Raw genomic sequence first — 57,671 nt, forward strand, 5'->3', positions numbered from 1 at the left:
TCTGATCGCTGCTGCTACCACTGGCCAAATCATCACATAGCTCGTAGGGCAATGGCTGAATTGCGGTTGGTAAGGGATCGACAAACAATTCTAATGGTACAATGTCAAAACAGCCCTCGCCTCCATTATAGGGAGCGGTGTTCAAAGCATTACCGACTGCCAAAACATAAATGGTCTGCTGGAAAGGGGTCGTGTTTTGATACGCGGTCGGCGCAGGAATGGCTCCTGAAAAATCAGGGGCCTCTAACGCATTCTGACCCGCTGTAATAGCATCTACCTCAACTTCATAATAATAAAAATCATACTGGGTCGGATCCATAGCTCCCAACATCTCCAACTCACGAACGGTTAAATCGAATATCTGTAACCCATCGGTGTTGTCATCACATAATCGCAAGGGTGAAGGCTCAGTTAATATCGGACTGTTGCGGACTTCTAAAACTAAAGCAACTGTAGCATAACATGTAGTATTAGACCCCTCAATTCTAGCAAATACAACATCGGTAAACGGGTCGTCGTTAATATAGGGATCAACAAGCTCGTTTAAATTATTTTGAGCGTCAAGAAGTGTCGGGTGATAGGTGACCACTAAATCTGGATCATTATTAGTGATGTCTTCATCCGCATCGTGTAGGTTGAAAGGTGCATAACCATCATTATCGGTGTCGCAAACAATTAAAGGATTTGGCGTTTCATTAATGGTAGGACGAGAATCTACGATAACTTCAACAGAGGTTGTATCAAAACACTCAGAATCGATTACGGGTTCAATTCTTATAAAAATTGTTTGTCCAGGAGTAGGAACCGAATAAATATTTGGTAACGGATTTGCTCTTGTATCAGCATCAGCCTGAGAAATATGGTAGGTAATAATGTATTCTGAAGCAATCTGATCAGTTAATACGTGCGCAGTAAACTCAAGTGGCAAGTTAACATCTTCAGCTCCTGAGCCATCCTGATCGCATAATGTAATAGACGGCACATCCCCTGCATTCACTGGTGTATAATAAATCTGAAATTGAGCAATTGCATAACAAAGCTCTTGTGCACTATCGTGAATTCTAACATAAATAGTTTGTGGAGTTCCTCCTGTAATAAGATACGCCTCTGGAGTAGCAATTGCACCTACGTTGTTTTCGCTTCCAGCTTCAGTCGTAAAATACTTTACATTAAACAAAGCAGGATCTTGTGCGCCTAATACAATTGCATCATTTTGGGTAAGATCAAAAATTCCCGATTGCACTCCGTTGTCGCATCTATAAATATCTACTGGCTGAGCAGCCACTACAGGTTGCGGGTTAAAAGTGATATTAAAGTCGATTGATTCTTCTACAAAACAAGCAGCTTTATTTCCGCTAACGGTGTAAATTCCTGACTCGGTAACTTCTATTGTTGGAGTGTTTCCTCCAATTAGATTTCCGTTAAAAAACCAATTATATACATCTAAATCGTTAAAATTGGCAGTTAACGTTTCTGTAAAACCTTCACAGCTTTGATTATTCCCAAGTATTATCAAGCCTTGCGAAGAAAGATCAACATCTTGTTCAAATTCATTGTTGTCTTCATTGGTTTCAATAACTATTCCAGTTCCTGTACCATCATCATCTACAACGGCCCGCAGCACGAAGTTTTGAGGTGTTCCTACAGGAATATTCAAATTTATTGTACCACTTTCAGTACCATCAATTGGAATTTCATTTACTGTTTGGGTTTGCCCTAATAATACAGCGTCGGCATAAAAAGCAATAGGCGTATTTGGCGGTAATACAGCCGTACTATTTGAATTCCTAACAGTATAATTTGCTTCTATATTTCTGTCTTCACAAAGAACCCCAAGATTGTCGATAACAATCGTAGCGTCAGGTAGTTCAGAATTAACACTTATAATAATGTTATTGACCATTATAAAATCCTGCCCAGAACTTAGTTGAATATTAATCTGATCGTCCCCAGGTTCAATTATGTTTAAACCTTCTAGGTTATAGAAATCCAAATCCATATTGTATAAAACAGTGGAATTGGTATAACTATTTGTACTATTAAACGCGTTATTACCAGGGTTCAACGGCGGATTATCGATTAAGATATTATTAAGCCTAAGACTCTCATTCACAGCAATTGCCGCATCGCCCTCCCAGGCCAAGAAGCCAATTTTTGAAGCGACATCTGAAGCTGCATTAATAGGACCCAATGTAATATTAATGTTATTACTATTTCGATCTACATAATCTAAACCGTCAAAAAGTGTTATTTGGTTTAAAAGTAAGTTAGGGTCTTCATAAATAACAATAATCCCCCAACCTCCAAAATTTGTCCCTCCTGAACAGTATGGGCCGATTGCTCCTGTTAAATCTAAATCTGAAAAAGTATAAAGCCCTTCTCCATTCGCAGCCAAAATGCTTGTTACATCTGCATATGCCGAGAAATAATTTAATCCAGTTCCTGCTGTTAGCGCAAAAGTACGGTCGGCCGTTACATCAGTACCGTTAAGCTTAACGTTAAAATCTCCGCTACCTGAACCAGCCCAATAAAGATGTGCAGAAAACAAGGTTTGTCCAGGATCTAATTGAAAATCTGCCGTGCTTTCTGTCAAGATAGTACAAGCACCAAAGGTCCCGTTTTCTTCTGTATTCAGGGTATTTCCAAAGGCAGTAAAATCATACCGCCCATTAAATTGCAGATATTGCTGAATTGGCACCGTCTGTTGTGAAAAGACCAAAAACGGTATAAACAAAAGAAGCGAGAGTATTAATCTTTTCATAAATTGAATATTAGGATTTCAAATATATTGAATACATTGTCTTTCTTTTTATAAATAGACAAAAAAAACACGACATGTGATGATTTGATATTTAAAAAACAGAACAAGTAAAGATAGCAATTTGATAAACTATTTAACATCATATATATTTTCCAATAAAAATAGCCTTGATTGTTATTTATAAATAATTCATTTTTCCTCTAAAACTTAGGTCAATCGACCTGCGATTTCTACATTTGTATTCCTTTAAATTAATTATATATGAAACCAGATTTATTTGAAGCTCCAGATTATTACAATCTTGACGAATTACTTTCCGATGAACATAAATTAGTGCGTCAAGCAGCCCGTGATTGGGTAAAGCGTGACGTTTCTCCAATTATAGAAGAATACGCTCAAAAAGCAGAATTTCCAGAACAAATTATTGGCGGACTTGCTGAAATAGGTGCTTTTGGCCCATATATTCCTGAAGAATATGGCGGTGCTGGCCTTGATCAAATCTCTTACGGATTGATTATGCAAGAAATTGAGCGTGGCGATAGCGGCGTTAGAAGTACTGCTTCTGTTCAATCTTCGTTGGTGATGTATCCTATTTATAAATATGGAACGGAAGAACAACGAAAAAAATACCTTCCAAAATTGGCTTCCGGCGAATGGATGGGGTGTTTTGGATTAACAGAACCTGACCACGGAAGTAATCCTGGCGGAATGACTACTAATTATAAAGATATGGGCGACCATTATCTTTTAAACGGTGCCAAAATGTGGATTAGCAATGCTCCTTTTGCACAAGTTGCTGTTGTTTGGGCCAAGAATGAAGAAGGTAGAATTCACGGTTTAATCGTTGAACGAGGTATGGAAGGTTTTAGTACTCCAGAAACACACAACAAATGGTCGCTACGAGCTTCTGCAACTGGTGAGCTTATTTTTGACAACGTTAAAGTCCCGAAGGAAAATCTATTACCAAACAAATCTGGCTTAGGAGCGCCTCTTGGATGTTTAGATTCTGCTCGCTACGGAATTGCTTGGGGTGCAATAGGTGCTGCAATGGACTGTTATGACACAGCATTACGCTATTCAAAAGAAAGAATCCAATTTGGAAAACCGATTGGGCAATTCCAACTACAGCAGAAAAAGCTTGCTGAAATGATTACAGAAATCACCAAAGCTCAATTATTAGCGTGGCGTGTTGGTGTAATGCGAAATGCAGGAACAGCAACCAGCGCACAGATTTCTATGGCAAAACGTAATAATGTAGATATGGCTATTAACATTGCTCGAGAAGCTCGACAGATGTTAGGCGGAATGGGAATTACGGGCGAATATAGCCTTATGCGCCATTCAATGAATCTAGAAAGTGTTATTACTTACGAAGGCACGCACGATATCCATTTGTTAATCACAGGATTAGACATTACAGGTTTAAACGCTTTTTCATAAGAAGCTTAAGTGTTTTATAGCCTTAAAAGTAAAACCACGATTTCACGGGAATGCCAAATTGCATACGTGATTCGTGGTTTTATATTTAATACATTTTAAGTTTGATTTTTACTAAATCAGTTAACTTTAAGTATAAATCAGAAAGATCAAAAGAGCGGAGTAAGGTTACTATATGCAGTGAAACTTTAGACTTCGACAACATTGATTAATCCCCGTTCTTTTACTACTTAAATCACGTTGAGTTCTGTGAGGCCTAGACCTCGAGGCCACGGGCTATTATCATTACAGACTCGCACAGTTTCTTTACAAAAACAACATAGTTATATCGGTTGTAAATCCGCTATCGGCAAAACGTTTCATACAAATGAGGCTAGCCAAAGTAAAGACGAACAAGAGCGATGCAAAGGCAATCTGCGAGTATGCCCTGGCCAACGAAGTTCCGCTTTGCAATGCCTTGACTGATGACCAGGCAGAGTGTCTGCAACTCTTCCGATTAATAGACAGCTATTTTAAAAAACGCACAGCCACCTAAAGCAAATTGCACGGCGAAAAAACCATAGACATTCCCTCCAAGTTTGTGTACCGTTCCCTAAAACGGGACAGGAAACACTTGGACAAAGAGATTGCCGGTATCGAGGAACGTCTACTCTCCCTGGTCACGATGGAGCTTCAACAACAGCTCACTCTTTTGACTACCGTTCCAAGAATAGGCACAAAGACAGCATTGTTTTTAATTGTAATATCCGATGGTTTTTCCAAGTTTGAGACTGCTGCGCAGCTCTGCAGTTATGTTGGTATTACACCTACAATTCGAGAGTCAAGGAGCAGTGTGCGTGGTCGTAGCAGGATCAGTAAGGTTGGCAACAAGAAATTGCGCAACCTTTTGTTCCTTTGCGCATTCAACGCCTGTAAGCACAACAAAGCGTGCCGAGAACTCTATAAACGGGTTGTCAATACTTGTTTCCGACGAGAGAGGCTCGAGCGAGAGGAAGACAGAAGTAAGAAACTGGCTTTTATTGCGGTATCTAATAAATTGCTCACAAAGTGTTTGGCAATTGCAAAATCAGGAAATCCGTACGATCCAAAGTACATATCGGTACTGAAATTGATATAGCAAAAATTAATTTTATGATAATGATGTGAGCTTGTTCCACTTCAAAATTGCCAGGAATCCTATGATTCAAATTTGATGAGGAAAAGACTTGTTTTTCACCTCAGTTCTCTTAATTGCCCATAAATATCCTTGGTGTCAAGTAAGTTTAAAACCTGTTTTACAATAGATTATGCGCTAAAATTTTTACTTTTGTTCATATCCAAAGTTCTGTGGTAAAAACCAAGATATAAATAAAGACGGAAATCTTTGTTGGAAACCCCGTTTTAAAAATGTTTAGCATACACTACTGATTTTAATTTGATGTACCTTCATCAATCAATTCCTTTACATCTTTTTTTTCCTCACCATTCATTTTTGGATTCTTAGGAGTAGAAGTCTTCTTTTTATGATGAATTTCATAATACATAGCAAAATGGTCACTTCCAAAATTTTTAGAGCGTTCCATTCTGCCAACATATAAATCGCGTGTATGAAACAAATGATCTAAAGGAAAGCGCAAAAAGAAATAATTGGCATTATATGTTGAATAAAACCCGCGACCTACTCTTGGATCGATCATTCCTGTCATTTTTTTGAATAATCGCGTGGTTCGACTCCAAACAACATCATTCATATCACCACACACAACCGTTGGTCTATCAATTTTTCGAATCAGCTCTCCAGTAAGCATCAATTCAGCATCACGTTCTTTTGACGTTTCATTTTCTGTAGGACTTGGCGGCGCCGGGTGCAAACAACAAAAATGTATAGGCTTTTGTCCTTCAAAAGAAAAATCAAAAAAAATTGAAGGCTTATCATCTTCAATCTGATATTTCACTTGTACATTTTGCAATACTACTTTGGAGTAAAGATGCATTCCGTAGAAATTTTCCAAAGGCACTTTTACAGTATGAGTATAATCTTTTTCAATTGCTGAAAGACCGTTATCCCAATCTTTATTAGATTCCATTGTAAGAACTAAATCAGGATTGAACTTTCTTATTTCTTGTAAAAATTTAGGGTATTCAGTATTCGTCTGAAGCACATTGCCAGCCAAAATCGAAACATGACCATCGCTTGCTTCTTCTGTCGATTTTCTCGGATAAAGCGAGCTATACGGCACAACTTTGAATAACTGATAAACCATTGAAAGCACAAGCGACGCAATTAAAACCCAAATAAATACTGTAAACTGTTCTTCAATATAAAGTAAAGTAACGAGAAGAATAATTTGCAGCATTATAGATTGAAAGCGCACAAAATCGGCTGTTCTAAAAAACCAGTGCGGATTTTCAGTAGCTGGAAAAAATGGACTTATCGTAAAGAAAATAATTAATATATATAAAACCATATTTCAAATTTAAGCTATTTGAATTTGTGAAAGGATTGGAATAGTTTTTTTGAGCCTTTTATTATGATTATTTTTACAACTTACCAAAACCTTAAATTATGAAACAAATTACTTTAAGTATTTTATTAGCATTCTTAACTTTTTCGAGTCTGTTTGCACAAGATTATACTACGCCAAATACAGGTGTGGTGTGGAGCCTTGCCGATATTGCGGCCGCTAGTCCAACAACCATAACAGGATCAGGGTCGAATTACACCTTATTGGGAAATCTGACCGTTGCCGAAAATGATACGGTTTTAATTGAAACAGACCTTACGCTTTCTATCGACGCTGGTTTACGCATCACTGTTTTTGGGACTTTTATAGTGGATTCAAATCAGGTCACTTTTACTGCTATTGATCAGGCAGCTCCTTATGATGGTTTCCGTTTTGAAGATAATTCAGTTATAAATATTAAAAACAGCACAATTACTTACGGTGGTGGTTTACGGGTTTTAACTGCGAATTTTATAATCACAGATTCAACTTTATCTTTCAATGTGTCTGGTACCACTAGTAGTGCTGTTATTCAATTATCTAAAGGAAAACCTCAAATTCTTTTCAATACAATTACATTTAATGAAAACCCTGCAATTGGCTCGGCTGCAAATGCCCAAGTATCTGCTGTGATTAATGGGAATTATATTGAGGGAAACAATATAGTAAATTCCAATCGTCCGCAAATAAACCTCGGCGTTACGATACCATCAGAAACACTTCAAATTATCAATAACACTATAATTGGAGATCCAGCCAACGATATGGCAGGTGGTATTGCTTTGGCCAATTTTGTTGGAGGAAATATGGATGCTAATATAACCCAAAACATTATAAGAAATAATCGGTACGGAATCGCAATTCTTGGTACCAATGCAAATGTGGAAATTACGTATAATATCATTGAAGACAATAATACTCAAGGAAATCCTGATTTGGGAGGAAGTGGTATAAACGTCATTTCAGCATCGAGTACAATGACTGTAAATATTATTGGAAACGAGATTAGACGAAATCTATGGGGAATAACCCTACAGGATCAGGCAATGATAAATTTAGGAGCAGACGTAACTAATGGAGGGAATAATACGTTTTCCGAAAATGGAAATGGAGGCGTAGTCTATGCACTTTACAACAATACTCCAAATACAATTTTGGCAAAGCAAAACTGCTGGATTGAAGGACAAGAAAGCACAGCCCAAGATGTTGAAGGAGTGATTTTCCACAACGTAGACGATCCTTCTTTAGGTGAAGTTGTTTTTGAACCATTTTTATGCGGAATAACCGTTGGAATTGAAGATAACAACCTTGCTAATTTTGGGTTCTACCCTAACCCAGTTAAAAATGAAATTAACTTCAACAACATTCATTCGTTTGAAACAGTTGAAATTTACGGAATTCAGGGTAATTTAATTTCTACAAAGGTAATTTTAGAAGGAGTGCAAACGCTTCCTGTTAATCTTCCTTCAGGATTGTATTTTGTGAATTTCTCTAGCAAAACTGGAAGTATAACAAAGAAAATGATTGTTGAATAATTTCTAAAAACTCACAATCGATTCAAACCTCACAAGTCGCACAGACCTGTGAGGTTTTTTTAATTAATTAGATAACTGTCGTAAAAAAATTGCAAGATATTTACACTAAGAACCCCACAAATCCCTACTTAAAAACGTAATTTTGCAGCGTAAAAAATTAAACAGAAAAGATTGTGAAAATTCAGAATAAAGCCACACTTGAATTGAGCCAGGAAGAAATGAAAAGCTACGGCTATGAAGTTGTGGATGCAATCGTAGCGCATTTTGTTACACAGAACGATAAGTTGCCCGTGGTTTCTGGTTCGCGCTCAGAAATGGAAAAGTTGTTTCTTGAAGAAGCACCCGAAAACCCAACCAATGCAAAAGAGGTTTTAAACTTTGTTTTAAATGAGGTTATGACCAAAAGCAATATCGTTTCGCATCCCAAATCGTATTCTTTCGTTCCGGGACCGAGTAATTATATTAGCGCTATGGCCGATAGCTTAACGGCAGGATTCAATATTTTTTCTGGTGGTTGGCAAGCTTCTCCTGCAGCAGCCGAAATGGAAATTGTAACCATGAACTGGCTTTTAAAAATGTTCGGTTTCCCTCAGAAAAAAGGAGGCGGAATTTTTACAAGTGGTGGCTCAATGGCCAATTTAACCGGAATTGTAACCGCACGTACGGTAAAGTGTGGCGATGATTTTAGCAAGGCAGTTATCTACCTTTCCGATCAGGCACACTCTTCAAATATAAAAGCTATTCGTGTTCTTGGCTTTAAAAAAGAGCAAATCCGGATTATCCCTACCGATAGCGAATTCAAATTTTCGCTCAACAAATTAAAAAATGCCATTGCAAAAGACAGACTCGAAGGTTGGCAACCCTTTCTTTTAATTGCAACTGCAGGCACAACAAATACAGGAACAGTCGATCCGCTTTCAGATATTTCAAAAATCTGTAAAAAGGAAGATATCTGGTTTCATATTGACGGTGCTTATGGAGGTTTTGCAATACTTTCAGATGACGGAAAACCTCTATTAAAAGGAATAGAAAAAGCCGATTCCCTTACTATCGACCCTCACAAATGGTTCTATCAGCCTTATGAGATTGGCTGTTTATTGGTGAAAAGGCATAAATGGTTAAAAGGAACTTTTACTGAAAGACCTGAATACTTGCGGGATATTGAGGGCAATACTTCTGAAATAAATTTCTACGACCACGGTATTGAACTTACCCGACGTTTTCGGGCGTTAAAATTTTATATGTCCGTAAAAACATTCGGATTGAGCGAATTTAGAAAAGCTATTTCCTATAACATAAAACTTGCCGAAGCTACAGAGTCGTATCTTCGAAAAAGTCCTAATTGGGAGGTAGTTTCGCCAGCAACTTTAGCCGTTGTAAACTTCAGATATAACCCTATTGGAAACAAGCTTTCTGAAAAAAAACTAGACGAATTAAATCAGTATATTTCACAAGAGGTTGTGAGTTCAAAGGAAGCGTTATTGGTTACGACCATCCTTAATAAGCAAGTAGTTTTACGAATGTGCTTAATCAATCCACGCACAACTATGGATGATATTATGGAAACCATGAATCTTTGTGAAAAATTTGCAAGTAAAAAACTTCCAATTTGATAAAGGCGGATGTCATAATCATTGGGGGCGGTGCTGCTGGATTTTTTACAGCTATAAATGCTGCTGAAAAAAATCCAAATCAGAAAATCATCATTTTAGAAAGGGGAAAAGAAGTACTTACCAAAGTGAGAATTTCGGGCGGAGGTAGATGTAATGTAACCCACGCCGAATTTATTCCGAGAGATCTATCTCAAAATTACCCGCGTGGAGAAAAAGAACTACTCGGTCCGTTCCATACTTTTATGACTGGAGACACCATTGAATGGTTTGAGAAGCACGGTGTAGAATTAAAAACAGAAGAGGACGGAAGAATGTTTCCCGTTTCCAATTCTTCGGAATCTATTATAAATTGTTTTCTTTTTGAAACGCGTAGGTTGAGTGTCGATGTATTGCTCAATCAATCGGTCAAGGAAATTCAAAAAGTTGATGACTCTTTTCTTATAACTACTACTTCAGATAACTTCTCCGCAGAAAAAATTGTGGTCGCCACTGGAAGCAATCCAAAAATCTGGAAATTACTTGAAGGATTGGGGCATACAATAATTCCAGCGGTGCCTTCGCTTTTCACTTTCAACATTACAGACGAGCGTATAAAAGACCTCGCTGGAATTGCTAAGAATGCTCGAATAAAAATTCTGAAAGAAAGAGATGTTTTAGAGAACAACGGTTCGCTTCTAATAACCCATTGGGGAATGAGCGGTCCAGCAATCTTAAAACTTTCAGCTTGGGGCGCACGGACTTTAGAATCCTTAAAATATCAATTTGAAATCGAAGTTAATTGGTTGGAAAACATTTCTGAAGAAGAAGTTTTAGACGAATTAAAATCACTAAAAGTTAACTTCGGAAAGCAAACAATTTTAAAACACTCCCAATTCGAACTTCCGAAGCGATTGTGGCAAAGCCTTATAAAAGCCACAGGCATAAGTGATACACTAACCTGGGCAGAAGCCACGCGCGAAAATCTTCAAAACATCGCCAATCAATTAACAGCTGGAATTTTTCAAGTTGATGGAAAAAGTACTTTTAAAGAAGAATTTGTCACAGCTGGTGGTGTAGATTTAAAAGAAGTGAACTTTAAAACTTTCGAAAGCAAGGTATGTGAAAACTTATATTTTGCTGGGGAAGTCCTTAATATTGACGCTATTACAGGAGGCTTCAATTTCCAGAATGCATGGACTGGTGGCTTTATCGTTTCACAAAATTTGTCCTCCCCCGACCCCTCCCAAGGAGGGGACCAATAGCATTTGTTATATAATTTATATACACAATCTATATACAATGGGAAAAAGAAGAAGAAAATAATCGAACTTAAAGATGAGGTTTGGGAGATTCTCGAAAGAGAGGCAAAAGCAGACAATAGATCTTTGAAAAATTATATCGAAAATTATTTTGAAAATTTAGCCCGTCAATTAGCGGAACCGTCAGACGAGTATATAACAATGATGGACGATCTATTGGATCGTCAGGAAAAGGGTACTTTAAAAACTATTCCAATTGATGAAATAAGAAAGAAATATGGCATTTCGCGTAAGACTGTCGATTGATGCACATCGGGAGTTGAAAAAGGCAAAGTGTTTTTACGAAGCCATGGACAAGAAAATGGAGTTTCTTATTGATTTTGATGAACACATTGAGTTTTTAGAGCAAAACCCACATCTGTTTCAAATTCACTATCGGAATGTACGAATTGTTCATTTCAAGATATTTCCTTATTCACTTCACTATAATATTATTGATGGGACAGTGACTGTATTGAACATAATAAGACAAAGCCAATCCTTTTAACATGCAACCCCACATCGCCCTTCTTCGCGGCATAAACCTTGGCAGCCATAAAAAATAAAAATGGCAGATCTAACACATTTTTTTCGCGTAGGAATCTTTAAATATAGTAACATATTTTCGGGGCATAATTTTAACCGTCCACGTTGATTGTCCTTCGCGTTTCAAATATCAAGATAACTACAAATTTTCGGTCAAACTTCTACCCAAAGACTGTTAATGCACTGTTAAACTAATTTCCTTATGAGTGCGCTGATGTTTTAATGCCTAACTTTAGTAAGCTAAAACATCATACCATGAACCAAGATTTATACAACCTCAAAAAAACACTCAAATCATCTAATGAAAGCTTAACGTATTACAGCCTTCCAGAACTCAAAAAGCAAGGCTATAATATTGAAAAACTTCCCTTCTCTATCCGTATTTTATTAGAAAATGCGCTTAGGAATTATGATGATTTCTCAGTAACTAAAGAACATCTAGATGCACTCTTAAAATGGAAGCCTTCGGGCAACGACAAAGATGTTGCGTTTAAACCTGCACGCGTTTTAATGCAAGATTTTACAGGTGTTCCAGCAGTTGTAGACATTGCTTCACTTCGAGCCGAAGTTGCACGAAAAGGAGGCGATGCTTCCAAAATAAATCCAATGATTCCAGTAGATCTTGTTATAGACCATAGCGTGCAAGTAGATTATTTCGCTGCACAATATGCCTATCAGCAAAACATCGAAAAGGAATATGACCGAAATAAAGAACGTTATACATTTTTAAAATGGGCGCAAAAATCATTTGATAATTTTAGTGTCGTACCTCCGGGAATGGGAATCTGTCACCAAGTAAACTTAGAATACTTCTCAAAAGGTGTTATTTCCCGTGATGGCATGGCATTTCCAGACACCTTAGTTGGTCTAGATAGCCACACACCAATGGTTAACGGCATAGGTGTTGTAGCGTGGGGCGTCGGAGGTATAGAAGCTGAAGCTGCGATTCTTGGACAACCAGTCTATTTTATATCCCCTGAAGTTATTGGTTTGAAACTTACTGGAGAACTCCCCCTTGGCTCTACTGCAACCGATCTAGTACTAACCATCGCCAATTTATTAAGAGAATATGGAGTGGTTGGAAAGTTTGTCGAAGTATTTGGTCCAGGTTTAGATAACCTTTCTGTTCCTGACAGAGCTACCATCGGAAATATGTCGCCAGAATTTGGATGTACCATCACTTATTTTCCAATAGACAACAAGACGTTGGAGTACATGCGCAATAGTAACCGCAGCGAAGCGCAAATTACTTTGGTTGAGGATTACTGTAAAGCAAATATGTTGTGGCGCCAAGATGAAGACCAAATTACATATACCGATGTGGTTGAATTAGACATTTCTACAGTTCAACCAACTGTGGCAGGCCCTAAGCGTCCACAAGACAAAATACTACTGAAAGATTTAAAAGAAAAATTCATCGAACTTGAACACGAATCTTTTGGCCGAAAATATATTGAACATTCAGAAAGAGAAGAAGCTATTACCAGATGGAAAGCAGAGGGCGGAAGCCAGCCAAGCGAACAATCGCACGAACCTTCAGCCGACGTTGAATTTCAAACTGAAGAAAAGAATGGTTTAAAAACAGTCTGGATTTCACAAGGAAACGAAAAATTTATGCTTTCTGATGGTGCTGTGGCAATTGCCGCTATCACGTCATGCACCAACACTTCTAACCCTTTTGTAATGATTGGGGCAGGATTAGTGGCCAAAAAAGCACGTGAACAAGGTATAGATGTAAAACCTTGGGTTAAAACATCTTTAGCGCCTGGTTCAAAAGTAGTAACCGATTATTTAGAAAAAGCCGATTTATTAAAAGATCTTGAAGCACTACAGTTTCATTTAGTGGGTTATGGTTGTACTTCTTGTATTGGAAATTCAGGTCCATTACCCCCAGAAATTTCTAAAGCAGTTGGCGAAAACGATCTTATAGTAACTTCTGTTCTTTCAGGAAATAGAAATTTTGAAGCCCGTATTCACGCCGAAGTAAAAATGAACTTCTTAATGTCGCCAATGTTGGTTGTGGCATTCGCATTGGCTGGAAGAGTGGACATCGACCTCACTAAGGAGCCTCTAAGCTTTGACCGAAATGGAAGACCTGTTTATTTAAAAGATATTTGGCCAACAGATGACGAAATTAATGAGGTAATGCGTAAGGTGTTGACCCCTAAAGATTTTAAGAAAAACTACGATGAAATTTTCGATGGCAACGAGATCTGGAGAAATTTAGAGGTGCCTAACGACAGATTATACCAATGGGACGACAGCTCTACGTATATTAAAGAAGCTCCCTTTTTCCACAATCTTTCAAAAGAGCCAAAACCACTTAAAAACATTGAAGGCGCAAGAGCATTAATGATGCTTGGCGACAGTATTACCACAGATCACATATCTCCAGCCGGCGCGTTTTCAGCAGATTCTGCCGCAGGAAAATATCTAATCTCTATGGGAGTGGATAAAAAAGACTTCAATAGTTATGGTTCCCGACGTGGAAACGACGAAGTAATGGTAAGAGGAACCTTCGCCAATGTCCGAATTAAGAACCAACTGGCTAATCGAGAAGGCGGCTACACAACCTATCTTCCAACTGGTGAAGAAATGAATGTGTATGAAGCTTCCCGAAAATACATTCAAGACGAAACACCACTAATCGTACTTACTGGAAAGGAATACGGTAGTGGATCATCTCGTGACTGGGCCGCTAAAGGAACCATCCTGCTAGGGGTAAAAGCTGTTCTAGCAGAAAGCTACGAACGAATTCACAGAAGTAATTTGATTATGATGGGCGTGTTGCCACTTGAATATGTAAATGGTGAAACAGCCAAAACCTATGGACTAACTGGAAAGGAAGTTTTCAATATTACAGGAATCGAAAACGACTTAACCCCTCTAAAAAAAGTTACCATAACAGCTAAAAAAGAAGATGGGTTTGAAGTGTCCTTTAAGGTTATAGCTAAACTAGCTTCTCCCATAGAAGTAGCGTATTATCAAAATGAAGGTATTCTTCAATATGTATTGCGTCAGTTTTTGAAAGAATAAAGCGGTTAATTATTTTTGATTTATTGTTCGTGGTTAATCAAATATTTAAACTGTGGTTGGTAAATCGACAATTTTAACCATCAATCGTAAATCAAAATGATTCTACTGGTTCGACCAAAATTTCTTAGGAAAAATTTTAACGGAATCGCACTTTGGCCTTTTGTAATCGTTAGAAATCCCGATTTATCTCGGGATTTCATATTTTTAAATCACGAGCAAATCCATCTTCGGCAACAAATAGAATTGTTGGTAATTTTCTTTTACGTGTGGTACGGAATGGAATTTTTATTGCGATGGATATCATATAAAAACAGAAATCTAGCGTATAGAAACATTAGTTTTGAAAGGGAAGCCTACGCTTGTGAAAAGAACTTAAACTATTTAAAAAAAAGGACTTTCTGGAGTTTTCTGAAATATTTATGAATGCCCCGTAAACACAATAAATCTTAGACTATTTAGTACCTTTGAACCCATGCAAACGCTTTGGCAAAACAAGTCTATTACTACTGAGAAAATAGATCTTTCAGCTTTTGGAATCAATGATTGTTCATTGTATTTAAGGCGAGAAGACTTGCTTCATCCATTCGTTTCTGGAAATAAATTTAGAAAGCTGAAGTACAATATCGAAGCTGCCCAATTACAAAAACACGACACTTTATTGACTTTTGGAGGTGCATTTTCAAACCATATCGCCGCAGTAGCGGCAGCAGGAAAAGAATTGGGATTGAAAACCATCGGAATAATTCGAGGCGAAGAGCTAAAAGGGAAAGTCGATGAAAACCCAACACTATCTTTTGCTCAAAACTGTGGGATGCAACTGCATTTTGCCTCTAGGGAATTGTATAGGGAAAAAGAAAGCCTCAAATTTAAAGATGATTTAAGAAAGTTATTTGGTGATTTCTATCTTTTGCCAGAAGGAGGTACAAATTCATTAGCCATCAAAGGATGTGAAGAAATTTTAAAGAAAGAAGACGCTGTTTACGATTACATCTGTGTTCCTGTTGGGACAGGCGGAACAATTTCGGGATTGATTAATGCTTCTAAACACAATCAAACTGTTCTCGGATTTTCAGCATTAAAAGGCACTTTTCAAACTTCTGAAATATCAAAACATACTTCAAAAATGAACTTCGAAATCATCGATTCGTACTGTTTTGGTGGGTATGGTAAAATAGATATCGATTTAGTGCGTTTCATCAATGAGTTTAGGTTAAAAACAAGAATTCCCCTAGATCCTGTCTATACTGGAAAAATGATTTACGGCATTTTGGATCTTTTAAAAAAGGGGTATTTCATGGAAAATAGCTGTATTTTAGCCGTCCATACGGGAGGCCTTCAAGGGGTGCCTGGAATGAATAAATTATTACTAAAAAAACAATTACCATTAATTGAATAACATGTTTCGAAGATTACTCGGTATCCTTCTTATTTGTGCAGTGTGCCTTACAAGTTGTAAGACGAAAAAAAGAGCAACCTTTCACACAAAAAAGCACAGAACGGAACGGGTTGTACGCACAAAAGAACCTAGGAAAGAACAAGATATAAAATCCGAAACTCCTGAAACGGTTGAAGCACCTCCAGCAAACGTTCCTTATAGTGATCGAGTCGCTAATTACATCAATGATTACAAAGGCATAGCTATGGAAGAAATGCTACAATACGGAATTCCAGCCAGCATTAAATTGGCTCAAGGAATTTTAGAAAGTGGCGCCGGTGCTGGAGAACTAACCCGAAAAGCAAATAATCATTTTGGCATTAAATGTCATTCAGGTTGGCAAGGAGACAAAGTGTATCACGATGATGATGAGCGAGGCGAATGCTTCAGAAAATACAACGACCCAAAATATTCATTTAGAGACCATTCCTTGTTTCTAACGCAGCGCAGTAGATATCAAGACCTTTTTAAATTAAGAAAAGATGATTACGAAGGTTGGGCAAAAGGTCTTAGAAAAGCAGGATATGCAACAGATCCCCGATACCCTCAAAAACTAATCGGCATCATTGAACGCTATAATCTTAATCAGTACGACGATCAAGTGTTAGGAAATCGAATTGAGAACCAAGATGAGCCAGATGAATCTAAAATTGCAACCTATGTCGTACAAATGGGCGATACTTTATATAGCATTTCCCGAAAATTCAATTTAACAGTAGAAACACTAAAAAAGTATAATGGCTTAACGAGCAATGATATCTCCATTGGTCAGTCATTATATCTCCATCCAGTTAAAAATTAATATAAAATTTTGTTCAATCGGGATTTTGATGGAAGTCTTATCAAAACAAATAATCTCTTTTAAATTAATATGAAATGCCCATTAATAGATTGTAAGCCAACTGAAGGTAAGTATTGGGGCATTCCCTGTTCGCCCTTTAGGCGGGCATCTTTCTAATTTTAAAATATTTTATACAGATGAAATACCAAAGAAGTAGTGCCCTTTTTGTTGAGGCACAAAAAGTTATTCCAGGGGGCGTAAATTCTCCAGTTCGAGCATTTAAGGCAGTTGGAGGCGACCCTATTTTTGTTGAAAAAGCACAAGGAGCCTATCTTTATGATGTCGATGGAAATAAATTAATAGATTATATCAACTCGTGGGGGCCAATGATTTTAGGCCATGCTTATGCCCCGGTGGTAAATGCCGTTGTTGAAAAGGCTAAAAAAGGAACTTCCTTTGGCATGCCAACGAAGATTGAAACGGATATTGCCGAATTAGCCGTTTCTATGGTTCCAAATATCGACAAAATTCGATTTGTTAACAGCGGAACCGAAGCTTGTATGAGTGCTGTACGATTAGCACGTGGATTTACAGGAAAAGATAAAATTATCAAATTTGCAGGCTGTTATCACGGTCACAGCGATTCGTTTTTAATTCAGGCAGGAAGTGGTGCCGTAACATTTGGCACGCCTAACAGCCCTGGTGTAACCGAGGGAACGGCAAAAGACACTTTATTGGCTACTTATAACGACTTAGATAATGTAGCCCAATTAATTTCAGCAAACCAAAACGAAATAGCTTGTATCATTATTGAGCCCGTAGCTGGAAATATGGGGTGTATTCCACCAACAACAGGATTCTTGGAAGGTTTAAGAGAACTGTGTGACAAAAACAATATACTTTTAATTTTTGACGAGGTAATGACTGGTTTTCGCCTGGCTCCAGGTGGCGCACAGGAACTTTTTGGAGTAAAAGCAGACATCGTAACCTTCGGGAAAGTGATTGGTGGCGGATTGCCAGTTGGAGCTTTTGCTGCTCGTTCAGAAATTATGGATTATTTAGCGCCAATTGGCCCTGTTTATCAGGCAGGCACCTTAAGTGGAAATCCGTTGGCGATGGCAGCTGGTTTAGCTATGTTGAATGAACTTAATAAGAATCGAAACATATTTGAATCGATTAATAAAAAGACTGAGTATTTACACAATGGGTTAGACAGGGTACTTTCTGCTGAAAATGTAAAGTTTACCATAAATAGAATTGGCTCAATGATATCGGTACATTTTTCAGAAAATAAGGTTGTCGACTTTAATTCAGCTGCAGAAGGTAACAATGATAACTTCAAAAAGTTCTTCCACGGAATGTTGGACGAAGGAATCTATATTGCTCCAAGTGCTTTTGAAACTTGGTTTTTATGCGATGCGCTTACGTATGAAGATTTAGACCAAACAATCGAAGCTTGTGCTAAGGTTGCAAAAAAACTTAAGTAACAAAAATCCCTTTCCACAAATAGCGGAAAGGGATTTTTACTTTTTTAGTTAAAAATAACTATTGATTGTCTTTTAACCATTTTGAATATTGATCAGCTGTCAATATCTTTTTCATTGATTCTTTTAACGCTGCATCAGTTTTTTGCTTTTCAGCTTTTACAGCGGCGCTCTTAAGGTCTTTGCCATTAACATTTTTCTGATAGCTTACTTCTTTTGAAACCAATGCGCGGAATACTGCTCTTGTTTGGTCACCGCTCAAACCAAGGTTTTCTGTCATAATTGCAGCTTCTTTTTTGGCGATTACTTCAGGGCGGTTTTCATCCTGTGCAAGTGATTGTGCAGACGTTGATTGTATTCCGAAGAACATGCTGGCGGCAAAAGCAAATACTGTTAATAGGTTTTTCATTGTTGTAATTTTTAGTTTTTGAAGTTACTAATGTAACTATTTTATACATAACAAGGCAATAACTGAGCCAAAATTTAGTTTATTGCCCTCCGCGCTTATAATGTTTCGCTTCTTTTTTAGCTCGAGATGGTCTTTTTGCCTTGTTATTTTCCCAAGTTTCAAATTGCTCAGGCGTAAGTATTTTCTTAAGTTCTCGCTTCAATGTGATTTGACGATCTAGCTTCGCCTTTTTTGCAGCGTATTTAGCTTCCGAAGTCATTTCCTTTCTGTTTTCGCGATCGGCAGGCTTGTCTTTTCCAAAATCTAAAAACACTTGTTTCACCTTTTTTTGCTGTGCGTCGGTCAAGTCCAATTCAAGAGTCATCTTCTTGCTAAACAAGTCTGCACGTTGTTCTGGAGTAAAATTCCCCCTCAATTCTTTTTTGTGTTCCTTTTTGCTTTTCGACTTGTTTTGAGCAGTTAAGCCCAAAGAGCCAAGCAGCATAATAATTATAAGTAGGTTTTTCATAATGGTGTGTTTTTAAATATTCAACAACACTATGACAGCGAAATTACGGATTGGTTTAATACGCTACTTTAAAATAAAAAATAAAGCCGCCAAAAAGCGACCTTATTTACAACTATTTTAAAGGTTGATGATGCGTTTTTAAAGCGTCTTTACAAATAAACCTTCATCTGTTTTCTCAACTTTTGCAGCCTTTGATGCGGTAAGGCCTTTAATAGTTTTATCCCACTTTTTATTACTCAGCCCACTTTGTGATTTTAAATCATCCAGTTCAATTGGTGAGTTTTCTTTTAGGATTGCATATACCGCTTTTTCGTCTTCGGTCATTTCCACTTTTTTACGCTCAGGTCTCATTTGTGGAAAGAAAAGCACTTCTTGAATCGATGTGTTATTGGTCAAAAACATAATTAAGCGATCCATTCCAATGCCCATTCCACTTGTTGGTGGCATTCCGTATTCTAAAGCACGAAGAAAATCGAAATCTATAAACTCTGTTGCTTCGTCATCGCCTCTATCGGCAAGTTTTAACTGAGCTTCAAATCGTTCTCGTTGGTCTATTGGGTCGTTTAATTCGCTATAGGCATTTGCTAATTCGGTTCCACACACCATCAACTCAAAACGTTCGGTAAGTTCAGGGTTTTCACGGTGTTTTTTACAAAGTGGACTCATTTCCTTTGGATAATCGGTGATAAACGTTGGCTGAATGAAGTTACCTTCACACTTTTCACCAAAAATTTCATCAATTAGTTTTCCTTTACCCATTGTATCATCTACTTCAATATTCAAATTGATTGCAGCTTGCCTAATTTCGTCTTCAGTTTTTCCTGTAATGTCGAAACCTGTATATTTCAAAATTGCTTCTGCCATTGTCACCCTTGGGTATGGCGCTTTAAAATCTATATCGTGTTTCCCGAAAGTAACTTTTGAAGTACCGTTAACTCGAATGGCACAAAATTCCAGCAATTGTTCACAGAAATCCATCATCCAGTTGTAGTCTTTATAGGAAACATAAATTTCCATAACGGTAAACTCTGGGTTGTGGGTGCGATCCATGCCTTCATTACGGAAGTTTTTTGAAAATTCATAAACTCCGTCAAAACCTCCTACTATGAGCCTTTTTAGATACAATTCATTTGCAATTCGCATATACAATGGAATATCGAGTGAATTGTGATGTGTTATAAAAGGTCGTGCCGCAGCTCCACCAGGAATTGGCTGTAAAACTGGAGTTTCCACTTCAAAATATCCGCGGTCGTTAAAGAAATCTCTCATTGCGCTGTATAACTTGCTGCGCTTTACAAAGATTTCTTTTACGTGTGGGTTTACAACTAAATCGGCATAACGTTGTCGGTAGCGTTGTTCAGGATCTGTAAAGGCATCGTGGACTTTACCTTCAGAATCTACACGTGGTTGTGGCAATGGTTTTAAGGCTTTACTCAACAATGTGAAGTTTTTCACCATAATGGTTTTTTCGCCTACTTGGGTCTTGAATAATTCCCCTTCAATTCCGATGAAATCTCCAATATCCAGCAGCTTCTTATAGACTTCGTTGTAAAGCGTTTTGTCTTCGCCAGTACAAATTTCATCTCTATTAAAATAAACCTGAATACGCCCCTCAGCATCTTGAAGTTCAGCAAAAGAAGCTTTTCCTTGAATTCTTCTCGACATTAATCTTCCAGCTACTACTACCTTTTTTCCTTCTTCAAAATTTTCTTTTATATTTTTTGAAGTATGATCTACTGGATAGAGTTCTGCGGGATATGGATTGATTCCCATATTTCGCAATTGGTTTAATTTTTCCCTACGGATAATTTCGAGTTCAGAAAGTTGCATAGTTTTATCTAAAAAATGAGGGTGCAAAGATAGGGAAATGTAATTCCAAATACTATATTACATTTTGAAGGAATTGGAAATAACAGCATTGCATTAGCCTATTTTGATCCAAATTTCGAAGACGTATCGCTTAGGCAATTTAAGATAGCATAAAAGAACCTTTATAACTTGGAATAGTGAATTCCATAAATCAAGAATATTAATCGTAAATTTGTTGCATATGAGTATTTGGAGAGTTATTCTTTCAATTATATTTCCACCTTTAGCCGTTATCGATAAAGGTTGCGGCTCGGTATTGATTGTTCTCATTCTTACAATTTGCGGATGGATTCCTGGCGTTATTGCTGCACTTATTATTTTAAACAACCCTAACAAATAACATTATGATTCGAAAAATACTCTTTCTTCTGGGGGTTTCCCTAATGCTGATTAGCTGTCAGTTTACAGAAACAATGGTGCTTAATGAAGATGGCAGCGGAACAATTTCTGTTGAAGTAGACCTAAGCGAAATGATGGCTTTTGGTGGGATGGATGCAATCGATTCATCGGTAATAAAAATGGATACGATTATTTCTGTAAAGCAGTTTTTAGAAGAAAATAGAGATAGTATTGCATCACTTTCCAAAAAGGAACAAATAAAGCTCAAGAAGCTAGAGAACTACAATATTCGATTAAAAATGAATTCGGAATCTTCTGAAATGATTTATAATATTTCGACTACTTTTAAATCTGTAAACGAAGCAAACGATATGATTCAGGGACTGGATAAGGCAGGCGACTTTATTCCAGGAACGAATGAAAACCCAGAAGACGCGAAAAAAGAAGAAGAATCTCCCGATATTATCGGTGTGAATTATTCGTTTATTAACGGTGTTTTTAAACGTGATGCCTACATTAAAGATAAAAAACTGCATCGACAAGAAGTTGATAGCCTTCAACAAACCGAAGCTTTTTTACAAGGCTCCAATTATACTTTAAGTTATACTTTTCCAAAACCGATTAAAAAGGTTTCAAATACTGCCGCAACCCTTTCAAACAATAAAAAAACATTAACCTTGCAAAAGGCTTTTATAGATTATTTCAAAAATCCAGATTTGCTAGATTTAGAAGTTGAACTAGAAAATTAACTTTATTTTTTGAGTGTAAAGTCAAGATACTCGTATCTTCAGGCTACCAAAACTGATTAATCATTAACAAATGTCACTATGAAAATATTATATTTTTTGCTTCCGCTATTTTTAGCAACAGCTTGCAAAACGCCATCAGAAAAAATAAATTCTTCTGAAAAAACCAAAATGGAACAATTAAAAAACGTGTCGAATGGATGTCCGACGGACGGAACTTGCGAAGTGGTTATTCACAAAAACAAAAAGCTTGAATTAGTTAATGAAGGCAATGACCGAATGTATTCTCAAATGGTTGAAGGTGAAAATTTGGTTATTGAATACACGTACTTAAAATCTGCCCCAAAAGGAATAGCTGATGGCAATTATTTTGAAACTATTCAGTTTGAAGTGCCCGTAACAGCTGAAAGCTTAGTAAAAGAGAACAAAAGTTTAGCCGATGTGAACTTAATTTTTAGCAAATTTGGTAACAGAACAGCTTCCTATCATCCCGTAACTGAAGGAAAGCTATCATTTAAAAGAACTTCTAAAACTATAAGCTTCAACTTACAATTCAAGGTTAATGACGCAGACCAAGTAGTTTCGCGTATAACTGAAACGGTCGAATTTGAGTATTAAAAACCAGAAGCAAAGCATCCTATAAATGTATAAAGCTCTTCAAATTTTGGGGAGCTTTTTTGTTGTGCAAGCTCTTCGGCAAGGCTCAGGATAAACCAAGGTCGAACCCCGAATAGTTTTAACCTTTTAGTTTTTGGAGGTCTAATACACTTCGACTGCGCTCAGTGTGAAAGCAGGCTATAACTTAAACTTACGAAGAAAAGTTAACTACAATGTTTACCTAAATACAACAATTGTTCTTGATACATATTTCGGTTTTGTTACTGAACAAAATGAAAATGAAGGTCATATTTAAGAAACTCTCCAAAAGTCTATAATGACTTCGTCTATAAGAGATCATAGAATTGTAATCGGACAACAATGAAATGCAAATAAATTAAACTTCAGGAGCTAATTCTATTTCAAGTCCGTTAAGTTCTTCTTTTACAAAAATCTGACAGCTCAAACGGCTATTTTCCTTCACATTAAAAGCTTCAGAAAGCATTAAATCTTCGTCGTAACTCATTTCGGGAAGTTCATGATTGCTCACAACATAACATTGACAAGAAGCACACATAGCCATTCCGCCACAGATACCAATAGTTCCTTCTGGAGCAAGTTCGTAAGAGCGAACAACCTCCATAATATTCATATTCATGTCTGTTGGTGCATCTACTTCGTGTTTTTCACCTTGACGATCAATGATTGTTATTTTTATGTCTTCCATTTTAAATCTTAGAAGTTAATGAGCTGTTTTCAAGAATACCTACAAGGTGTTTAAAAGTTCGCAGGATTGAATCCGAAATTTTGAAACCTTGCAGGTTAGCTCTAATTTGAATGTTTAATCAATTGATTTTACAGTAGCTTTTGGAGCTTCTTTTTTACTGCCGTCAAACCCTTCAACACCACCTACAGTAGTATATTTTAAAACATATCGTTTATCTGGATAAATACGTTGATATGCGCTTTGACACATTAACGTTGCTTCGTGAAAACCACAGAGAATCAACTTCAATTTTCCAGGATAGGTATTTACATCGCCAATGGCATATATTCCTGGAATATTAGTTTGATAGTCTAACGAATTATCGACTTTAATTGCATTTTTTTCAATTTCTAGACCCCAGTCTGCTATTGGGCCTAATTTTGGAGATAAACCAAATAACGGCACAAAATGATCACATTCTCTGTTAAATAACTCGGCACCGCGTTTAATTACAACTTCTTCCAATTTGTCATTACCTACAAGGCCAACAACTTCGGCTGGAGTAATCAATTCAATTTTACCTAGATTCTTTAATTCTTGAACTTTATCAACACTATCCAAAGCACCTCGGAATTCATTTCTGCGATGTATTAAGGTAACACTTTTTGCAACATCTGTCAAAAATATACTCCAATCTAATGCGGAGTCACCTCCACCAGAAATAACCACATTTTTATCGCGATATACTTCAGGATCACGAATAATATATTCAACTCCTTTATTTTCGAAATTTGAAAGATTAGGAATAGGTGGTTTTCTAGGTTCAAAGCTTCCTAATCCACCGGCAATTGCAACAATTGGAGCGTGATGTTTTGTTCCCTTATCTGTAGTAACAATAAAGGAACCATCGTCTAATTTTTCAATGGTGTCAGCCCGTTCTCCCAATGTAAAACCAGGTTGAAACGGTTCTATTTGTTTCATTAAATTAGAAACCAAATCGCCTGCTAATATTTCTGGAAAAGCAGGAATATCGTAAATTGGTTTTTTAGGATACAATTCTGTCAGCTGTCCACCTGCTTGAGGAAGGGCATCTATAAGGTGACATTTTAGTTTTAGCAATCCAGCCTCGAAAACGGCAAAAAGACCCGTAGGGCCTGCGCCAATTATGAGAATATCTGTTTTTATCATGAAAAGCTTTCTCTTAAATTTGATTCAAAATTAGTTGTAAAATTACAATTGAAATATGACAGCGGTCATTAACCAGCAACATTTACAACCTTTTCAATTTGTGGGGCGTGTTTTTTGATGGTCATTTCCACTCCCATTTTCAAGGTCATTTGATTTATAGAGCAGCCCACGCAAGCTCCCATTAATTGGACGTTTACAACTTTGTCGTCTTCAATAGAAATCAATGAGATGTCTCCACCATCATTTTGCAAAAACGGACGTATTTCCTGTAATGCTTCTTGTACTTTCGATGTCAATTCCTCGGATGTCATATTATTTTTTTACGGCGCTACAACCCGCCATTGTTGTGATTTTTATTACCTCGGTTGCAGGAAGATTTTCATTTCTATTCACGGTTTCCTGCACTACATTTCTTGTTATATTTTCGAAAGCTACTTCGGTAGGTGTTGCTGTTTGTAACGCAGCTGGCCTACCTACGTCTCCTGCTTCACGAATACTTTGCACCAACGGAACCTCTCCCAAGAAAGGAACTTGTAAATCTTCCGAAAGGTTTTTGGCACCTTCTTTTCCGAAAATATAATACTTATTATCAGGCAGTTCGGCAGGTGTAAAGTAAGACATGTTTTCAACGAGTCCCAAAACTGGAACATCTATATTTTCTTGCCTAAACATTCCTACTCCCCTGCGCGCATCGGCCAAGGCAACGTTTTGCGGTGTACTCACTACAACTGCACCAGTAATAGGCAGTGATTGCATGATACTTAAATGAATATCACCCGTTCCTGGTGGCAAGTCGATTAACATAAAGTCGAGTTCGCCCCAATCGGCATCAAAAATTAATTGGTTTAATGCTTTAGCAGCCATAGGTCCCCGCCAAATTACGGCTTGACCTGGTTGTGTAAAGAAACCGATACTTAGTACTTTTACACCATAGCTTTCTATCGGCTTCATTTTGCTTTTTCCTCCAACGTCTACCGATAGTGGCTTTTCCATTTCCACGTCGAACATCATAGGAATGGATGGTCCGTAAATATCGGCATCAAGAATACCAACTTTAAAACCCATTTTTGCCAAAGAAACAGCAATATTTGAAGTTACTGTACTTTTTCCGACACCTCCTTTTCCTGAAGCCACGGCAATAATATTTTTAATTCCAGGAATTGGTTTTCCTTTAATTAAATTCGGGTTTTGTGGCTTTGGTGGAGCCTCTACTTTTATATTTACTTGAACCTTAGCATTGGCGTCAACTCTTTCTTTTATGACCTTGATTACATCAGCCTCAGCTCGTTTTTTTATGTGAAGTGCTGGAGTTGAAAGTTTTAAATCTACAACAACTTCATCGGCAAAAGTTACAACATTCTGTACTACGCCGCTTTCAACCATATTTTTTCCTTCGCCAGGAGCCGTAATTGTCTCTAAGGCCGATAGGATGTCTTTTTTTGAAATACTCATACTATTGCTTTGATATTTAGATTCATTCTAAAGTGCAAATATAGTAAATAAAGTTGGCAGTATTCCGTGGCGAAGGATAGGAAAAGGATAAAAGATAAAAATATCTCTTATTGAAGTATAGCAACTTAAAAAGAGAAAGATTGGTAATCCGCTATAGGGTTAATTCTGTAGTGGGATCCCAAAAATATTCTTCGAAATCACGGACTTTATTGTCTACAACTTTCACCCCTTCGCTTTCTAGAAGCTCCTTCATTAAATTAGTTCCTTGAAAATGATGTTTGCCAGTAAGTAATCCAATTCTGTTCACAACTCTATGCGCAGGAACATTTAATTTATCGCTTCCATTCAATGCCCAACCTACCATTCTAGCACTGCCTGGAGCTCCAAGATACTTGGCTATTGCCCCATACGTGGTAATTCTTCCGTACGGAATAAGTTTGGTTATTTCATAAACTTTAGAGAAAAATCCGTCGCCTGACATTTTAAAACTCTTTCAGGATTTTAAGAAATGTAATGATCGATATTACTGCTGTTATAGAACCGATGATGTAATTCATATTCATTTTAAATTTTTGAGGCTCATTTCGCGCTCTAAAAAACTGAACATAAAGTGCAAGAACGCTAAGTGTTCCTAATCCTGCAGCAACCACAGCCACCCATAATTCAGGTTGAGAAAATGAAAACCATCCAAAGACTGAAAATGTAATGCCTAAATAAATCCAATATGGTAGCGGCAGTAGGTTTAACATTGCAAGAAACATGCCTGAGAAAAATCGACTTGTTTTGGAGTATGTGTCCCTATCCCTGAACTCCCTTCTCGTATCTTTCGCAATAAAAATAAAGTAGATGGTTAAGCTTATAAAAATACCGAGAGCAACTTTTTGTAGTACATCCACAATTCCGGGGTGCATTTCGATATAACGAGCAAAGATAAGGGCTATATACGTTTGTATCATTACCGTTACACAAACCCCGATTGAAAAAAGCATACCCTTTTTTCGTCCTTCTTTCATGCTAACTTTGGCTGCGTACATATTAATCAAACCAGGAGGAATGACTCCAATCAAAGCCCCGAAAAATCCGATCAGGAAGTTGTATAAAATTGCCATTAGGGGCCATTGTTTTTGTGAATATAATAAATTTTAATTTAACGGAATTTAAATCTGGTGTAGGTAATCTTTTTCCCTTTCTCTAAATACTGTTGTTCATAGAATGTCTGAATGCTGGTTACAGCTTCTGGAGAGCCGTCGCTTCCATAGACGTCGTGGTTTGCAAATTCGACTATTTCGCCTAAGCCGTGAAGCAAGCCGAGTGTATAGCCGTGCATGAATTCGCTATCTGTTTTCAGGTGCACAACACCATCAGCTTTCAGGATTTTTTTATATTTCTGAAGAAATTCAAAATTGGTTAACCTATGTTTTGTACGCTTATATTTAATCTGCGGATCAGGGAAGGTAATCCAAATTTCATCGACCTCATTCTCTGCAAAAATTTCGTCAACAAGTTCAATTTGAGTGCGAAGAAAACCAACATTTACAAGATTTTCTTCTAAAGCTGTTTTAGCACCTCGCCAAAAACGAGCGCCTTTTATATCGACGCCCAAGAAGTTTTTATCTGGGAATGCTTTCGCAAGATTTACGGAGTATTCACCCTTTCCACAGCCCAGTTCAAGAACTAACGGGTTATCATTTTCAAAGAAATCTTTACGCCAATTTCCTTTTAGCTTCAACGAATCGTTAAAAACTTCTTCACGCGATGGCTGCACCACATTAGCAAAAGTTTCATTCTCCTTAAAGCGTCTAAGTTTATTTTTACTTCCCACTATTTATATTGTTGTATGATTATAGAACAAAAAGCCTGTTTTTTTATTCAAAAGTTTAATTATTTAAACCAATAAGCTAAAAGCAGATAACTCTTTTAATACTGCTACATTTTGGTTTCAATAATCTGCAAAACTAAGGAAATATAACGCGGCTACAATTGTTCAATTCTATTTTATAATAATCTCTAAACACAAAAATTAACAATATGTTATGAAATGACTTCTATATGTTCGCTACCTTTACTTAAAATCAAACGAAAAACATAGCTTTTTTAACTAGACTGACTTTAACATCAGTTAGTTGAAGTGATTGATTTTATAAGGTGTATCTACTTATTTTGTTTAACTAATAACTTAGAAGAGTATAGAGAAATGAAAACAATAATGGTGGCTCCTTTAAACTGGGGCTTAGGTCATGCCACTCGATGTATACCGATTATCCACGCCTTGAAAGAACAAAATTTTAAAGTGTTAATAGCTTCTGACGGGGCCGCCCTAACATTACTGCAAAAAGAATTTCCTGATATAGAATCTATTGAACTTCCTTCGTACCGTGTAAGATATCCCTCGCACGGATTCTTTTTTAAGTGGAAAATGCTATTCTCACTTCCACGTATTTACAAAACAATGATTGCCGAACACAAACTAACTGCAAAATTGGTTAGTGAAGGAAAAATAGATGGAATTATTAGTGATTCCCGTTTTGGTGCTAGAAATATTAAAGTACCGAGTGCTTACATAACACACCAGTTGAATGTGAAGACGGGAAGTACCACATTTTTAAGTAGCAAAATGCATCAAAAAATAATTAAAAAGTTTGATGTATGCTGGGTTCCCGATGTAAAAGCGCCAGTAACCAACCTAAGCGGTAGATTGGGGCATATTGAAAAGCCTAATTTCTCGGTAGAATACCTAGGCGTTTTGAGTAGGATGAAAAAAACACCGCAACCTCACAGTGTTGATATTTTGGCACTGATTTCTGGACCAGAACCTCAACGCACCTATTTTGAAGAAAGCTTGAAAGTGGAACTGGAAAACAGTAAGAAAAACGTAATAATGGTTCGAGGTGTTATAGAAGACGAACAAAAATGGACAAAACACGGAAACATTAGTATTGTTAATTTTATGCAAAGCAGCGAGCTTGAAGAAATGATAAATAAAAGTGAATTAATAGTTTCACGATCTGGATACACAACACTATTAGACCTAACTATTCTTGATAAAAAAGTGTTTTTTGTACCTACTCCGGGGCAATACGAACAGGAATATTTAGCTAAACGATTAAAAGGATTAGGAATTGCCCCCTATTGTCCTCAAAATAAATTTAAAGCAGAAAAACTAAATGAAGCAGTGGTGTACCAGGGCTTAAAGCCGTTTAAACAGCCTCTAGTCGATTTTTCAAGGCTTTTTTCCCTTTTCCAAGGTAAATGAAAACTCTGAACCTATACCTAACTGACTTTCAAGGTAAATTTTTTCGGAATGACCTTCGACTATATGTTTAACTATAGATAATCCTAAGCCACTTCCACCTTCTTTTCTAGAACCACTTTTATCTATACGATAAAAACGCTCAAAAATTCGAGTTAAGTTTTCGTTGGCGATTCCTTCTCCATTGTCGGTAACTCTAACAAGAATTTTGTTTTTCAATAAATTTTCTATCGCTACTTCGGTAGTTCCATCTCGTTTTCCATATTTTATGGAGTTAACAATCAGGTTGATCAAAACTTGTTCAATACGTTCTTTATCGCCATTAACAATTATAGGCTCACTATACGCTTTATCAAATGTGAGCATAATATTTTTTTTAGCCGCTTTCATTTCCAGTAAGTCGAGTACATTTTGGACAAGCGTTACAATATTAAAATCATCTCGTTTTAATACAAGTCCTCCCGACTCAAGCTGGGTTATCATATCCAAATCCCTAACAATATGAATAAGTCTTTCAACACCTTTACTGGCTCCCTGAAGATATTTTTTCCGAACTTTTTTATCATTTATAGCACCATCTAAAAGCGTTAAAACGTAACCTTGTACTGTAAAGAGCGGAGTTTTTAATTCGTGCGAAATATTTCCCATAAACTCTTTTCGGTAGTTTTCACGAACGTTTAAGGTCTCTATTTCTAACTTTTTATCGTGCGCAAATCGTTCAACTTCACGCGTTAACATCTCTAAATCTGTTGTTATTGGAGGGTTCGTGAAATTTTCATTATCTAAAAGGCTTACATCGCGGTATATTTTTTTTATACGTGCATCAATAAATTTTTCAATCCTAAATTGCAAAATGAAAAATGAAACGATAAAGATTACAACATAAAACAGAAGTAACCAAGCAGGTATTTTATCTGTGTAAAAATATAGAAAAGCCCCAGCCACTATTGCACTGCAACCCGCGATTAACAGTGAAGAATAAAGTGCTAGGCTATATTTTTTGAAAACTCTCATTTACTTAGGCCACAAATTTATAGCCTACTCCTTTTACTGTTTTAAACTTGTCATCGCCTATTTTTTCGCGAAGTTTTCGAATATGCACATCTATCGTGCGATCTCCAACCACGACTTCCATTCCCCAAATTCGGTTTAATATATCTTCACGTTTAAACACTTTTCCTGGCTGTGAAGCTAATAATGAAAGTAGCTCAAACTCCTTACGAGGCAAGGGCATCTCTTCATTTCCGAGTATAATTTTATATTCTTCCTGAATTATAGTGAGTTCTCCAAACTCCATTTTATTTTCTACTTCGGGCAGTTTAAATCTTCTAAGCAAACCTTTTACCCTACCCACCAACACTTTAGGTTTAATAGGTTTGGTAATGTAGTCATCGGCCCCTGCATCAAATCCTGCCAATTCTGAATAATCTTCGCCTCTAGCAGTTAAAAAAGCAATGACTGTTTCCGAAAGTCCAGGAAGTTCACGTATTTTTTTACACGCTTCTATTCCATCCATTTTAGGCATCATTACATCAAGCAAAATTAATTGAGGCTTTATTTTATTTGCCAGAGAAATAGCTTCAAGACCATTTTTGGCTGTTTTTACCCGATAACCTTCAGCATTCAGGTTGTACCGGATAATTTCAATAATATCTGGTTCGTCATCAACTAATAGAATTGTAATATCCTTGTTTTTCATAGGCGAGAACTTGAGTTATTGTTTGTAATGACAATTTAGAATATACAAATTTTCAGTAATTGAGCTTTTTAATATAACTCAATAGATTGAGTTCTTTATAGCATTTTCTATGTGCAAAGATACTATTAAATAGAGCCCATAAATTAAATCGCAGCATTGTTAACGATTAGATAATATTAGACAGCGATTGAATAACAATTAGATAATATTAGATTTTCATGAGTAAAAAATTGTATTTTTTAACAGACATAATATTCATATAATCAACATTTTCTTTCAAACATTTTATACCTTTGCACCATAATCTAAAAAATTTTCTAATGAAAAAAATTACATTATTGGCGGCTTTATTTGCAAGTGCCGCTTCTTTCGCACAAATTGCAGGAACCAGTTTTGAAGAGCCAGAAGCTATTTCAGGTAAATATACCGATACTGGAGATGCAAATGTTGCGCACCAGCTAGTTAACAACCCAGACGAGCCTATCTTAAACTTTGTATCTGCTGGTGGAGAGCTAGGGTTCATGTCTTACTACGTGCCTTACGATGTTCCTTCAGTAGGTTTAACGGATGGTGATTTCGTAGGTGTTTCGAGCTTTACTCCTTCTCCAGACCTTTTATTTACCGATGGTGAGAATGGGTTTCAAATGAATGACATCGATGGTAACATGATTGTTGAATTTGACGAAGTTGATTTAACAGGAGTAGCAGGACCAGTTATTTCTTTAGATTTCCTTTTAGACATTAACGACAACCCACTTAACGGCAATTACGAAGGGGACGGTACAGTTAACGAAGAAGGTAGCGACAGATTAAGAATCTACATTAAAGACCTTACTAACAATACTGAAATTGACCTTTTTAACTCTACAGGAACAGACCTTGATGATTTAGTTCCTTTTGATGCTGGAACTGGTGAGTATTTACTTCAGTGGCAACAAGCAACTGCAACGCTTCAAACAAACACTACGGTACAATTAGTACTTGAAGGAAGATCAAACTCTGGTAGCGAGAACTTCTGGTTCGACAATATCGTTTTTGATGGAGTAATTGGTATTAACGATCAAGCAGCAAATCAATTTTCTGTATATCCAAACCCAGCAAAATCTTTTGTAAACATCAGCTCAAAAGATAGTGGTGTTAAAAACATTTCAGTTTATGATGTACTTGGTAAGCAAGTATTGAGCACTACATTAAGTGGCGAAAGATTAAACATCTCAACTTTAAATAGCGGTGTTTACATCTTAAAAATTGAACAAGGAAAAACTTCTACAACTAAGAAATTGATTGTTCAATAATTTCAAGTTATACATTTTGGAAAACCCCTGTATTTGCAGGGGTTTTTTCATTCTCTGAGCCTATACAATTTAACTTCTTACGCTATAAGTAGTCTATAAGTTCTCAAACGTTAATCTGAAGGTTTTCAGTAATTTTGAAATATTAAACCTCACATTTAAACGCAAATGCTTAAAAACGAAATTTTCAACATTAGTTCCTCAAATGATTTTGAGCGCCTGGCTATTGAAGTTTTTCGTTTTCAATATGAGAACGTGAAAGTGTATCGGGACTTTTGCGATTTACTTCGGTGTCTTCCCACCTCTGTAAAAACTATTAAAGACATTCCTTTCCTCCCTATTCAGTTTTTTAAAAGCCATTCAATTATTGCCCAAGGAATGGAACCAGAAATCACTTTTGCGAGTAGTGGCACAACCGGTACAACAACTAGCAAACACCTTGTAGCCGACTTAAAAATCTACGAGAATAGTTTTATAAAAGCTTTTTTGAAAGAATATGGATCTCCAACAGAATACGCTATTTTAGCGTTACTGCCATCCTACCTAGAGCGAGAAGGTTCTTCCTTGATATATATGGTAGAGAACTTGATAAATGAAAGCGGTAATGAGCACAGCGGTTTTTATTTAAATGAAATGGACTCTTTAGTTCGAAAACTTGAGTTTTTAGAGCGAAAAGGTCAAAAGTCCATACTTTTAGGCGTTTCTTATGCACTTCTCGATTTAATTGAAATAAAAAAATTCCACCTAAAACATACCTTAGTAATGGAAACTGGCGGCATGAAAGGAAGAAGAAAAGAAATGATAAAAGAAGAATTACACAACGTATTAAAAAGTGGTTTTGGAGTAGGAAAAATTCATAGTGAGTACGGAATGACCGAACTACTCTCACAAGCATATTCAAAAGGTGATGGTGTTTTTACCTGCCCACCTTGGATGAAAATTCTAACTCGAGATCCTGAAGATGCTCAAACCTATGTTACCAAAAAAACAGGAGGAATAAATGTAATTGACCTAGCAAATGTATATTCCTGCGCTTTTATTGCAACACAAGACCTCGGAAGGGTTAATGGTGATGAATCTTTTGAAATAATTGGCCGATTTGATGCCAGCGATATTCGGGGTTGCAACCTTATGGTTTTGTAGGGAAATATTTAACACAAAACGCTGAAAATCTGTGTAAGCGATCTGTAAAACTTACGACCAAAGTACCGTGAGAAAGTGATGATTTTTCATAATTTGGTTGGTTAGTTTGATCCCCACGCAAAATATGTGTGGGGATTTTTTTTACTGTCCCTTTTTATGGTTTTTATTATTTCATAAATTGTTGACTTTAAGAAATATCTATATGACTATTACGGGAGCTGTACACATTCAGGGAGCGAGAAAAATTAATTGTATGAAAATGTAAACCTAAAGCGTATAGTCTTAAAATTTATATGAACAAGAAGATTACAGTAATAATTCCAGCTTTTAACGAAGCGCAATCTATTGGAAAAGTGATTGCCGAAATTCCTGATATTGTTTCAGAAATAATCGTGGTAGATAATAATTCTACCGATAATACGCCTGAAGAGGTTAAAAAAGCAGGCGCCACAGTTCTTTCAGAAAAACGAAAAGGGTACGGGTATGCTTGTTTAAAAGGAATGGAATACATTTCACATTTCGGTACCTCGGCACATCACTCCGCTAAACGACCAGATATTATTGTTTTCTTAGATGGTGATTACAGCGATTACCCTGCGGAATTGACCAATATCGTAGCTCCAATTATCGAAAACGATATCGATTTTGTCGTTGGTGCGCGAGTTAAAGAATTAAGGGAAGCTGGCTCTATGACATTTCCTCAAATATTTGGAAACGCATTGGCCACATCCTTAATGAAACTCTTTTTCAACTCCACATTTACAGATTTAGGACCGTTTCGGGCTATTAAACACGACAAGCTTTTAGCCTTAAATATGGAGGACAAAACATACGGTTGGACTGTAGAAATGCAGCTAAAAGCCTTACGTAAAAAATATACTTATAAAGAAATTCCTGTGCCATACCGAAACCGAATTGGCGTTTCAAAAGTGTCAGGAACAGTAAAAGGTGCTATATTTGCCGGCGTTAAAATCCTAAGCTGGATTTTCAAATACAGCTTCAAAAAATGATTCTAGAAACTATAATCATCCTTTTCTACTCAGTTGCCCTCTTCGTTATTCTGCTATACGCTCTGGCTCAGTTAAACTTGCTGTTTAATTATTTAAAAGCACGCAAGGCAACTAAAAATGCTGATGTTTTTAATTTTCAGAACGAAGCAGAAATACCCTATGTAACCATCCAATTACCAGTTTATAATGAACTATATGTAATGGAGCGCCTCCTAAATAATATTGCAGAAATCGAGTACCCAAAGGCCAAATTGGAAATCCAAGTTCTGGATGACAGCACGGATGAATCTTTTGAAGAAACAGCAAAACACATTAAGCAACTTCAAAAATCAGGCTTAGACATTAAACACATTACGCGTAAAAAGCGTGAAGGCTTTAAAGCAGGGGCATTAAAAGAAGGTCTGGAAACTTCTAAAGGTGAATATATCGCCATTTTTGACGCAGACTTTCTTCCTAAGAAAGATTGGCTGCTAAACACAATTCCTTATTTTAAGGACTCAGAAATTGGCGTGGTACAAACCCGTTGGGGACATTTAAATCGTGATTATTCCATTTTAACGCGCGTGCAAGCATTCGCTTTAGATGCTCATTTTACTTTGGAACAAGTGGGCAGAAATAGCAAAGGACATTTTATCAACTTTAACGGAACTGCTGGCGTATGGCGAAAAGAATGTATAATGGACGCTGGCAATTGGGAAGGCGATACACTAACGGAAGATTTAGACCTCAGCTACAGGGCACAACTTAAAAACTGGAAGTTCAAATATTTAGAAGAAGTAGAAACCCCTGCCGAATTGCCTGTTGTTATCAGCGCTGCCCGCTCTCAGCAATTTCGTTGGAATAAAGGTGGAGCCGAAAACTTTCAAAAAATGGCGAAACGGGTCTTTAAAAGTCAAAATATTCCTTTTAAGACCAAGATTCACAGCTTTTTGCATTTGCTAAATAGCACCATGTTTTTAAATATTTTGATAGTTGCTATCCTTAGTATTCCGATGCTTTATATTAAAAACGAATACGAACACTTGAAGATGTATTTCTTAGTAATGAGCTTCTTCGTGGTAAGTACTGTCATATTTTTTGTTTGTTATTGGTTCACCTACAAATCTATTTACGGAGGTGGTTTTAAGCAATTTTTGATTTATATAGGAATGTTTTTCACCTTCTTTTCAGTGGCAATGGGGTTCTCCCTTCACAACTCAATTGCAGTTTTGGAAGGACACTTTGGAAAGAAAAGTGAGTTTATCCGAACTCCGAAATTCAATTTAAACGATTTGAATAAAAGCTGGAAAGAAAATAAATACATCGCCAAAAACATTTCTATCAATGTAATTTTTGAAGGCTTGTTAATGTTATATTTTGCCTTCGGAATGTACAGTGCGTTTGTAGTTGGCGACCAAGGAGGAGATTTCGGGCTTTTCCCCTTTCATTTGATGCTGTTTTTAGGATTTGGATTCGTGTTTTTTAAATCCTTGACCTCAAAGGCTTAGATTCGGCACAAAACTCTGAAAGCGTAAAATCAGATTCTTACTAGATTACAATCGCCATAAAATCGCCAGTTACTATCAATCAAAATATCGGGGTATTAGCTTTCTCACAGCGTATCACAAAGAATTACAGAGTACTATAAAAAAATAGGTTTTTATATTCCCCATAAAATCATGCTGTAATTGTAATTTGCAATCAAAATTTTTTTCTACCGATGCAAAAAAGTGTTCGCGGTTTTCATTCCTTTTTGATGTATCCCTTCACCGCCTCAAAATCAAGTCCGCCATAATTCCCGCTGCTCATTAAAAGCAAACACGAGTTTTCATAATCTTGGGAATAGAGATAGGTTTTAAAATCTGCAGGATTAGTAAAAACGACTAAATCCTTTCTGTCAAAAGCTTCTTCAATTTGTTCCCTTTTTATTTCTTCCAATTGCTTTATCATGACGGCATGAGGAGAATAAAATACCACAGCCGAATCAGCCGAATCCAACGTTCCACGGTACTCTTTTAGGAAATCAGGAGATAAGCTACTGTACGTATGAAGCTCCAAGCATGCAATCAGTTTTCTACTCGGATATTGATTTTTTACAGCCTGAGTTGTTGCTTTTACCTTACTGGGTGAATGGGCATAATCTTTATAGGCAACAGCATTTTTGGTTTCGGCTATTTTCTCTAAACGTTTGCTTGCGCCTTTAAATGTAGCGATGGCTTCGTAAAAGTCGTCAGCGTCAACACCCATTAATTGGCAAATCCAACGGGCACCTTCAAGGTTGTTAAGGTTGTGTTCTCCGAAGATTTCGATGGGCATTGGGCCTTCAGGCGTTGCCAACAAAGTAGTTCCATTATCTACCGAATACTCTGGTGTGCGGTATGGATATTTTTTAATAGGGCTCGTTGTCGCTTCAACAATACGCTTTACTTCAGGATCTTCTTCGTTATAAATAATTGCACCGCCATTGGTGATTTCATTCAAAAATATTTCAAACTGTGCTACATAATTTTCATAGGTAGGAAACACGTTGACGTGGTCCCACGCTATGCCACTTAGCAAAGCAATGTTTGGTTTATATAGATGAAACTTTGGACGCCTATCTATTGGTGACGAGAGATATTCATCGCCTTCAATTACCATAAAGTCGCTCTCATCGGTAATTTTAACCATAGTGTCAAACCCTTCAAGTTGGGCGCCAACCATATAATCTACCTCTTTTTCGTGATAATTCATCACGTGAAGAATCATTGATGTAATGGTAGTCTTGCCGTGAGAACCACCAATTACAACACGTGTCTTGGTTTTTGATTGTTCGTATAGAAATTCAGGGTAGCTGTATATTTTTAGATCGAGTTCCTTTGCTTTCAAAAGTTCCGGATTATCGGCTTTGGCGTGCATTCCTAAAATAACAGCATCAATATCTGAAGTAATTTTCTCAGGAAACCAACCTTCTTTGGCAGGTAATAGACCTTTGTTATTCAATCTTGTTTTGGAGGGCTCAAAAATTTCGTCATCGCTCCCCGTTACTGCATCTCCTTTTTGGTGCAATGCAAGCGCTAGATTGTGCATGGCACTACCTCCTATGGCTATGAAATGAATTTTCATGTGGTGTATCAGATTTCAGGTTACAAGTTGCAGGTTGGCAACTGTTATACAAAGATACTTTTTCTAATTTAGATTTAGAATTCGGACTTCTGGATTAAAGCGCTAAGATGCGTGTTTTTTCATTTTGTGCTTCCTCGAAATTTGATTTTTCATTGAGCGCTTTATCTATCCAAGTAAGTGCCAATTGCTTTTTACCTACGTTTTTGTTTATCTGTGCCAAATAGTAGTATGCCCACGCTTTGGACGCTGCGTTATTATCTGAATAATTAGCCAAATACGTTCCGAGACAATCAATTCCGTATTCAGGTTCGATGTTATATTTTGCTGATAATTTTCCGATTTGGTAATTTAGATTGTTGTCTTTGTGAACTTTTAAGGATTTAGAAATAGTTTCCAATGCTTGCTGTGGTTGATTGTTTTTCTCATACAAACTGGCAAGTTTATTATAGGTGAGCGGAGAGCCTCCAACTTTCACTGCTTTTTTATAATACTCCACTGCCTCTTTATATCTTTCTGAATATTCAGCTATATGGCCCATAGCGAGATAGCCATCAACTGGCGAGATAGTTTGTAATTCCTTGGCGTAATTAGTTGCCTTGCTTTCACTACCTCCCAACATCCCCGGAAGTTGCAAGTAATATTCAATGAGTGCCCAGCGCGTATCGATGTGATTGGGGTCGAGTTTTGCGGCCAATTCCAATTCTCTTTTAATATCTCCTAAATACGTTGCGGCCCGGAGCTTATTTACCGAAACCGCTTTCATTCCCAAAGCACCGCCATATTTATAATGAAAATTGGCGTTGCCGTCCTCTTCTTCCACCAAGGCTTTATAATATTTTATCGCATCATCCCAATTTTGATCATGAGCCGCTATATCTCCTAAATATTCTAGTGTCTTCTTGTCTTTGGGATTTTGTTTTAAATGCCTTTTGAAAATCGGTTTTGCTTGTGAAAACTTTTCTTTTTTAAAAAATTCTTCTGCCTGTTGAAAATTGGTTTGAGAAAAATTGACAAGTGGAAAAAGCAATAGAAACGTTATTGAAATCGGAAATTTTCCTCGCACTTCTACTCCACTAAATAACTTAATAAAGAAGTTAGAAGTTACAATTTTGATTACGTTCTGATTGCTAAACACGGATTTCTGATTTATTGTGTACTGACTTATTAAAAACTGTTTATTTCTTTTTCGGCGGATATTGCTTTAATATTTTCTCAATTACAGCAAAATAATATGCTTCTTTTTGTTGGGGCGTACTACGTTCTTTCATTTCACCTTCTGCCACAGCTTGCCAGACAAGGTCGTCAACATCGGCATCAATAAAATCTACTGTGAGTTGTTGATTGATAACTCTACCGCCAATGGGAATACCTCCGCTCACTCCCACACCTACATTTCCGCCACCACTTCCAATACCGATACCCAGTGTACTTTTGGAAGCTGAAACACTTTCTTGTGCAAAAAAGTTAATCAACAATTGCGGATTATCATTTTTCACAAAACCGTGCTGCTGTAACAAACTATCGGTAATTTGCATAATTCTAGAGTCGTCCAAATTGCTTAAACCAGATTGGATTGAAGGATAAAAATTATAAGTTTTGTATTTTGAAAAATCTACTTGTTGGTCATAATCCACAGCTACGGTTGCGCCGCAAGAGACTAAAAGTAGCGTAATTGCTATAATTGAGAGAAGCTTCATTCGCCTATTTATTTTCAATAAAAGTACATAAAAAAGCCTCCGTGAATTTCGGCTTTGCTATTGTTTAACAATTTTTTGGTTGCGCTTCCTTGATCCATCTATAATTAAGGTTTAAATATATTGACGATTAGTATAGACACTGAAAGAAATATCCACTGCTGCTTGTGTATCATTTTATAAATAGATACCGGATATTGAATATAGAGAAGATGTAGAAAGAATAAAAACGAAAAGATGTGATTTTTATACCTGAAAACTTTGATAGACTGAAAGGTATGAAATAAAACGTTCAAGAAGCTTAATTTCAAGTTTTCAACAAGGAACTACTTGTAACAAAAATTTAGAAACAAACACCTAATATTTTATCTTAGTAATGTTCGGCAACCGATTATTAGTTAAGCATTTTCCAAAGTTTATCTTTCAATTCAGTAAGTCCTTGATTTGAAACAGCCGAAATAAACATATAGGGAACATCTTTAAATTCCTTATCTAATATTTTCTTCATTTCAGCTTTTAGCTCATCGTCGAGCATATCGCTTTTACTGATGGTAACCAAACGTTCTTTATCGAGCAATTCGGGATTGTACCGACGCAATTCATCAACTAAAATATCGTATTGCTCCTTAATATCCGGTGCATCGGCGGGAATTAGAAATAATAGTGTTGAATTTCGTTCAATATGACGTAGAAACCGATGTCCAATTCCTTTGCCTTCGGCTGCTCCTTCAATTATTCCAGGAATATCGGCAACTACAAAAGTTTGAAAGTCGCGATATTCTACAATTCCTAAATTCGGCTTCAAGGTTGTAAATTCGTAATTGGCAATTTTAGGTTTTGCAGCTGTAATAACTGATAATAATGTTGATTTTCCAGCATTTGGAAAACCGACTAAGCCTACATCTGCCAGAATTTTTAATTCAATAATAATATCCAACTCAACCCCTTCCTCTCCTGGCTGTGCATAACGAGGGGTTTGGTTGGTCGATGATTTAAAATGTGCATTCCCTAAACCTCCACGGCCTCCTTTGGCAATAACCTTCTCTTCTCCATCTTCGGTAAGTTCCACTAGCACCTCTTCAGTTTCTTTATCCCGAATAACTGTACCTAAAGGCACTTCTATATAAACATCGGCACCATCGGCACCTGTACTAGTTTGCTTACTTCCGGCACTTCCGTGCTCAGCTCTAAAGTGTCTTTTAAATTTTAGGTGGTAAAGCGTCCAAAGGTTTTTATTTGCCTTAACGATTACGTGACCTCCACGACCTCCATCACCACCATCTGGTCCGCCTTTAGGAATATATTTTTCCCTGCGCATATGCCGACTTCCTTGTCCACCCTTTCCAGATGTTACATGAACTTTTACGTAATCAACAAAATTTCCTTCAGTCACTTTCAAATATTTAAAGCACAGATTTCAGTTAATTTGAAACCAATACTAACTGTTATTTTAATAAATATGGTTGGAATTACAGCTCTATAAACTTACTTAAACTGTAAATTACAAACTATCTATAACTTTGCTCAAACGAGCAGTAATTTCTTCGATACTTCCAACTCCATCAACGCCGTAGTATTTATCTCTTTTTTGATAATAGTCTTTTAACACGGCAGTTTCGTTGTAGTACACTTTTATACGATTTCGAATTATGCTTTCATCTGCATCATCAGCTCTACCACTAGTTTTACCACGGTTCAAAAGTCTTTGAACCAGGACCTCATCATCTACTTCCAAGGCTACCATAGCATCAATTTGTGAATCTTTATCGTCCATTAAATGACCAAGTGCATCTGCCTGGGCTTTTGTTCTTGGAAAGCCGTCAAAAATAAAACCGTTTGCTTCTGGGTTTTTATCAACCTCATTGCTCAACATGTCAATTGTAATTTCATCTGGCACCAATTTTCCTTTTGCCATAAAGGACTTGGCAAGATTTCCTAGGTCAGTTTCGTTTTTAATATTAAATCGAAAAACATCGCCAGTAGAGATGTGAACTAGGTTGTACTTTTCTTTGAGAAAGTTAGCTTGAGTCCCTTTCCCTGCCCCTGGAGGGCCAAACAAAATAATATTGGTCATTGGTTGTGGTTTAATGAATAACAAACGAAGGGGTAAAAATACGAAATTAAAAAGTAGTTAAACTTTAAACTATAAATAAATCTTCTAACCGCTTAATAGCAAATCATTACTAGCAAATCAAATTGCTTAAAGGAGTTGAAAACATAGACCATTTTATAGGGAAAAACTAAAAATTAAGATAAAATACTCTAAGATTACTTACTTCAAGTTTTTTTAAAAAATAGGTAATTTCACATAGCTTATATATGCAGGGAATCGAAAGAAAATTCACACAAAAATATCCTGCTTTTCAATTCTAAAAAAATCTGTAAAGAAATGACTATTAGTCAACAAGAGAGCAATTAATAGAATACTGAAGTTATAGCTCCTTTTTTCATATAAAAATATTAAAATTACACTATACGTAGACCTACGTAGTTTTTTAGCCAAAATATTAGCTATATAATACTATAATAAGCATAAATATCATAATAATTAAATTTTAAACTCAGTTTACTTAATTTAATTCATATATTTGAAAAATAAAATTTGAGTATTTACATTTTCAAGTTATGTAAAAACCTTTCTTTTAGAGTATCAAATTTTTTTAAAACCAGTAGTGGCTAAATAAGATTTAATTTTAAAACGAACAACATTATGTTTAATGAGAGCCTTTATATACTTGCATTAGCAACCTTAGTTCTTGTTTCTTCTTGCAGTAATAATGATGATTTAAAAGATAGCAATATTGATTTTTATGTAGCGCTAACCACATCACCAGTCAAGGTACAAAACACCACGGGAGTATGGTTTGTTTACGAAATGCACGTAAAAGCATCAAGCCTCTCTAAGGTTGATATTTATAATGAAGATAATTTACAGTTGTCGTATACCGATTTCCGTAGCCGAGACGATATACATCTTGCAAGTATTTGGATTGAATATCCTGAAGCAGGTTGGCACAATCAAGAATTGACACATAAATTTCAATATAAAGATGCGACAGGACTTGAAAAGCATTACACCTTTAACCTACAAGTACAAGAACAATACCAAGACCCAATAACCATTGCCTTTCCGGTACCACAAGGAGTTTGGCTAGCCGAAGGTGCTCCAGGCAGCAATTCGTACCATACCCGTTCTTTATTTCCATTTGCGGAACCCTTTTTTGACGAAGAGCAACAAGGTTATTTATTTGGAAACAATCCACAACGTTATGCAATTGACTATGCTATGTTATTAGATGGTCTTCCATATCTTAATGACGGTTCAAATCTAGAAGATTGGCATTGCTATAATCTTCCAATAATAGCAGCCAGAGGTGGAAAAGTAATATACACCAAAGACGGTATTCCAGACAATCAATCTCCTCCCGAACTAGATTATTCAATAGACGAAAATAATGTTACGGGAAATGTAGTGTATATCGAACACGTCGATGGCACCATTGGAACTTATTGCCATTTAGTGCAAAATTCAGTCAAAGTGGAAATTGGAGACACTGTAGTAACCGGACAGGAATTAGGTCGTTTGGGAAACTCAGGAAACTCTACCGCACCCCATTTACATATGCACGTGCTTACAAATCCTGAAAACAAACAATTGACGAAATATTCTGATGGACTCTATTTAGAAAGCTTGCCTTATAAATTCACCCAATTTACAAAGTTGGGAGTTGCGCCAATAGGATATTTAGATATAAAACCTATATATCCCTTCATTCCTACAACGCCTAAAGTATTTAACAACGTACTCCCTTCAGAAAGTGATGTGATTGAGTTTTGATAAAAGAATTATAATTTCGTAATCGCAATCTGAAAAAACCTACCAGCTAACGAACCTGTACCTTCCAATGTGTACTTGACTTCAACAAGATCATTCGCTTGCAACAGAACAGGGAAATTTCCGCTTGTGCCCCACCACTCTTGCGATGAAAGGTTTACATACCCGTTGGTAAGATAAGTAGCCAATGTGCCGTTTACATATACTTGAAGACTGTATTTTTTAGCACCAGCTGGTAAATTACTTGTAGACATTCCTGCCGTTATAATATACAATCCGTCATGCAATACCGTTACGGTGCCATTTGTAGATGGTGATCCATCCAATTCATAGTACCCGACAGAATTAAACAACACATTGGTATTGTTAAGTGGCATAAGTACTGGCGTAGCACTTTGAGAAAAACTACCTGAACCTTTATTAAAAATAATGGTGGCAACTTCATCATGAGTATACTCAGTCCAGCTACCGCTTATGCGAGTATACAGCTTATTATCAGTTGTATTAAAGACAAAAGCACCATCGAGTACATTTGTTATAGCTACCATTTGTGCATTCGTCATCCGAGGTATCACCAGAGCACCAGTCGTACTCTCAATTTGTAACGCACTCCCATCATCTATATTAGATGTATTTATACCTACTCCTTTCTGAGCTAACATTGAAGTAGTAACTAGAAAAAAACCAAATACTATAATGTTTCTTATTAAATAGTTCATATCATTTACATTTTAATAATTCCTATTTTGAAGAAACGCGCGTCTAATGGAGTACCACCATTATTTAACACATATTGCAGGCTTACTACATCATTTTTCTTAAAAGGCAAAGCCATTACGCCACTAGTTCCAAATTCGTCGTCAGCAGCCATGTCAACATTTCCACGCACCAAATAGCCTATTAATGTAGAACCTTTATAAACTCCAATAATGTATTTATGATCGCCTGTTGGCAACTCATCTACAGAAAAACCAGCAGTTATTAAATAATTTCCGTCCTCTTCAATCCGCACAGTTCCATTCGATGTAACGGTAAAAAAACTAGGATCATTAGAAAGGACTTCGCTAGAACCAATAGGAAAATTATAATAGGTATTGTTAGTAGTTGAAACCAAATTATTATTGTTGCCTGCGCCCCATTCTTTACTTATGATTATAGAAGGAAGTGGTTCTACTGTTTTAATATTGTTCCAAGAACCTGACGAATAAATAAATAACGCATCAGCTTCGGTGTTATAAACTATTGCTCCATCAAGCGGTGATATAGCTAGCATTTGTGCGTTAGTAACTCTCGGCGGCACAAGTGCGCCTGTGGTACTATCTATTTGCAAAGCACTACCAGCAGCTGGAGTATTGGTTCCAATACCTACTTGAGCAGTAACAGAGAGCGAAGTTAATAGGAAAACAATGAGAAGCCCTTGAATAGACTTTATCGGCGAAAAGAATTTGAACTGTTTCATAATATGAATCTAATTTTTGTACAAAAATACAACAATTTTTTTATGTAAGATAAATACTTGCTTAACTAGTAGGATATGAATGTAAACAAAATAACACTATTTTCACAGAAGATATAACCATTTAACATTTTTTTGATATTTTAAAAAATCTAAAATAGCATCTTATAAGGTCGTGCTATAGTGCCTTGGAGTTCCTGAATACTCATCAGCCTAACTTTTCTTAAAAACTCTTTTCCTTCAAAAAAAACAAGTAAAGTTGGAGCGGAAAAAACGCTATACTCTCCTGAAATTCCAGGTGATTTATCAATTTGAACATGAACAAACTTTACAGAAGGAAATTTCTCAGAAAATAATTCCTCAATTTTTGGTCTTAGCGCATGACATACCCCACAGTTGGGTGCAGAAAAATAAACTGCAACCCCAGTCTCAGACGCAATCAAATTTTTTAAAGTGGTTAAATCCATTGTGAATAAAATTAAACTAGTGTTAAGTTAAAGTTGAAATTACGCATAAGGCAATCGTGAATTTTGTGATAGCTTTAAACAAAAAATCATTGCATAGCCTTAGCTACGGAATTATTTTTTAACGACAAGATGCCACAAAAGACGCCTTGGATTATGCGATATTTTTGACTTAACGTAGCACTAGTTATTAAACTTCAGATATATCATCATCTGCTTCTTCTCCTATAGCATTCTTTCTAACAAAATTATAAACGCCTTTTCCCTCAGCAATTAGTTGATCATTTTGAAATGCCTTCATTCGGGCGACGAGTATTCTGTTACCAAATCTAATGATTTTCCCTTCCACCATAATAGCTTGTGGTTCTGCTCCCCGAAGATAGTCCACTCTTAAATCGATTGTAGAGATTTTGTCTTCGAGCGACGTAAAGTGCAAAGCACCAATTACACCTCCAACAGAATCCATAACGGTAGCAATTACACCGCCGTGCCATATATTATTCCTGAAATCGCCCACCAATTCATTCCTAAAAGGGACACTAACCCTGACAAAATTCTTTTCGAGTATCTCTATTTTCAATCCTAAGAATTTATGCATCGGAATGCTTTCTTCAAAGGCCATTTTTATAAGTTCTGTATTATTTTCGAGCATTGTATTACTATAATTTTTTGTCTGTACTTTTTACATAATCAGAGTTTTCAAAAACAGCTTTAACTATTATTTTAACTTCCTTCAAATGTACTGAGAAACCTTCGATAATTATAGAGCCTAGAACTATTGAAATCTATTTGAAGAAAATGAGCAGGAGGAGTTCTCAATCATTGCATTCTTATTTTTTTAAAGCTTCCCACTCTTCTCTAGTAAGCGAATAAAAATTATGAAGCGATCCATCATAAAAAAACTCATTTCTTTTTATGAGTCCTATTTTTTGTAAAATTTTATTCGAGGCAATATGCTTTACATCTGCAATTCCAACTATTTCAGAATAATTAAGCTTTCTAAAGCCGTGATTTAAAGCCGCTATAGCAGTTTCGGAAGCAAATCCCTTTCCCCAGTGTTTTTTCATAAAACGGTAACCTAAATCATAATAACCTGTCTTTTCGTTAACAACATTTGTAACTAGTTTAAAACCGCTCCAACCAACAAACTCTCTGCTTGCTTTTTCCACGACAGCCCATCTGCCAATTCCATTCTCGGTATACTGTTTTTGAATGTTTTGTATAATTTCTCTTGTTTCCCTTAAAGTCGCAACAGGTTTATTTCCCAAAAATTTATGCACATCAGCATCGGAGTCCATTATAAACATATTTAAAGCATCTTCCGAAGTCAAATCGCGCATTATTAAACGTTCTGTTACTATGTGAATTTTCATATTTAAAAATTATTTAAGAGAAAATAAATTCGGTTTAAAAATTTAAACCAGCAAGCTAAATTAAAAAATTGTATACGCGTTTTTTGCCATACGAATAAAAAAGTCTGCGAACATTTACAAAATCAGCGGAAACAAAAATCTGAGAATGCGAAATAAATCCCGCGGATCACGCGGAATAACGCAGAATAAAGGAAGTATTCGCTGTTAGAGACTACATATAGAAGTTGCTATTCATAGCTTTATGATGTTTTGCCGACAATCAATTAAAAGCCTGGAATAATTTCACCTACAATTAAACTAAATTAACGCCTTGTGAAACTCGACAATTACCCTGTAACAAAAGTCATAGGCTGAACGGAGCCCAAGGATCAAAATAACTATCTTTGCAAAAATTGACTCCAAAACACAAACCATAAACACGTTGTAATGAACTACTTCTCCACCAACTTCACCCTCGGCATTCTTGGCGGTGGGCAATTGGGAAAAATGATGCTCTACGAAACCCGAAAATGGGACATTCGCACACACGTACTTGACCCCAGCCCCGAAGCCCCTTGCCGTATATCGACTGATTATTTTGAACAAGGAGACTTGATGGATTTTGAAACCGTTTATAACTTCGGAAAAAACGTGGACATTCTCACTTTTGAGATTGAAGGTGTAAACATTGAGGCGTTAGAAAAGTTGGAAAATGAAGGCGTAAAAGTTTATCCAAGTGCAGAAACATTGCGAAATATTCAAGACAAAGGCATACAGAAACAATTTTATAAAGAACACAAAATTCCCACTGCGCCTTTTAAGGTTTATAAAGATAAAAACGAATTGAATGAGGCGATTGTAAGAAAAGAGCTTCATTTCCCATTTGTATGGAAAAGCTGTACGGGAGGTTATGATGGCAAAGGCGTAAGCGTTATCCGAAGTGCAACGGATACAATTCCTCTATCGGAAGGCGCGTGCATTGCTGAAAAACTGATTCCCTTTAAAAATGAATTGGCAGTCATAGTGGCGAGAAATCCTTCGGGAGAAGTAAAAACCTACCCAGTTGTAGAAATGGAATTTCACCCCGAAGCCAATCAAGTAGAATACGTAATATGTCCTGCGAGAATAAACGAAGCAGTTGCCCAAAAAGCGCGCGATTTAGCCTCTAAGGTTTCTGAAGCTTTCAAACACGTGGGATTACTAGCCGTAGAAATGTTCCAGACCGAAGACGATGAGATATTAGTTAACGAAGTTGCCCCAAGACCGCATAATAGCGGGCACTACAGCATTGAAGCCAGCTACACCAATCAATTTGAACAACAAATAAGAGCCATTTTAGATTTACCTCTCGGCAATACTGACAGCAAAGTGGGCGGAATAATGGTAAACCTAGTTGGCGCCGAAGGTCATACAGGAAAGGTGGTTTATAAAAACATAGAAAAAATTCTGGCGATGGAAGGCGTAACACCCCACATTTACGGTAAAAAAGAAACACGCCCTTTTCGGAAAATGGGCCATGTGACCATTGTTAACAAAGATCTTAAGGAAGCACGGAGGATTGCAGAGGGGGTTAAGAAGACGATTGAAGTGATTTCAAAATAATAACGATTTGTTGCAAAAAATGCAACAGCTTTTGGAGGTTATTTCCGACTAAAACAACTGAGTATATTTTGTATATTTATCTAAATTTTCTGGTTATGACTACAATTGAAAAAAGAAATAAAATAAAAAACACCATAGAATCTTTTTCGAATGAGCAATTAGAAGAAACGATGTCTTTTATAGAACAGATAAAAGAGAATGATGAAAAACGAAAAGATTATATCAAAGGTTTATTAAAAAAAGAAAAAAATCTTTTCGAAAGGTTTGCCAAATGATTTCAGCAAACCTCGCAAAAGAGATTAATTTAATCATTGCAGGGTTTTCGGGAGGTTCCTCAGGGATACGTGACAACAACGGGCTTCTTTCTGCTCTTAATAGACCATATCAAACTTTTGATGGATTAGATCTTTATCCTACAGCAATAGAAAAATCTGCCGCAATTTTGGAAAGCACAATTATAAATCATCCCTTTATTGATGGAAATAAAAGAATGGATATGTTTTTATGAGATTGTTGTTAGCAGAAGATGATATTTACAGTTTTGTTATATCTATATCAGAAGGTAGAATGAATACTGAATCAATAATTAAATGGATTAAAAGCCACACAACCAAGAAGGATTAATTAATCCTGTATGGTTGGGTCAAAGAGAAGCAGCAAATAATAAATAAATGAAAGTAGCAATAATAATGGGAAGCACCAGCGACCTGCCAGTAATGCAGGACGCAATAGATATTTTAAAAGAATTCCAAATTGAAGTGGAAGTAGACATTGTTTCTGCACACCGAACCCCCGACAAACTATTTGATTATGGAAAAAACGCCCATAAACGCAAAATTTCAGTAATCATTGCCGGAGCTGGAGGAGCTGCTCACCTTCCCGGAATGATAGCCTCATTGTCTCCACTTCCAGTAATTGGCGTACCTGTAAAGTCAAGCAATTCAATTGATGGCTGGGACAGTGTACTTTCTATCTTGCAAATGCCTGGTGGCGTTCCCGTTGCAACAGTTGCACTTAATGGCGCAAAAAACGCTGGCATCCTTGCTGCACAAATCATTGGAGCAAGCAATAAAGCTGTTTTAGATAGAATTATTGCTTATAAAGAAGAATTGAAGATTAAGGTCGAGGCCGCTTCAAAAGAATTATAGAAATAGTTTTAAAAAAAGTTTCCGCAGATTTCGCCAATTTCCGCAGACTCACTCCTATTTCTCTGCGAAAATCTGCGAGATTTGCGGGCTAAAAATTTCAATTTGAAATGAACAATCCCTTATTACAACCATACAATACCGCCCCATTTTCTAAAATTGAAAACAAACATTTCCTTCCCGCAATCAGCCAATTGATTGAAGACACCAAGAAAGAAATAGATGCAATAACTTCAAATTCTGAAGCTGCTACTTTCAAAAACACGGTGGAAGCATTAGAGAATAGTGGAGAACGACTCGATAGGGCAACTAGCATTTTCTTCAATTTAAACAGCGCTGAAACAAATGATGAAATTCAGAAAATAGCACAGGAAATCTCTCCTATGCTCACTGAGTTTAATAATGACATTTTGTTGAATTCAACGTTATTCGAAAAAATAAAATCTGTTTACAAGCAAAAAGACACTCTAAACCTTTCTGACGAACAGCAGATGTTACTTGAAAAAAAATACAAGTCATTTTCAAGAAATGGTGCTAACCTTTCAAACGAAAAGAAGATTGAACTTCGTAAAATAGACACAGAACTATCAAAGTTAAAACTTACTTTCGGCGAAAACGTTTTGGCAGAAACCAATAAATTTGAACTTCATATTACCGACGAAAGCGACCTTTCCGGCTTACCTGAAGGCACTATTGAAGCAGCTTCACAAACGGCAGCAGAAAAAGGAAAACAAGGCTGGATTTTCACATTAGATCACCCGAGTTATGTTCCATTTTTAACGTATGCCGACAATCGTGAACTCCGAAAAAAAATGGCTATTGCTTTTGGTGCCAAAGGCTTTAACAATGACGAGTTAGACAATCAACAAAACGTACTTCAGATTGTAAAACTTAGACATAGACGTGCCAAACTACTTGGTTACAAAAGTCACGCTCATTTTGTACTTGAAGAGCGAATGGCAAAAACCCCTGAAAAAGTAGAGTCGTTTTTATACGAATTACTAGAAAAAGCCAAGCCGGCCGCCCAAAAAGAGTTTGCCGAACTAACTGCTTTTGCTAAAAGTCTTGATGGCGTCGACCAACTTGAAAAATGGGATGGTGCTTATTATTCCGAAAAACTAAAACAAAAACGTTTCGACCTTGATGATGAAAAGCTAAAGCCGTATTTCGAACTTAAAAATGTAATTAATGGAGTTTTCACGGTTGCTAAAAAACTTTATGGCCTTCATTTTGAAGAGGTGAATAACATCGATAAATACCACGCCGATGTAAAAACTTATGAGGTAAAAGATGACGAAGGCGAATTAGTTGCCATTTTTTATGCAGACTTTCACCCACGTGCTGGCAAACGAAACGGCGCCTGGATGACTTCGTATAAACCTCAACGAAAAATAGAATTACCCTCTATAATAGAAGTAAATGAGGCTATAGACTCAGACAACAAAAAGGTTGGAATTGTAAACGATCGACCTCATATTTCAATTGTATGTAATTTTACAAAACCCACAGCAAGCAAGCCTTCCCTTTTAACTTTTAATGAAGTAACAACCCTTTTTCACGAATTTGGGCACGCGCTACACGGTATGCTGGCAAATACCAACTACGCAAGCCTTTCAGGAACGAGTGTTTATTGGGATTTTGTAGAATTGCCTAGTCAGATTTTAGAAAACTGGTGTTACGAAAAAGAAACCTTAGAACTCTTCGCTACACACTACAAAACTGGCGAGGTAATCCCGATGGAGTATATTGATAAAATAAAGGAGTCTGCCACCTTTTTAGAAGGCATGGCAACAATGCGGCAACTAAGCTTTGGAATGCTAGATATGGCTTGGCATGGCGCTTCAGGAGCATCTAAAAACTTTGAGACTGGAGTTAATGTAAAAGAATTTGAGACTAATGTTTTTAGTGGTACTCAGCTTTACCCAGACATTAAAGGGAATTGCATGAGTACTTCATTTTCACATATTTTTCAAGGAGGATACTCGGCAGGTTATTACAGCTACAAATGGGCTGAAGTATTGGATGCCGATGCATTCGCCTACTTTCAACAAGAAGGAATTTTCAATAAAGAAGTCGCAGACAAATTCAAAAATTTCGTACTATCACAAGGCGGTACCATAGACCCGATGAAGCTTTATATTAAGTTCCGTGGACAAAAACCAGATCCCGAAGCACTTTTAAAAAGAGCTGGTTTGTTATAGAACCCATAAGAAATCCTATTCAATATTCGAATAAATTAACTTTAATAATGAAAAAAACCGTCTCGAAAGACGGTTTTGGCTTTATAATACAATTGTTAATTACTTTTTAGTGCCAAAGTTTTTGAACACTTTATTGTTTTTATCAACGCTAAACCTATAGCCTTTCTTTAATAATGATTGCGCAGATGTTCCGCTGCCTCTTGGCGCAGGAGCTCCGTCAATATTAAACTTCATTACTGAAAACAAATTTGTGTTACCGCTTTCATCTGCCGGTGTTAAAACGCCAGCGAATGGATTTGTTCCTTCTGTTGTGGCAATAAGCTCCCCGCCATAATAAACGAGCACTGTATAATTTGTGTTTGGAACTATGTCGCAGTTAGACCATAAATCTACCAAAACTTCATATTCACCGTACGGAATGGTAACATTTGGGCTATCATCATAATAAATATTCTCATTATTAATTTCGTCAATATTACAAGCGGCATTACTATCAACATCTAGCTGACCTCCTGTTGCTGAAGTGGAGTTTGCAAAGTAAATTTCTTCACCGTTAGGATCAATCAAATGTAAATCAACGTCATTAAATTTATCCCAAGAAAGACTTACTTGTAAAATTCCAGTTCCAGCATCCATTAAATTCACTGTCATATCGTGAGAAACACTGTAATTTCCTTGACCATCGCTTACCATAAAAGAAAGACTAAAGGTATCCGAAAGATCTTGTCCAATTAATAAACGCATTTCAGCCGTGGATTCCCCATCACCGTTAATAGACATTGGCATTGTAAAATATCCTGGTTGGTTTTTAACCCCGACTACTACTTGCGTTGCATTTGCACTACCTCTAAGGTTGATAAAATTACTTCCACCAGCCAAAATTGTAGAATTACCCGTGACACTTAAAATTTCTAACGATTGAGAATTGCTTGAAGGCATTGGTCTTCCGTAAAATTCACCACTTTCAATGTTGAAATAGCCATCTTCAAATTCTGCTCTATTAATAAGGTCTTCCTCTGGCGGATTCTCATTATCCTTACTACAAGATGTAATAAGAGCTCCCATAAATAAAAATAGTACGATGTATTTTCCAAAACGGGAAAAGTTTCGATTGTTGTTTTTCATTTTGTTCAAATTTTAGATTAATTAGTTGTTTTCTATCTGCTAAAGATAAAAAATATATTAACATATTATTTGGTTTTGAATGTTAAATTCATTTCTTGTCAATTGAGAATGTAGCCATTACAGACATAATAACTTCATTAATCCCTATTCATAAGGCTATATCACGGCAAATGAAATTGAATTGAGACATCAAAGATTGAAAGGAAAGTTGAAAACTTCATCTAAAAAAATAAAGGTTGAAGGTTTCTTATAAAACAATTTCCGCCCACTTTTATTATTTCCGAAAATTTCGAAAATTGCAAAAGCAGGCGGAAGCCTATAATATTGTAAAGGGTAGAATTTATATTTTAATTCAAAATAAATTTCTTAGTCATTGTATGGTTATTTTCAAGTACAAAATGCGCTATATAAAAGCCATTTGCAAATTGATTTAGCTCTAAGCTTCCCTTTTCATTGTTTACTTCAGAAGAAATTATACGTTGTCCTGCAACATTGTAAATCGTAATTTCCTGAACAACAGAAGATGTGTTGTTTAAATGATAGTTCAACGCTTTGTCTTTTACAAATACGCTCATTGCAGCTTGAGAATAATCATCTACCCCAAGTGTCTGTGGTTTAGCTGCTTCAATAAGAAACTCTAATCCTAATTTCGCGAATTTTACAGCGTGTTCTGGAGTATTAAAAAAAGAATAAACATCGCCCGGAGTATGAATCATAGGATTGTCCTGCCCCATAGCAGCTTCAAATGGGAAAGCTGCATCATACCCGTACTCTGCCCAGCTTGCGTGATCTGAACAACCATAACCACATTCGGTATAATTATAGGTAAATTCGTGATCGCCTGAAGCATTGTAATGATCCATTAAGGCAACAAGATAATTGTTTAAACTAGTGCTGTTATACCAGTCGGTAGTAATATAAATATCGTCATTAGAGCCGTTATAGCCCGTCATATCAAATTGTACATAAGCAACAACATTTACATTATTATCGGCATAACTACTAGCAATTTCATCAGATCCCACTAGACCTATTTCTTCGGCTGCATATGCCATTACTTCGATAGTTCTATTTGGAACAAATTCTTTTTCCAATAAAACACGCACCATTTCGTTCAAAGAAGCAATTCCCGAAGCATTGTCGTCGGCACCAGGAGCATCATCCCTATTCCAAGTTGTTGAATCGATATGACCTCCAATTATTACAAACTCATCTGGAGTATTGGCGCCATCGATAGTTAAAATTACAGATGGCATTGGGGTGTTTACGTGATCCACAATTCGTGTACGCACATCGGTTCTTCCAGATGCTGCAATCATTAAGTCCCATTTTGCTTGTTGATCTAACACAGATTGCTCTGCTTGTGGCTTGGTGTGAAACCGCGTTCCATAACCTTGAAGGTTCAATATGTCGTTTTCAATATTAGTTCCATCTACAAGATCTAAGCATTGGTTCACAAAAGCATCTTCTGTTATTGTATAATCTATTGTTGTACCTCTACGAACAACAGGGTTTAATGCCGCTAAAGCCTTTTCTTCGGAAGCGCGAAAAATATAACCCGGCCCGTGAGTAATAACATTGTCATGAATGTGATGTGTAACTTCTTCAGATAATAATACTGCAGCCTGAGTATCGGTTGTTGCCAAAATCTCCATCTCATCAGGATAAAGCGCTTTAAAAGACACTGCATCAGCGGCATCCATAGTTGCATAAATTGCTGCCGTGCTTTGCGCAAACAAGCCAATTGGCAATAGTAGAAATAATAATATTCCAGTAGTGAGTTTTTTCATTGTCGTATATATAGTGTTGGATTGGTAAAAATAAAATTTCTGACGAACTTCTCGCTATATCGATTCAGTTTATTTATTCTCATTCCAATGGTTTCAAGTTAAATAAATCCATATTTCATATTTGTATTGGAAACTTCTCTTATTTTTGGAAGTGGCTAAAAACTATATTGATTTTGGAAACTCTCAATCCCGAAAAATGGGTCGATAATTACGCAGATTATCTTTACAACTATACTATTGTAAGGGTAAACGACCCAATTGCAACCCAAGATCTTATTTCAGAAACTTTTTTGGCAGGTTTAAAAGCGCAGAAAAATTTTAAAGGTGAAGCTACAGAACGCACTTGGCTTATTTCAATTTTAAAGCGCAAAATTATTGATCATTATCGTAAAAGCAACTCCACCAAAGGTAAGGCCGAAATCAAAATTTCATACCACAATCCCGATTCTGAAGGAGATTGGTTAGAAGAAAATGCTGCCGATCCATTTGACAAAACTGCAGAAGATCAAATAGAAAATGAAGAATTGCGCCTCGCCATTTTAGAATGTTTGGAAACTTTAGACACAAGGCAAGCTGAAATATTTAAAATGAAGACTATTGATGAAATTGATACTGACGTAATTTGTAAAGAATTTAATATCACTCCGTCTAATCTGTGGGTAATAATCCACAGAGCTCGAAAATCCTTGATGGAATGCTTAGAAAAAAATTGGCTCAACTAATTCGATACTATGAAGTTTTTATTAAAATGCGGCGAGACTGCAGAAGTTTGTGACAAATGTCAGTACGAGGAAGCTAGTTTCTTTGAAAAGCTTACAATGAAACTTCATCTTATAATGTGCAAATGCTGCCGAAATTATTCTGCAAATAACAACAAGCTAACTAATTCTATAAAAACAGCGGATATAAAAACTTTTTCGGCAAAGGATAAAGAACTTTTAAAAGCAAAATTAAATCAGGAAATGCGTACGACACCAAAATCATAACGCTGCCAAAAATATATAAATCCCCCACCACAGAATTGGTAACCCTTCTATCCAAAACGAAGCAAAATATCGGTTTTGATACGGTTTTGAAATAATTAGCATTGCTCCTAACAGCACCGAAAAAAGCAAAAGACTTATTAAATAAGCTCCATCGGTAGATAATTTAAAAAATTCAAAAACCAAACAGATTAATAAAATTCCCTCTCCCAACATTTTAGTTCCCCAGACACCTATTTGCTGTGGCAAGGTTTTTAGGTTAAGCGAATCATAAGGTACGTCGCGAATTTCGAAAGGAAGCATTAAAACCACAACAATCAATATTCTTTGAATAAATGTTAGCAAAACATCAACTGAAACTTCACCCACAGCAACCTTTACTGGCACAATTACCGTAATTCCAGCCCATACAAAGGCAACAATAAAAATTTTAATTCCGGTAAAGCTTCGCAAATTCTTATGCCGAATGAGCGGCACTGCATAAAAAAAGGTAGGAATTCCAAAGGCTAGCGCAATTAACATTAAATCCCAAGGAAGGTAAAAAATATTATAAAGCAATGCAAGAAAGCTAAGCCCCGAAAATATCTGAATAGTTTTTAAGGAATTTGTTAAATGTCGGTGATGCAATCCAGCAATTTTGGCATATTTCACAAAATTGTAGCCAGTAACGGCTCCAAAAAACACAAACATCCAAAGAGCTTTGGGAACAGACAAATTGTATTCCAACACGGTAATTTCCGTTAATGCTACAACGGCTAAAGCTACATGAATACTGCTATTAATGTAAAAGGCTAAAATCCATTTGGAAATTTTCATTACACCAAAAATAAAGAAAGCCTTATTACGCTGATCACTTAGTTTATAAAAAATATTTTGGGCGTTTAATCACTACCCATTTCGGGTTAAAAATTGTAAATTTGCCACCTTAATTTCAATCCTATTTTGATGAATACAGATTCCTTTGCTTTAAGACATATTGGTCCACGTGAAAGTGACCTTCCCCAAATGTTGGAAACCGTTGGTGCTAGTTCACTCGACCAGCTAATGTACGAGACCGTTCCAGACGATATTCTACTTAAAAAAGCGCTCGATTTAGACACTGCGATGAGCGAACAAGAGTACTTGGAACATATAACCGAGCTCTCCTCAAAAAACAAAGTTTTTAAAACGTATATAGGATTGGGGTATCACCAATCTAATCTTCCACCTGTTATTCAACGTAACATACTTGAAAATCCAGGTTGGTATACCGCTTACACACCATATCAAGCCGAAATTGCACAAGGAAGACTGGAAGCTTTACTAAATTTCCAGACTGCCGTTGCCGATTTAACAGGAATGGAGTTAACGAATGCTTCACTTTTGGATGAATCTACTGCAGCTGCAGAAGCAATGGCACTACTTTTTGCGGTTCGCGAAAAAGAAAAGAAAAAAAGCAACGCATCTAAATTTTTTGTTTCAGAAGAAATCCTACCTCAAACCCTTTCATTGTTACAAACCCGTTCTACGCCTTTAGAAATTGAATTGGTGGTAGGTAATCACGAAGAATTTGATTTTGCAGATGATTTCTTTGGAGCTATTCTTCAATATCCTGGTAAAACCGGAAAAGTTCATAACTACAAAGAATTTATCCAGAAAGCCAACGATTCTCAAATTAAAGTAGCTGTTGCTGCAGATATTTTGAGTTTAGTATTGTTAGAATCTCCTGGAAATTTTGGCGTAGACGTAGTTGTTGGAACCACCCAGCGTTTTGGTATTCCGTTAGGTTATGGAGGACCTCATGCAGCGTTCTTCGCTACCAAAGAAGAATACAAACGAAGCGTTCCTGGAAGAATTATTGGAGTAAGTAAAGACACCGATGGCAACCGTGCGCTACGAATGGCTCTACAAACAAGAGAACAACACATAAAGCGTGACAGAGCTACTTCAAACATCTGTACTGCTCAAGTTTTACTTGCTGTTATGGCAGGGATGTACGCTGTTTATCACGGGCCAGAAGGTTTAAAATATATTGCAAACAAAGTTCACAGCACTGCAGTAACGCTTTCCAATAGCTTGGAAAAATTAGGCTTCGAACAAGTTAACGATACCTTTTTCGACACAATAGCTATAAAAACTGACGCCACAAAAATCAAGTTCTTGGCAGAAGCTAAAGAAGTGAACTTTTATTACCCAGACAGCGGAACAGTTTCTATTGCTTTAAATGAAGCAACGACAATAAAAGACCTGAACAAAATTTTAGCAATCTTTTCAGAAGCTGTTAAAAAAGACTTTCAAAAGATAACCGAATTGGATAGCGAAAATCGTATTCCAGAAGAAGTTGCACGTAAAACAGAATTTTTAC

The 57,671-nt window shown here is 36.6% G+C and carries 54 protein-coding genes and 2 pseudogenes (1 of these 56 running past the window's edge); 29 read left to right on the top strand and 27 right to left on the bottom strand.

From position 1 onward, the window contains the following. The coding region (locus BLW28_RS04520; protein ID WP_143036837.1) for a CARDB domain-containing protein at positions 1–2,761 on the bottom strand (2,761 nt) is incomplete at its 3' end. A 261-nt stretch (positions 2,762–3,022) separates the two neighbouring features. Between BLW28_RS04520 and BLW28_RS04525 the strand changes: the two genes are divergently transcribed. Then, entirely contained in the window at positions 3,023–4,201 is a 1,179-nt protein-coding gene (locus BLW28_RS04525) for an acyl-CoA dehydrogenase family protein (protein WP_073216063.1), read from the top strand. Positions 4,202–4,460: 259 nt separating this feature from the next. After that, positions 4,461–5,315, top strand: a pseudogene (locus BLW28_RS16180) (IS110 family transposase); the annotation flags it as partial. A gap of 292 nt (positions 5,316–5,607) precedes the next feature. Here the strand turns inward: BLW28_RS16180 and BLW28_RS04535 are convergent. Then, positions 5,608–6,645, bottom strand: coding sequence for an endonuclease/exonuclease/phosphatase family protein (locus BLW28_RS04535; protein WP_073216060.1), 1,038 nt, complete (start codon positions 6,643–6,645; stop codon positions 5,608–5,610). 98 nt (positions 6,646–6,743) lie between these two features. Here BLW28_RS04535 and BLW28_RS04540 point away from each other — a divergent pair, with 98 nt between their 5' ends. The 10 genes from BLW28_RS04540 to hemL all read left to right on the top strand — a co-directional run bounded on the left by BLW28_RS04540 (position 6,744) and on the right by hemL (position 18,391). Beyond that, entirely contained in the window at positions 6,744–8,216 is a 1,473-nt protein-coding gene (locus BLW28_RS04540; RefSeq protein WP_073216057.1) for a T9SS type A sorting domain-containing protein, read from the top strand. A 218-nt stretch (positions 8,217–8,434) separates the two neighbouring features. Beyond that, complete coding sequence (locus BLW28_RS04545; protein WP_073216087.1) at positions 8,435–9,829, top strand: pyridoxal phosphate-dependent decarboxylase family protein; 1,395 nt, start codon at positions 8,435–8,437, stop codon at positions 9,827–9,829. Continuing rightward, complete coding sequence (locus BLW28_RS04550; protein WP_073216054.1) at positions 9,826–11,070, top strand: BaiN/RdsA family NAD(P)/FAD-dependent oxidoreductase; 1,245 nt, start codon at positions 9,826–9,828, stop codon at positions 11,068–11,070. The genes BLW28_RS04545 and BLW28_RS04550 overlap by 4 nt, the downstream gene beginning before the upstream one ends. Positions 11,071–11,073: 3 nt before the next feature. Further along, positions 11,074–11,373, top strand: a complete 300-nt coding sequence (locus tag BLW28_RS04555) for a hypothetical protein (protein ID WP_234946436.1) — start codon at positions 11,074–11,076, stop codon at positions 11,371–11,373. Beyond that, positions 11,345–11,614 (top strand): type II toxin-antitoxin system RelE/ParE family toxin, encoded by a 270-nt coding sequence (locus BLW28_RS04560; RefSeq protein ID WP_073216052.1) that lies wholly within the window; start codon positions 11,345–11,347, stop codon positions 11,612–11,614. Before BLW28_RS04555 ends, BLW28_RS04560 begins: the two co-directional genes overlap by 29 nt. A gap of 293 nt (positions 11,615–11,907) precedes the next feature. Next, the gene (gene acnA / locus BLW28_RS04565) at positions 11,908–14,688 is read left to right on the top strand and encodes an aconitate hydratase AcnA (RefSeq protein ID WP_073216049.1); all 2,781 of its coding nucleotides are present in this window, start codon (positions 11,908–11,910) and stop codon (positions 14,686–14,688) included. Between the two features lie 96 nt (positions 14,689–14,784). Further along, positions 14,785–15,111 (top strand): hypothetical protein, encoded by a 327-nt coding sequence (locus BLW28_RS04570; RefSeq protein ID WP_073216046.1) that lies wholly within the window; start codon positions 14,785–14,787, stop codon positions 15,109–15,111. 49 nt (positions 15,112–15,160) lie between these two features. Continuing rightward, the gene (locus tag BLW28_RS04575) at positions 15,161–16,084 is read left to right on the top strand and encodes a 1-aminocyclopropane-1-carboxylate deaminase/D-cysteine desulfhydrase (protein WP_073216042.1); all 924 of its coding nucleotides are present in this window, start codon (positions 15,161–15,163) and stop codon (positions 16,082–16,084) included. Between the two features lies 1 nt (position 16,085). Beyond that, on the top strand, positions 16,086–16,925 hold the full coding sequence (locus tag BLW28_RS04580) for a glucosaminidase domain-containing protein (RefSeq protein WP_073216039.1): 840 nt from the start codon (positions 16,086–16,088) through the stop codon (positions 16,923–16,925). A 176-nt stretch (positions 16,926–17,101) separates the two neighbouring features. Next, complete coding sequence (hemL, locus tag BLW28_RS04585) at positions 17,102–18,391, top strand: glutamate-1-semialdehyde 2,1-aminomutase (RefSeq protein WP_073216037.1); 1,290 nt, start codon at positions 17,102–17,104, stop codon at positions 18,389–18,391. A 58-nt stretch (positions 18,392–18,449) separates the two neighbouring features. Here hemL and BLW28_RS04590 read toward each other — a convergent pair whose 3' ends face one another. The 3 genes from BLW28_RS04590 to lysS all read right to left on the bottom strand — a co-directional run bounded on the left by BLW28_RS04590 (position 18,450) and on the right by lysS (position 21,135). Next, the gene (locus tag BLW28_RS04590; RefSeq protein ID WP_073216034.1) at positions 18,450–18,797 is read right to left on the bottom strand and encodes a hypothetical protein; all 348 of its coding nucleotides are present in this window, start codon (positions 18,795–18,797) and stop codon (positions 18,450–18,452) included. Positions 18,798–18,876: 79 nt separating this feature from the next. After that, complete coding sequence (locus BLW28_RS04595) at positions 18,877–19,305, bottom strand: hypothetical protein (protein WP_073216031.1); 429 nt, start codon at positions 19,303–19,305, stop codon at positions 18,877–18,879. Between the two features lie 138 nt (positions 19,306–19,443). Further along, a complete protein-coding gene (lysS, locus tag BLW28_RS04600) occupies positions 19,444–21,135 on the bottom strand; it encodes a lysine--tRNA ligase (protein WP_073216028.1) in 1,692 nt (563 codons plus the stop codon). A 220-nt stretch (positions 21,136–21,355) separates the two neighbouring features. Here lysS and BLW28_RS04605 point away from each other — a divergent pair, with 220 nt between their 5' ends. The 3 genes from BLW28_RS04605 to BLW28_RS04615 all read left to right on the top strand — a co-directional run bounded on the left by BLW28_RS04605 (position 21,356) and on the right by BLW28_RS04615 (position 22,877). Then, positions 21,356–21,514 carry a YqaE/Pmp3 family membrane protein gene (locus BLW28_RS04605; protein WP_073216025.1) on the top strand — a complete coding sequence of 53 codons (159 nt, stop codon included), beginning with the start codon at positions 21,356–21,358 and terminating at the stop codon, positions 21,512–21,514. Positions 21,515–21,518: 4 nt separating this feature from the next. Beyond that, positions 21,519–22,262 (top strand): hypothetical protein, encoded by a 744-nt coding sequence (locus BLW28_RS04610; protein WP_083540673.1) that lies wholly within the window; start codon positions 21,519–21,521, stop codon positions 22,260–22,262. A 78-nt stretch (positions 22,263–22,340) separates the two neighbouring features. Further along, a complete protein-coding gene (locus tag BLW28_RS04615) occupies positions 22,341–22,877 on the top strand; it encodes a hypothetical protein (protein ID WP_073216023.1) in 537 nt (178 codons plus the stop codon). A 376-nt stretch (positions 22,878–23,253) separates the two neighbouring features. Here BLW28_RS04615 and BLW28_RS04620 read toward each other — a convergent pair whose 3' ends face one another. The 7 genes from BLW28_RS04620 to trmB all read right to left on the bottom strand — a co-directional run bounded on the left by BLW28_RS04620 (position 23,254) and on the right by trmB (position 28,024). Continuing rightward, positions 23,254–23,583 (bottom strand): 2Fe-2S iron-sulfur cluster-binding protein, encoded by a 330-nt coding sequence (locus tag BLW28_RS04620; RefSeq protein WP_073216020.1) that lies wholly within the window; start codon positions 23,581–23,583, stop codon positions 23,254–23,256. A 114-nt stretch (positions 23,584–23,697) separates the two neighbouring features. Further along, positions 23,698–24,750 carry an NAD(P)/FAD-dependent oxidoreductase gene (locus BLW28_RS04625; RefSeq protein ID WP_073216017.1) on the bottom strand — a complete coding sequence of 351 codons (1,053 nt, stop codon included), beginning with the start codon at positions 24,748–24,750 and terminating at the stop codon, positions 23,698–23,700. A gap of 68 nt (positions 24,751–24,818) precedes the next feature. After that, on the bottom strand, positions 24,819–25,061 hold the full coding sequence (locus BLW28_RS04630) for a NifU family protein (protein ID WP_073216014.1): 243 nt from the start codon (positions 25,059–25,061) through the stop codon (positions 24,819–24,821). A 1-nt stretch (position 25,062) separates the two neighbouring features. Then, on the bottom strand, positions 25,063–26,202 hold the full coding sequence (locus BLW28_RS04635) for an Mrp/NBP35 family ATP-binding protein (protein ID WP_073216012.1): 1,140 nt from the start codon (positions 26,200–26,202) through the stop codon (positions 25,063–25,065). 151 nt (positions 26,203–26,353) lie between these two features. Further along, a complete protein-coding gene (locus BLW28_RS04640) occupies positions 26,354–26,683 on the bottom strand; it encodes an MGMT family protein (protein WP_073216009.1) in 330 nt (109 codons plus the stop codon). Position 26,684: 1 nt separating this feature from the next. Continuing rightward, a complete protein-coding gene (locus BLW28_RS04645; protein ID WP_073216006.1) occupies positions 26,685–27,311 on the bottom strand; it encodes a lysine transporter LysE in 627 nt (208 codons plus the stop codon). 38 nt (positions 27,312–27,349) lie between these two features. Next, positions 27,350–28,024: a tRNA (guanosine(46)-N7)-methyltransferase TrmB gene (trmB, locus tag BLW28_RS04650; RefSeq protein WP_073216003.1), complete on the bottom strand. Its 675-nt coding sequence runs from the start codon at positions 28,022–28,024 to the stop codon at positions 27,350–27,352. Positions 28,025–28,396: 372 nt separating this feature from the next. Here trmB and BLW28_RS04655 point away from each other — a divergent pair, with 372 nt between their 5' ends. Continuing rightward, positions 28,397–29,455 (top strand): glycosyltransferase, encoded by a 1,059-nt coding sequence (locus BLW28_RS04655; RefSeq protein ID WP_073216000.1) that lies wholly within the window; start codon positions 28,397–28,399, stop codon positions 29,453–29,455. Here the strand turns inward: BLW28_RS04655 and BLW28_RS04660 are convergent. Both BLW28_RS04660 and BLW28_RS04665 read right to left on the bottom strand, forming a co-directional pair. Further along, positions 29,423–30,466 (bottom strand): sensor histidine kinase, encoded by a 1,044-nt coding sequence (locus tag BLW28_RS04660; RefSeq protein ID WP_073215997.1) that lies wholly within the window; start codon positions 30,464–30,466, stop codon positions 29,423–29,425. The genes BLW28_RS04655 and BLW28_RS04660 overlap by 33 nt on opposite strands. A gap of 4 nt (positions 30,467–30,470) precedes the next feature. Further along, the gene (locus BLW28_RS04665) at positions 30,471–31,151 is read right to left on the bottom strand and encodes a response regulator transcription factor (RefSeq protein WP_073215993.1); all 681 of its coding nucleotides are present in this window, start codon (positions 31,149–31,151) and stop codon (positions 30,471–30,473) included. 320 nt (positions 31,152–31,471) lie between these two features. On the opposite strand from BLW28_RS04665, the gene BLW28_RS15970 reads away from it, so the two are divergent. The 4 genes from BLW28_RS15970 (at position 31,472) to BLW28_RS04685 (ending at position 36,083) form a co-directional block, all read left to right on the top strand. After that, positions 31,472–32,446 carry a T9SS type A sorting domain-containing protein gene (locus BLW28_RS15970; protein WP_234946435.1) on the top strand — a complete coding sequence of 325 codons (975 nt, stop codon included), beginning with the start codon at positions 31,472–31,474 and terminating at the stop codon, positions 32,444–32,446. Positions 32,447–32,611: 165 nt separating this feature from the next. Then, complete coding sequence (locus BLW28_RS04675; protein WP_073215990.1) at positions 32,612–33,586, top strand: LuxE/PaaK family acyltransferase; 975 nt, start codon at positions 32,612–32,614, stop codon at positions 33,584–33,586. Between the two features lie 293 nt (positions 33,587–33,879). Then, positions 33,880–34,596 (top strand): glycosyltransferase family 2 protein, encoded by a 717-nt coding sequence (locus BLW28_RS04680; RefSeq protein ID WP_073215987.1) that lies wholly within the window; start codon positions 33,880–33,882, stop codon positions 34,594–34,596. Continuing rightward, entirely contained in the window at positions 34,593–36,083 is a 1,491-nt protein-coding gene (locus BLW28_RS04685; RefSeq protein ID WP_073215984.1) for a cellulose synthase family protein, read from the top strand. Before BLW28_RS04680 ends, BLW28_RS04685 begins: the two co-directional genes overlap by 4 nt. Before the next feature lie 235 nt (positions 36,084–36,318). Here the strand turns inward: BLW28_RS04685 and BLW28_RS04690 are convergent, their stop codons facing one another. The 5 genes and pseudogenes from BLW28_RS04690 to BLW28_RS04710 form a co-directional block, all read right to left on the bottom strand. Continuing rightward, entirely contained in the window at positions 36,319–37,680 is a 1,362-nt protein-coding gene (locus BLW28_RS04690) for a UDP-N-acetylmuramate--L-alanine ligase (RefSeq protein WP_073215982.1), read from the bottom strand. Positions 37,681–37,774: 94 nt separating this feature from the next. Next, the gene (locus BLW28_RS04695) at positions 37,775–38,815 is read right to left on the bottom strand and encodes a tetratricopeptide repeat protein (protein ID WP_244885842.1); all 1,041 of its coding nucleotides are present in this window, start codon (positions 38,813–38,815) and stop codon (positions 37,775–37,777) included. Between the two features lie 40 nt (positions 38,816–38,855). Beyond that, positions 38,856–39,377, bottom strand: coding sequence for a DUF4136 domain-containing protein (locus BLW28_RS04700; protein WP_073215979.1), 522 nt, complete (start codon positions 39,375–39,377; stop codon positions 38,856–38,858). A gap of 391 nt (positions 39,378–39,768) precedes the next feature. Then, complete coding sequence (gene obgE / locus BLW28_RS04705; RefSeq protein ID WP_073215976.1) at positions 39,769–40,767, bottom strand: GTPase ObgE; 999 nt, start codon at positions 40,765–40,767, stop codon at positions 39,769–39,771. Positions 40,768–40,875: 108 nt separating this feature from the next. Continuing rightward, positions 40,876–41,454: pseudogene (locus BLW28_RS04710) on the bottom strand (adenylate kinase); the annotation flags it as partial. A 630-nt stretch (positions 41,455–42,084) separates the two neighbouring features. On the opposite strand from BLW28_RS04710, the gene BLW28_RS04715 reads away from it, so the two are divergent. Next, entirely contained in the window at positions 42,085–43,212 is a 1,128-nt protein-coding gene (locus BLW28_RS04715; protein WP_073215970.1) for a M23 family metallopeptidase, read from the top strand. Positions 43,213–43,220: 8 nt separating this feature from the next. Here the strand turns inward: BLW28_RS04715 and BLW28_RS04720 are convergent, their stop codons facing one another. From BLW28_RS04720 to BLW28_RS04740, 5 genes are all read right to left on the bottom strand, one after another. Continuing rightward, a complete protein-coding gene (locus tag BLW28_RS04720; RefSeq protein ID WP_092842536.1) occupies positions 43,221–43,928 on the bottom strand; it encodes a hypothetical protein in 708 nt (235 codons plus the stop codon). A gap of 5 nt (positions 43,929–43,933) precedes the next feature. Beyond that, positions 43,934–44,668 carry a hypothetical protein gene (locus BLW28_RS04725; protein ID WP_073215964.1) on the bottom strand — a complete coding sequence of 245 codons (735 nt, stop codon included), beginning with the start codon at positions 44,666–44,668 and terminating at the stop codon, positions 43,934–43,936. Positions 44,669–44,817: 149 nt separating this feature from the next. Next, positions 44,818–45,132, bottom strand: a complete 315-nt coding sequence (locus tag BLW28_RS04730; protein ID WP_073215961.1) for a thioredoxin family protein — start codon at positions 45,130–45,132, stop codon at positions 44,818–44,820. 187 nt (positions 45,133–45,319) lie between these two features. Continuing rightward, entirely contained in the window at positions 45,320–45,781 is a 462-nt protein-coding gene (locus BLW28_RS04735) for a hotdog fold thioesterase (protein WP_073215958.1), read from the bottom strand. Between the two features lie 178 nt (positions 45,782–45,959). Next, entirely contained in the window at positions 45,960–46,502 is a 543-nt protein-coding gene (locus BLW28_RS04740; protein WP_073215955.1) for a GNAT family N-acetyltransferase, read from the bottom strand. Positions 46,503–46,928: 426 nt separating this feature from the next. On the opposite strand from BLW28_RS04740, the gene purK reads away from it, so the two are divergent. The 5 genes from purK (at position 46,929) to BLW28_RS04765 (ending at position 51,429) form a co-directional block, all read left to right on the top strand. Then, positions 46,929–48,083 (top strand): 5-(carboxyamino)imidazole ribonucleotide synthase, encoded by a 1,155-nt coding sequence (purK, locus tag BLW28_RS04745; RefSeq protein ID WP_073215953.1) that lies wholly within the window; start codon positions 46,929–46,931, stop codon positions 48,081–48,083. A gap of 95 nt (positions 48,084–48,178) precedes the next feature. Then, the gene (locus tag BLW28_RS04750) at positions 48,179–48,358 is read left to right on the top strand and encodes a hypothetical protein (protein WP_073215950.1); all 180 of its coding nucleotides are present in this window, start codon (positions 48,179–48,181) and stop codon (positions 48,356–48,358) included. Next, positions 48,355–48,591, top strand: a complete 237-nt coding sequence (locus BLW28_RS04755) for a type II toxin-antitoxin system death-on-curing family toxin (protein WP_083540672.1) — start codon at positions 48,355–48,357, stop codon at positions 48,589–48,591. The genes BLW28_RS04750 and BLW28_RS04755 overlap by 4 nt, the downstream gene beginning before the upstream one ends. Positions 48,592–48,754: 163 nt before the next feature. Then, on the top strand, positions 48,755–49,231 hold the full coding sequence (gene purE, locus BLW28_RS04760; protein WP_073215947.1) for a 5-(carboxyamino)imidazole ribonucleotide mutase: 477 nt from the start codon (positions 48,755–48,757) through the stop codon (positions 49,229–49,231). 107 nt (positions 49,232–49,338) lie between these two features. Further along, positions 49,339–51,429: a M3 family metallopeptidase gene (locus BLW28_RS04765; protein WP_073215944.1), complete on the top strand. Its 2,091-nt coding sequence runs from the start codon at positions 49,339–49,341 to the stop codon at positions 51,427–51,429. Positions 51,430–51,528: 99 nt separating this feature from the next. Here BLW28_RS04765 and BLW28_RS04770 read toward each other — a convergent pair whose 3' ends face one another. Beyond that, on the bottom strand, positions 51,529–52,554 hold the full coding sequence (locus BLW28_RS04770; RefSeq protein ID WP_143036838.1) for a YfaP family protein: 1,026 nt from the start codon (positions 52,552–52,554) through the stop codon (positions 51,529–51,531). A gap of 347 nt (positions 52,555–52,901) precedes the next feature. Beyond that, on the bottom strand, positions 52,902–54,344 hold the full coding sequence (locus BLW28_RS04775; RefSeq protein ID WP_073215932.1) for a M20/M25/M40 family metallo-hydrolase: 1,443 nt from the start codon (positions 54,342–54,344) through the stop codon (positions 52,902–52,904). Between the two features lie 173 nt (positions 54,345–54,517). Here BLW28_RS04775 and BLW28_RS04780 point away from each other — a divergent pair, with 173 nt between their 5' ends. Beyond that, complete coding sequence (locus tag BLW28_RS04780; protein ID WP_073216074.1) at positions 54,518–55,066, top strand: sigma-70 family RNA polymerase sigma factor; 549 nt, start codon at positions 54,518–54,520, stop codon at positions 55,064–55,066. Between the two features lie 9 nt (positions 55,067–55,075). Further along, complete coding sequence (locus BLW28_RS04785; protein WP_073215930.1) at positions 55,076–55,330, top strand: hypothetical protein; 255 nt, start codon at positions 55,076–55,078, stop codon at positions 55,328–55,330. Here the strand turns inward: BLW28_RS04785 and BLW28_RS04790 are convergent. Next, a complete protein-coding gene (locus BLW28_RS04790) occupies positions 55,325–56,143 on the bottom strand; it encodes a UbiA prenyltransferase family protein (RefSeq protein WP_073215926.1) in 819 nt (272 codons plus the stop codon). The genes BLW28_RS04785 and BLW28_RS04790 overlap by 6 nt on opposite strands. Before the next feature lie 129 nt (positions 56,144–56,272). Between BLW28_RS04790 and gcvP the strand changes: the two genes are divergently transcribed. After that, positions 56,273–57,671, top strand: partial view of an aminomethyl-transferring glycine dehydrogenase gene (gene gcvP, locus BLW28_RS04795; protein WP_073215923.1) — the 5' portion only. The gene runs 1,451 nt beyond the window's last position; only the first 1,399 of its 2,850 coding nucleotides appear in the window; its start codon is at positions 56,273–56,275; its stop codon lies off the right edge, out of view.

This window comes from Aequorivita viscosa, from assembly GCF_900106795.1.
GTDB lineage: Bacteria > Bacteroidota > Bacteroidia > Flavobacteriales > Flavobacteriaceae > Aequorivita > Aequorivita viscosa.

What these genes read in the sequence shown, in the direction of transcription:
- BLW28_RS04525 (WP_073216063.1), top strand. Translation starts at nt 3,023, where the DNA reads ATGAAACCAGATTTATTTGAAGCTCCAGATTATTACAATCTTGACGAA.
- BLW28_RS04535 (WP_073216060.1), bottom strand. Translation starts at nt 6,645, where the DNA reads ATGGTTTTATATATATTAATTATTTTCTTTACGATAAGTCCATTTTTT.
- BLW28_RS04540 (WP_073216057.1), top strand. Translation starts at nt 6,744, where the DNA reads ATGAAACAAATTACTTTAAGTATTTTATTAGCATTCTTAACTTTTTCG.
- BLW28_RS04545 (WP_073216087.1), top strand. Translation starts at nt 8,435, where the DNA reads ATGAAAAGCTACGGCTATGAAGTTGTGGATGCAATCGTAGCGCATTTT.
- BLW28_RS04560 (WP_073216052.1), top strand. Translation starts at nt 11,345, where the DNA reads ATGGCATTTCGCGTAAGACTGTCGATTGATGCACATCGGGAGTTGAAA.
- acnA (WP_073216049.1), top strand. Translation starts at nt 11,908, where the DNA reads ATGAACCAAGATTTATACAACCTCAAAAAAACACTCAAATCATCTAAT.
- BLW28_RS04570 (WP_073216046.1), top strand. Translation starts at nt 14,785, where the DNA reads ATGATTCTACTGGTTCGACCAAAATTTCTTAGGAAAAATTTTAACGGA.
- BLW28_RS04575 (WP_073216042.1), top strand. Translation starts at nt 15,161, where the DNA reads ATGCAAACGCTTTGGCAAAACAAGTCTATTACTACTGAGAAAATAGAT.
- BLW28_RS04580 (WP_073216039.1), top strand. Translation starts at nt 16,086, where the DNA reads ATGTTTCGAAGATTACTCGGTATCCTTCTTATTTGTGCAGTGTGCCTT.
- hemL (WP_073216037.1), top strand. Translation starts at nt 17,102, where the DNA reads ATGAAATACCAAAGAAGTAGTGCCCTTTTTGTTGAGGCACAAAAAGTT.
- BLW28_RS04590 (WP_073216034.1), bottom strand. Translation starts at nt 18,797, where the DNA reads ATGAAAAACCTATTAACAGTATTTGCTTTTGCCGCCAGCATGTTCTTC.
- BLW28_RS04595 (WP_073216031.1), bottom strand. Translation starts at nt 19,305, where the DNA reads ATGAAAAACCTACTTATAATTATTATGCTGCTTGGCTCTTTGGGCTTA.
- lysS (WP_073216028.1), bottom strand. Translation starts at nt 21,135, where the DNA reads ATGCAACTTTCTGAACTCGAAATTATCCGTAGGGAAAAATTAAACCAA.
- BLW28_RS04605 (WP_073216025.1), top strand. Translation starts at nt 21,356, where the DNA reads ATGAGTATTTGGAGAGTTATTCTTTCAATTATATTTCCACCTTTAGCC.
- BLW28_RS04610 (WP_083540673.1), top strand. Translation starts at nt 21,519, where the DNA reads ATGATTCGAAAAATACTCTTTCTTCTGGGGGTTTCCCTAATGCTGATT.
- BLW28_RS04615 (WP_073216023.1), top strand. Translation starts at nt 22,341, where the DNA reads ATGAAAATATTATATTTTTTGCTTCCGCTATTTTTAGCAACAGCTTGC.
- BLW28_RS04620 (WP_073216020.1), bottom strand. Translation starts at nt 23,583, where the DNA reads ATGGAAGACATAAAAATAACAATCATTGATCGTCAAGGTGAAAAACAC.
- BLW28_RS04625 (WP_073216017.1), bottom strand. Translation starts at nt 24,750, where the DNA reads ATGATAAAAACAGATATTCTCATAATTGGCGCAGGCCCTACGGGTCTT.
- BLW28_RS04630 (WP_073216014.1), bottom strand. Translation starts at nt 25,061, where the DNA reads ATGACATCCGAGGAATTGACATCGAAAGTACAAGAAGCATTACAGGAA.
- BLW28_RS04635 (WP_073216012.1), bottom strand. Translation starts at nt 26,202, where the DNA reads ATGAGTATTTCAAAAAAAGACATCCTATCGGCCTTAGAGACAATTACG.
- BLW28_RS04640 (WP_073216009.1), bottom strand. Translation starts at nt 26,683, where the DNA reads ATGTCAGGCGACGGATTTTTCTCTAAAGTTTATGAAATAACCAAACTT.
- BLW28_RS04645 (WP_073216006.1), bottom strand. Translation starts at nt 27,311, where the DNA reads ATGGCAATTTTATACAACTTCCTGATCGGATTTTTCGGGGCTTTGATT.
- BLW28_RS04655 (WP_073216000.1), top strand. Translation starts at nt 28,397, where the DNA reads ATGAAAACAATAATGGTGGCTCCTTTAAACTGGGGCTTAGGTCATGCC.
- BLW28_RS04660 (WP_073215997.1), bottom strand. Translation starts at nt 30,466, where the DNA reads ATGAGAGTTTTCAAAAAATATAGCCTAGCACTTTATTCTTCACTGTTA.
- BLW28_RS04665 (WP_073215993.1), bottom strand. Translation starts at nt 31,151, where the DNA reads ATGAAAAACAAGGATATTACAATTCTATTAGTTGATGACGAACCAGAT.
- BLW28_RS15970 (WP_234946435.1), top strand. Translation starts at nt 31,472, where the DNA reads ATGAAAAAAATTACATTATTGGCGGCTTTATTTGCAAGTGCCGCTTCT.
- BLW28_RS04675 (WP_073215990.1), top strand. Translation starts at nt 32,612, where the DNA reads ATGCTTAAAAACGAAATTTTCAACATTAGTTCCTCAAATGATTTTGAG.
- BLW28_RS04680 (WP_073215987.1), top strand. Translation starts at nt 33,880, where the DNA reads ATGAACAAGAAGATTACAGTAATAATTCCAGCTTTTAACGAAGCGCAA.
- BLW28_RS04685 (WP_073215984.1), top strand. Translation starts at nt 34,593, where the DNA reads ATGATTCTAGAAACTATAATCATCCTTTTCTACTCAGTTGCCCTCTTC.
- BLW28_RS04690 (WP_073215982.1), bottom strand. Translation starts at nt 37,680, where the DNA reads ATGAAAATTCATTTCATAGCCATAGGAGGTAGTGCCATGCACAATCTA.
- BLW28_RS04700 (WP_073215979.1), bottom strand. Translation starts at nt 39,377, where the DNA reads ATGAAGCTTCTCTCAATTATAGCAATTACGCTACTTTTAGTCTCTTGC.
- BLW28_RS04715 (WP_073215970.1), top strand. Translation starts at nt 42,085, where the DNA reads ATGTTTAATGAGAGCCTTTATATACTTGCATTAGCAACCTTAGTTCTT.
- BLW28_RS04720 (WP_092842536.1), bottom strand. Translation starts at nt 43,928, where the DNA reads ATGAACTATTTAATAAGAAACATTATAGTATTTGGTTTTTTTCTAGTT.
- BLW28_RS04725 (WP_073215964.1), bottom strand. Translation starts at nt 44,668, where the DNA reads ATGAAACAGTTCAAATTCTTTTCGCCGATAAAGTCTATTCAAGGGCTT.
- BLW28_RS04730 (WP_073215961.1), bottom strand. Translation starts at nt 45,132, where the DNA reads ATGGATTTAACCACTTTAAAAAATTTGATTGCGTCTGAGACTGGGGTT.
- BLW28_RS04735 (WP_073215958.1), bottom strand. Translation starts at nt 45,781, where the DNA reads ATGCTCGAAAATAATACAGAACTTATAAAAATGGCCTTTGAAGAAAGC.
- BLW28_RS04740 (WP_073215955.1), bottom strand. Translation starts at nt 46,502, where the DNA reads ATGAAAATTCACATAGTAACAGAACGTTTAATAATGCGCGATTTGACT.
- purK (WP_073215953.1), top strand. Translation starts at nt 46,929, where the DNA reads ATGAACTACTTCTCCACCAACTTCACCCTCGGCATTCTTGGCGGTGGG.
- BLW28_RS04750 (WP_073215950.1), top strand. Translation starts at nt 48,179, where the DNA reads ATGACTACAATTGAAAAAAGAAATAAAATAAAAAACACCATAGAATCT.
- BLW28_RS04755 (WP_083540672.1), top strand. Translation starts at nt 48,355, where the DNA reads ATGATTTCAGCAAACCTCGCAAAAGAGATTAATTTAATCATTGCAGGG.
- purE (WP_073215947.1), top strand. Translation starts at nt 48,755, where the DNA reads ATGAAAGTAGCAATAATAATGGGAAGCACCAGCGACCTGCCAGTAATG.
- BLW28_RS04765 (WP_073215944.1), top strand. Translation starts at nt 49,339, where the DNA reads ATGAACAATCCCTTATTACAACCATACAATACCGCCCCATTTTCTAAA.
- BLW28_RS04770 (WP_143036838.1), bottom strand. Translation starts at nt 52,554, where the DNA reads ATGAAAAACAACAATCGAAACTTTTCCCGTTTTGGAAAATACATCGTA.
- BLW28_RS04775 (WP_073215932.1), bottom strand. Translation starts at nt 54,344, where the DNA reads ATGAAAAAACTCACTACTGGAATATTATTATTTCTACTATTGCCAATT.
- BLW28_RS04785 (WP_073215930.1), top strand. Translation starts at nt 55,076, where the DNA reads ATGAAGTTTTTATTAAAATGCGGCGAGACTGCAGAAGTTTGTGACAAA.
- BLW28_RS04790 (WP_073215926.1), bottom strand. Translation starts at nt 56,143, where the DNA reads ATGAAAATTTCCAAATGGATTTTAGCCTTTTACATTAATAGCAGTATT.